The 57671-nt window shown below is 65.6% G+C and carries 51 protein-coding genes (1 of these 51 running past the window's edge); 20 read left to right on the top strand and 31 right to left on the bottom strand.

Annotated elements, in window-relative coordinates; all coding sequences use genetic code 11:
* Position 1: a 1-nt sliver of a SapC family protein gene (locus DKM43_RS11410; protein WP_109798643.1), read on the bottom strand. Its footprint begins 740 nt before the window's first position; a 1-nt sliver of its 741-nt coding sequence is all that appears in the window; only part of the start codon is in view: it crosses the left edge, with 1 base visible at position 1; its stop codon lies off the left edge, out of view.
* Positions 2-380: 379 nt separating this feature from the next.
* Here DKM43_RS11410 and DKM43_RS11405 point away from each other — a divergent pair, with 379 nt between their 5' ends.
* From DKM43_RS11405 to DKM43_RS11395, 3 genes are all read left to right on the top strand, one after another.
* Positions 381-3293, top strand: a complete 2913-nt coding sequence (locus DKM43_RS11405; protein WP_109798642.1) for a TonB-dependent receptor — start codon at positions 381-383, stop codon at positions 3291-3293.
* A gap of 70 nt (positions 3294-3363) precedes the next feature.
* Positions 3364-4926 carry a tryptophan halogenase family protein gene (locus tag DKM43_RS11400; protein ID WP_109798641.1) on the top strand — a complete coding sequence of 521 codons (1563 nt, stop codon included), beginning with the start codon at positions 3364-3366 and terminating at the stop codon, positions 4924-4926.
* A 226-nt stretch (positions 4927-5152) separates the two neighbouring features.
* Positions 5153-7738: a glycoside hydrolase family 3 C-terminal domain-containing protein gene (locus tag DKM43_RS11395; protein ID WP_236632538.1), complete on the top strand. Its 2586-nt coding sequence runs from the start codon at positions 5153-5155 to the stop codon at positions 7736-7738.
* A gap of 154 nt (positions 7739-7892) precedes the next feature.
* On the opposite strand, the gene DKM43_RS11390 is transcribed toward DKM43_RS11395, so the two are convergent.
* The 10 genes from DKM43_RS11390 to DKM43_RS11345 form a co-directional block, all read right to left on the bottom strand.
* Positions 7893-8663 carry a FadR/GntR family transcriptional regulator gene (locus DKM43_RS11390; RefSeq protein ID WP_109798639.1) on the bottom strand — a complete coding sequence of 257 codons (771 nt, stop codon included), beginning with the start codon at positions 8661-8663 and terminating at the stop codon, positions 7893-7895.
* A gap of 84 nt (positions 8664-8747) precedes the next feature.
* On the bottom strand, positions 8748-10055 hold the full coding sequence (gene xylA, locus DKM43_RS11385; protein ID WP_109798638.1) for a xylose isomerase: 1308 nt from the start codon (positions 10053-10055) through the stop codon (positions 8748-8750).
* Between the two features lie 13 nt (positions 10056-10068).
* Positions 10069-11511, bottom strand: a complete 1443-nt coding sequence (gene xylB / locus DKM43_RS11380) for a xylulokinase (RefSeq protein ID WP_109798637.1) — start codon at positions 11509-11511, stop codon at positions 10069-10071.
* Positions 11512-11518: 7 nt separating this feature from the next.
* A complete protein-coding gene (locus DKM43_RS11375) occupies positions 11519-12661 on the bottom strand; it encodes a glycoside hydrolase family 43 protein (RefSeq protein ID WP_407938496.1) in 1143 nt (380 codons plus the stop codon).
* Positions 12662-12813: 152 nt separating this feature from the next.
* Entirely contained in the window at positions 12814-13452 is a 639-nt protein-coding gene (locus DKM43_RS11370) for a 2-dehydro-3-deoxy-6-phosphogalactonate aldolase (RefSeq protein WP_109798635.1), read from the bottom strand.
* Positions 13449-14384, bottom strand: coding sequence for a 2-dehydro-3-deoxygalactonokinase (locus DKM43_RS11365; RefSeq protein ID WP_109798634.1), 936 nt, complete (start codon positions 14382-14384; stop codon positions 13449-13451). The genes DKM43_RS11370 and DKM43_RS11365 overlap by 4 nt, the downstream gene beginning before the upstream one ends.
* A 5-nt stretch (positions 14385-14389) precedes the next feature.
* Complete coding sequence (locus tag DKM43_RS11360; protein WP_109798633.1) at positions 14390-15325, bottom strand: Gfo/Idh/MocA family protein; 936 nt, start codon at positions 15323-15325, stop codon at positions 14390-14392.
* On the bottom strand, positions 15322-16323 hold the full coding sequence (gene araD1 / locus DKM43_RS11355) for an AraD1 family protein (protein ID WP_109798632.1): 1002 nt from the start codon (positions 16321-16323) through the stop codon (positions 15322-15324). The genes DKM43_RS11360 and araD1 overlap by 4 nt, the downstream gene beginning before the upstream one ends.
* A 26-nt stretch (positions 16324-16349) precedes the next feature.
* Entirely contained in the window at positions 16350-17888 is a 1539-nt protein-coding gene (locus DKM43_RS11350; RefSeq protein WP_109798631.1) for an aldehyde dehydrogenase (NADP(+)), read from the bottom strand.
* 31 nt (positions 17889-17919) lie between these two features.
* On the bottom strand, positions 17920-19248 hold the full coding sequence (locus tag DKM43_RS11345; RefSeq protein ID WP_109798654.1) for a sugar MFS transporter: 1329 nt from the start codon (positions 19246-19248) through the stop codon (positions 17920-17922).
* A 200-nt stretch (positions 19249-19448) separates the two neighbouring features.
* On the opposite strand from DKM43_RS11345, the gene DKM43_RS11340 reads away from it, so the two are divergent.
* The 5 genes from DKM43_RS11340 to DKM43_RS11320 all read left to right on the top strand — a co-directional run bounded on the left by DKM43_RS11340 (position 19449) and on the right by DKM43_RS11320 (position 24746).
* Positions 19449-20564: an aldose epimerase family protein gene (locus DKM43_RS11340; RefSeq protein WP_236632537.1), complete on the top strand. Its 1116-nt coding sequence runs from the start codon at positions 19449-19451 to the stop codon at positions 20562-20564.
* A gap of 36 nt (positions 20565-20600) precedes the next feature.
* Positions 20601-22403, top strand: coding sequence for an IlvD/Edd family dehydratase (locus tag DKM43_RS11335; protein WP_109798629.1), 1803 nt, complete (start codon positions 20601-20603; stop codon positions 22401-22403).
* A 134-nt stretch (positions 22404-22537) separates the two neighbouring features.
* Positions 22538-23464, top strand: coding sequence for an NAD-dependent epimerase/dehydratase family protein (locus tag DKM43_RS11330; protein ID WP_236632534.1), 927 nt, complete (start codon positions 22538-22540; stop codon positions 23462-23464).
* A complete protein-coding gene (locus tag DKM43_RS11325) occupies positions 23461-23991 on the top strand; it encodes a cupin domain-containing protein (protein WP_109798627.1) in 531 nt (176 codons plus the stop codon). Before DKM43_RS11330 ends, DKM43_RS11325 begins: the two co-directional genes overlap by 4 nt.
* On the top strand, positions 23988-24746 hold the full coding sequence (locus tag DKM43_RS11320; protein WP_109798626.1) for an SDR family NAD(P)-dependent oxidoreductase: 759 nt from the start codon (positions 23988-23990) through the stop codon (positions 24744-24746). The genes DKM43_RS11325 and DKM43_RS11320 overlap by 4 nt, the downstream gene beginning before the upstream one ends.
* A 241-nt stretch (positions 24747-24987) precedes the next feature.
* Here the strand turns inward: DKM43_RS11320 and DKM43_RS11315 are convergent, their stop codons facing one another.
* Positions 24988-25704, bottom strand: coding sequence for a Crp/Fnr family transcriptional regulator (locus DKM43_RS11315; protein ID WP_109798625.1), 717 nt, complete (start codon positions 25702-25704; stop codon positions 24988-24990).
* Positions 25705-25783: 79 nt separating this feature from the next.
* Here DKM43_RS11315 and DKM43_RS11310 point away from each other — a divergent pair, with 79 nt between their 5' ends.
* The 3 genes from DKM43_RS11310 to DKM43_RS11300 are packed head-to-tail and all read left to right on the top strand — an operon-like array spanning position 25784 to position 29221.
* A complete protein-coding gene (locus DKM43_RS11310; protein ID WP_109798624.1) occupies positions 25784-27574 on the top strand; it encodes an acyclic terpene utilization AtuA family protein in 1791 nt (596 codons plus the stop codon).
* A gap of 33 nt (positions 27575-27607) precedes the next feature.
* Positions 27608-28414: a Coq4 family protein gene (locus tag DKM43_RS11305; protein WP_109798623.1), complete on the top strand. Its 807-nt coding sequence runs from the start codon at positions 27608-27610 to the stop codon at positions 28412-28414.
* A 36-nt stretch (positions 28415-28450) separates the two neighbouring features.
* Complete coding sequence (locus DKM43_RS11300) at positions 28451-29221, top strand: class II aldolase/adducin family protein (protein ID WP_236632533.1); 771 nt, start codon at positions 28451-28453, stop codon at positions 29219-29221.
* A gap of 60 nt (positions 29222-29281) precedes the next feature.
* Here the strand turns inward: DKM43_RS11300 and DKM43_RS11295 are convergent, their stop codons facing one another.
* The 3 genes from DKM43_RS11295 to maiA all read right to left on the bottom strand — a co-directional run bounded on the left by DKM43_RS11295 (position 29282) and on the right by maiA (position 32302).
* Positions 29282-30466 (bottom strand): acyl-CoA dehydrogenase, encoded by a 1185-nt coding sequence (locus tag DKM43_RS11295; RefSeq protein ID WP_109798622.1) that lies wholly within the window; start codon positions 30464-30466, stop codon positions 29282-29284.
* Between the two features lie 173 nt (positions 30467-30639).
* Positions 30640-31581, bottom strand: coding sequence for an oxygen-dependent tRNA uridine(34) hydroxylase TrhO (trhO, locus tag DKM43_RS11290; protein ID WP_109798621.1), 942 nt, complete (start codon positions 31579-31581; stop codon positions 30640-30642).
* Positions 31582-31663: 82 nt separating this feature from the next.
* Complete coding sequence (maiA, locus tag DKM43_RS11285) at positions 31664-32302, bottom strand: maleylacetoacetate isomerase (RefSeq protein ID WP_109798620.1); 639 nt, start codon at positions 32300-32302, stop codon at positions 31664-31666.
* Positions 32303-32415: 113 nt separating this feature from the next.
* Between maiA and DKM43_RS11280 the strand changes: the two genes are divergently transcribed.
* Complete coding sequence (locus DKM43_RS11280) at positions 32416-33588, top strand: aminotransferase (protein WP_109798619.1); 1173 nt, start codon at positions 32416-32418, stop codon at positions 33586-33588.
* A gap of 5 nt (positions 33589-33593) precedes the next feature.
* Here the strand turns inward: DKM43_RS11280 and DKM43_RS11275 are convergent, their stop codons facing one another.
* The 3 genes from DKM43_RS11275 to DKM43_RS11265 form a co-directional block, all read right to left on the bottom strand.
* A complete protein-coding gene (locus DKM43_RS11275) occupies positions 33594-34220 on the bottom strand; it encodes a twin-arginine translocation pathway signal protein (protein ID WP_109798618.1) in 627 nt (208 codons plus the stop codon).
* Positions 34221-34305: 85 nt separating this feature from the next.
* A complete protein-coding gene (locus DKM43_RS11270) occupies positions 34306-36063 on the bottom strand; it encodes an SLC13 family permease (protein WP_109798617.1) in 1758 nt (585 codons plus the stop codon).
* Between the two features lie 33 nt (positions 36064-36096).
* A complete protein-coding gene (locus tag DKM43_RS11265; RefSeq protein WP_201739855.1) occupies positions 36097-36705 on the bottom strand; it encodes a hypothetical protein in 609 nt (202 codons plus the stop codon).
* A gap of 272 nt (positions 36706-36977) precedes the next feature.
* On the opposite strand from DKM43_RS11265, the gene DKM43_RS11260 reads away from it, so the two are divergent.
* A complete protein-coding gene (locus DKM43_RS11260; RefSeq protein ID WP_109798616.1) occupies positions 36978-38399 on the top strand; it encodes an aromatic ring-hydroxylating oxygenase subunit alpha in 1422 nt (473 codons plus the stop codon).
* A 10-nt stretch (positions 38400-38409) separates the two neighbouring features.
* Positions 38410-39594: an aromatic ring-hydroxylating oxygenase subunit alpha gene (locus tag DKM43_RS11255; RefSeq protein WP_109798615.1), complete on the top strand. Its 1185-nt coding sequence runs from the start codon at positions 38410-38412 to the stop codon at positions 39592-39594.
* Between the two features lie 67 nt (positions 39595-39661).
* Here DKM43_RS11255 and DKM43_RS11250 read toward each other — a convergent pair whose 3' ends face one another.
* Positions 39662-40393 (bottom strand): SDR family NAD(P)-dependent oxidoreductase, encoded by a 732-nt coding sequence (locus DKM43_RS11250; RefSeq protein ID WP_109798614.1) that lies wholly within the window; start codon positions 40391-40393, stop codon positions 39662-39664.
* On the bottom strand, positions 40383-41420 hold the full coding sequence (locus DKM43_RS11245) for an NADP-dependent oxidoreductase (RefSeq protein WP_109798613.1): 1038 nt from the start codon (positions 41418-41420) through the stop codon (positions 40383-40385). Before DKM43_RS11245 ends, DKM43_RS11250 begins: the two co-directional genes overlap by 11 nt.
* A 155-nt stretch (positions 41421-41575) precedes the next feature.
* Here DKM43_RS11245 and DKM43_RS11240 point away from each other — a divergent pair, with 155 nt between their 5' ends.
* Together DKM43_RS11240 and DKM43_RS11235 are read left to right on the top strand one after the other, a co-directional pair.
* Positions 41576-43945 (top strand): TonB-dependent receptor, encoded by a 2370-nt coding sequence (locus DKM43_RS11240; RefSeq protein WP_109798612.1) that lies wholly within the window; start codon positions 41576-41578, stop codon positions 43943-43945.
* Between the two features lie 109 nt (positions 43946-44054).
* Positions 44055-44819 carry an SDR family NAD(P)-dependent oxidoreductase gene (locus DKM43_RS11235; RefSeq protein ID WP_109798652.1) on the top strand — a complete coding sequence of 255 codons (765 nt, stop codon included), beginning with the start codon at positions 44055-44057 and terminating at the stop codon, positions 44817-44819.
* A 57-nt stretch (positions 44820-44876) separates the two neighbouring features.
* On the opposite strand, the gene DKM43_RS11230 is transcribed toward DKM43_RS11235, so the two are convergent.
* Positions 44877-45668, bottom strand: a complete 792-nt coding sequence (locus DKM43_RS11230; RefSeq protein WP_109798611.1) for a ThuA domain-containing protein — start codon at positions 45666-45668, stop codon at positions 44877-44879.
* Positions 45656-46684 (bottom strand): NADP-dependent oxidoreductase, encoded by a 1029-nt coding sequence (locus tag DKM43_RS11225; protein WP_109798610.1) that lies wholly within the window; start codon positions 46682-46684, stop codon positions 45656-45658. The genes DKM43_RS11230 and DKM43_RS11225 overlap by 13 nt, the downstream gene beginning before the upstream one ends.
* Positions 46685-46856: 172 nt before the next feature.
* Between DKM43_RS11225 and DKM43_RS11220 the strand changes: the two genes are divergently transcribed.
* The 3 genes from DKM43_RS11220 to DKM43_RS11210 all read left to right on the top strand — a co-directional run bounded on the left by DKM43_RS11220 (position 46857) and on the right by DKM43_RS11210 (position 50247).
* Entirely contained in the window at positions 46857-49322 is a 2466-nt protein-coding gene (locus tag DKM43_RS11220) for a TonB-dependent receptor (RefSeq protein ID WP_407938495.1), read from the top strand.
* Between the two features lie 149 nt (positions 49323-49471).
* Positions 49472-49813: an ArsR/SmtB family transcription factor gene (locus DKM43_RS11215; protein WP_109798608.1), complete on the top strand. Its 342-nt coding sequence runs from the start codon at positions 49472-49474 to the stop codon at positions 49811-49813.
* Positions 49813-50247, top strand: a complete 435-nt coding sequence (locus DKM43_RS11210) for an ArsI/CadI family heavy metal resistance metalloenzyme (RefSeq protein ID WP_109798607.1) — start codon at positions 49813-49815, stop codon at positions 50245-50247. The genes DKM43_RS11215 and DKM43_RS11210 overlap by 1 nt, the downstream gene beginning before the upstream one ends.
* 69 nt (positions 50248-50316) lie before the next feature.
* Here the strand turns inward: DKM43_RS11210 and DKM43_RS11205 are convergent, their stop codons facing one another.
* From DKM43_RS11205 to DKM43_RS11185, 5 genes are all read right to left on the bottom strand, one after another.
* On the bottom strand, positions 50317-50745 hold the full coding sequence (locus DKM43_RS11205; RefSeq protein WP_109798606.1) for a nuclear transport factor 2 family protein: 429 nt from the start codon (positions 50743-50745) through the stop codon (positions 50317-50319).
* Positions 50746-50824: 79 nt separating this feature from the next.
* Entirely contained in the window at positions 50825-51175 is a 351-nt protein-coding gene (locus tag DKM43_RS11200; RefSeq protein WP_109798605.1) for a Rieske (2Fe-2S) protein, read from the bottom strand.
* A 12-nt stretch (positions 51176-51187) separates the two neighbouring features.
* Positions 51188-51733, bottom strand: coding sequence for a VOC family protein (locus DKM43_RS11195; RefSeq protein WP_109798604.1), 546 nt, complete (start codon positions 51731-51733; stop codon positions 51188-51190).
* Positions 51730-52467 (bottom strand): glucose 1-dehydrogenase, encoded by a 738-nt coding sequence (locus DKM43_RS11190; RefSeq protein ID WP_109798603.1) that lies wholly within the window; start codon positions 52465-52467, stop codon positions 51730-51732. Before DKM43_RS11190 ends, DKM43_RS11195 begins: the two co-directional genes overlap by 4 nt.
* Positions 52468-52484: 17 nt before the next feature.
* Entirely contained in the window at positions 52485-53498 is a 1014-nt protein-coding gene (locus DKM43_RS11185; protein ID WP_109798602.1) for an NADP-dependent oxidoreductase, read from the bottom strand.
* Between the two features lie 132 nt (positions 53499-53630).
* Here DKM43_RS11185 and DKM43_RS11180 point away from each other — a divergent pair, with 132 nt between their 5' ends.
* The gene (locus tag DKM43_RS11180; protein ID WP_109798651.1) at positions 53631-54044 is read left to right on the top strand and encodes a nuclear transport factor 2 family protein; all 414 of its coding nucleotides are present in this window, start codon (positions 53631-53633) and stop codon (positions 54042-54044) included.
* Positions 54045-54123: 79 nt separating this feature from the next.
* On the opposite strand, the gene DKM43_RS11175 is transcribed toward DKM43_RS11180, so the two are convergent.
* From DKM43_RS11175 to DKM43_RS11160, 4 genes are all read right to left on the bottom strand, one after another.
* The gene (locus DKM43_RS11175) at positions 54124-55257 is read right to left on the bottom strand and encodes an endo-1,4-beta-xylanase (protein WP_109798601.1); all 1134 of its coding nucleotides are present in this window, start codon (positions 55255-55257) and stop codon (positions 54124-54126) included.
* A 54-nt stretch (positions 55258-55311) separates the two neighbouring features.
* Positions 55312-56445, bottom strand: coding sequence for a hypothetical protein (locus tag DKM43_RS11170; RefSeq protein ID WP_145960507.1), 1134 nt, complete (start codon positions 56443-56445; stop codon positions 55312-55314).
* Between the two features lie 14 nt (positions 56446-56459).
* Complete coding sequence (locus DKM43_RS11165) at positions 56460-57467, bottom strand: glycoside hydrolase family 5 protein (RefSeq protein WP_236632531.1); 1008 nt, start codon at positions 57465-57467, stop codon at positions 56460-56462.
* A gap of 59 nt (positions 57468-57526) precedes the next feature.
* Positions 57527-57671 (bottom strand): SDR family oxidoreductase (locus DKM43_RS11160; RefSeq protein WP_145960506.1); only part of this gene is annotated, 145 nt, incomplete at its 5' end.

Below are 57671 nucleotides of genomic sequence, written 5' to 3'. Positions count from 1 at the left end.
TCGGTTCCCTCCCTTTTCGTGCGGTCTTTGCTGCGCGGCGCCTTCTGATTGCGCTATCACCAGCGCGCCAGAGGCGAAAACCGGCAGCTTCCGCGTGCCCCTGCGCGGTTATGATGCGAAGTGGATACAGTTTGCAAGGGTTGCGCATTAAGTCGGACAAATAATTCTTGATAGCGCTATCTACTTTGACTAGAAGCAGCACGGCAAGATGGCGCAAGGCACATCGGCGTGGAGAGAGATGACGGGCGGCCCATGACCGCACCGGCGAAGGGTTCCTCTGCATGCACGCTTGTCATGCCTGCCGCGGTTCGCGGCAGGCCGGGTTCCGCCATCTGCCCGGACGGGGGAGCCGTCAGACCTTTGTGAGGGGATCTAGGGTTATGAGTATCGCACGTCTTTCCTCGAAGCGGCTGCGCTGCGGCGCAAGCGCGCTGGGGTTGATGCTGGCGCTGGGCGCGGCCATGCCGGTGCACGCGCAGACGGCCGAGAGCGCGCCCAAGGCCGATGGGGCAGAGCTTGACGAGGCCATCATCGTCACCGGCATTCGCGGATCGCTCCAGCGCAACATGGACATCAAGCGCTCGGCATCGGGCGTGGTCGATGCGATCTCGGCAGAAGACATCGGCAAGTTCCCCGATGCCAACGTGGCCGACGCGCTCCAGCGTCTGCCAGGGATCTCGATCCAGCGTTCGGGTTCGCGCGGCGAAGCAACCGGTGTGACCGTGCGCGGCTTTGGCGGCGACTTCAACGATACCCAGTTCGACGGGCGCCGCCTGTCGACCGCATCGGGCGGCCGCGCGGTGGATTTCACCACGATCGGTTCGGACTTCGTGACTCGCCTGAGCGTGTACAAGACGCCCGACGTGACGCTGGGTTCGGCGGCGATCGGCGCAACCATCGACGTGGCGCTGCCCAAGCCGTTCGACAGCACCGGCACCAAGCTGGTGGCCAAGGCGCAAGGGTCGATCCAGGACCGCAACGGCAACGTGCGACCGTCGGGCGGCGTGCTGGCCAGCACAACCTTTGCCGAGGATACCATGGGCATCCTTGCCTATGCCGCCTATCGCCGGGTCGATACCACGGCCAATCAGGTGTTCATCCCCGGCTGGATCGGCAACCGCTTCTACCAGTGCCAGGCGCAGGCCGCCTGCGCGCCTGCCGATCTGACGCCCGCCAAGAAGACCGTGCTGGGCTGGTTCCCGCAGCAGGTCGGCGCGAACGAGGTGACAACGCAGGACGAGCGTATCGACGGGCGGCTGGCCTATCAGTGGCGGCCCAGCGACACGCTGGAACTGACGCTTGACGGCACCTTCACCCGCCAGACGCTGCGCACCGCCGCCTATGGCTATGGCGCGTGGTTCAACGGCGATGACCTGCGCAACGTGCGTCAGGACAGCAACGGCACGGTGATCGACTTCACCCAGTTCGGCACGCCGATGGATTTCAACGCGGGTCTGACGCGCAACATCAACCAGACCTACATCATCGGCGGCAACCTCAAGTGGGAGGCCACCGACAATCTTTCGTTCGACTTTGACGGCGCGGTTTCCAAGTCGGTGCTCAATCCCGGCCGCAACGGCATCGTCAACAACATGGACATCGGCTATGGCGGCACCAATCCGGGCGGGCCATTCGTTTCCACGCCCTGCACCTTCCCCGACGGCGCCACCGCCAGCACCCCGCCGACGAGCTGCAGCACCTATGGCACCGTTCTGGGCGCCAATACCGGCGTGACGATCCTTGGGCCGAGCAGCAAGTTCCTGCCCAGCATCAAGAATATCGGCCCGGCCGGCGACATCAGCCGCTTTGCCGACAAGTCGATCATGGGCAGCCACGTGATCGTGCGCAATCCCAACTACTTCACCGACCTCGTCAAGCAGTTCAAGGTCGTGGGCAAGTGGGATCAGGATGATCTCAAGGTTCACTTCGGCGTGCGCTATGCCGAGGACGAGTTCTATCAGGAAGGGCAGAACACCTTCGTCAACGGCACGTTCTTCCGCTATGGCGGCTATGGCGCGCCTTCGGGCCGCACTGGCGGCGTGGCGCCGCTGCCATCCAGCATCTTCCAGGGCGACATCAGCACCGCGGGCTTCATCCCCGGCTATCAGGGCAATCTTGCGCCGACGATCGTGAAATACGATCCCGAAGCGGTTTACAGGATCCTTGAGGCCACCGGCGGCGGCACCACGCTTCCGGCCTTCGATCCGGCCAGCGTGCTGGGCGTGACCGAGCGCATCTGGGCCGGTTTCGTGAAGGTCACGTTCGATACCGAACTGGGCGGGATGCCCTTCCACGTGACCACGGGCCTGCGCAACGAATATACCAAGGTCACTTCGAAGGCGATCGGCCGCCTGCCGACCCGGCTCATCACGGTCCTGACCGACCCGACGCTGATTGCCGTGGATTCGTTCACGCCCGAACAGACCATCCGGCGCGAAAGCTCCTACAACTACCTGCTGCCCAGCCTTGACGTGAAACTGGAAATCACGCCCAAGCTGGTGGCGCGCTTCGATGCTTCGCGCACGCTGACCCGTCCGGCGCTGGGCGATCTGCGGCCTACGGTGAACCTTGGCACGCTGCGCCGCGGCAGCCTTGCGGCATCGGGGGGCAATCCCAACCTGCGCCCCTATGTGGCCGACAACTTCGATCTGGCGGCAGAATACTACTATGCCCCCAACTCCTATGCTGCGGTGAACCTGTTCCTGAAGAACATCAGCAACTTCATCGTAGGCGGGGTGAGCACGCAGACGATCAACGGCGTGATCGATCCCTTCACCAACCAGCTTGCCCAGTTCCAGGTCAACGGCCGCGTCAACGGTCCCGACGGCACGGTGAAGGGCGTGGAACTGGCTTTGCAGCACGTGTTCGGCGACAGCGGCTTCGGCTTCAATGCCAACGGCACGCTGGTCAGCACCAATCGCAATTTCGATCCGACCGACATTTCCGGTTCGGCCTTTGCGATCACGGGGCTCGCCAATTCGGCCAACTTCGTCGGCTTCTATGACAAGAACGGTCTGGAAGTGCGCGTTGCGGCCAACTGGCGCGACAGCTATCTGCTGGGTCTGGGCCAGCAGCAGGGCGGCACCTTCGGGGCCGAGCCGGTGAACGTGAACCGCCAGTTCCAGGTGGACGCGAGCGCCAGCTATCAGGTGACGAAGCAGTTCACCGTGTTCGGGGAAGTGACCAACATCAACAACTCGAACTTCAGCACCTATGGGCGCTGGTCCAACATGCCGCTGGAAACCTTCAACTATGGCCGCCGCTTTGTGTTCGGCGCGCGGTTCAACTACTGATGAAGCCATGATGGCAGCGCCGGGTTTGCGCCCGGCGCTGCCATCGGCGCGGGAACGGAGCGGGACTCGGATGGTGCGGCCAGTGCGCGATGTCGTGATTGTCGGCGGCGGAACCGCCGGATGGCTGACAGCGGCAATCATCGCGGCCCGGCACAAGGCGCGCATTGGCCACGATCTGACCGTGACCCTGGTGGAAAGCCCCAATGTGCCGATCATCGGCGTGGGCGAGGGCACCTGGCCGACCATGCGGTCAACGCTGAAGAGCGTGGGCATCTCCGAAACCGATTTCTTCCGCGAATGCGACGCGGCCTTCAAGCAGGGGGCGCTTTTCGCCCGCTGGACCACGGGCGCGCCGGATGATGCCTATTATCACCCGCTGGTGCTGCCGCAGCGCTTCGGCCAGATCAATCTGGCGCCGCACTGGCTTTCGGGCACGCTGCACGCGGACGGCGACAATGGCGAGACGTTCTGCGATGCGGTATGCCCGCAGGGCCGCATCTGCGACGAGAACCTTGCCCCCAAGACCATGGCCAGTGCGGAATACGAGGGGCAGGCCAACTATGCCTACCATCTCGATGCCGGAAGGTTCGCGCCCTTCATGCAGCGCCACTGCACCGAAAGGCTGGGCGTGAAGCATGTGCTGGCCGACATGCTGGAAGTGCATCAGGACGAGCGCGGCGATATCCGCGCGATCACCACGCAGCAGGCGGGCGAGATCACCGGCGATCTTTGGATCGACTGCACGGGAATGCGCAGCCTGTTGCTGGGCGAGACGCTGGGCGTGGGTTTCCGCGACTGCAACGACGTGCTGTTCTGCGATACCGCGCTGGCCGTTCAGGTGCCCTATCCCGATCCGCAGGCCCCTGTGGCAACGCACACCATTTCCACCGCGCAGTCGGCAGGGTGGATCTGGGACATCGGCCTGCCGACGCGGCGCGGGGTGGGGCATGTCTATTCGAGCCGCCACATTTCGCGGGAGGATGCCGAGGCCGAACTGCGCGCCTATATCGGGCCTGCCGCGGATGGGCTTGCGGTGCGCCGGATCGATATCCGTTCCGGCCACCGCGAGCAGTTCTGGAAGAACAACTGCGTGGCCGTGGGGCTGGCGGCAGGCTTCCTTGAACCGCTGGAGGCATCGGCGATCGTGCTGATCGAGCTTTCGGCGAAGATGATTGCCGAACAGCTCCCCCCTGCGCGCGAGGTCATGGACATCGTGGCGAGGCGCTACAACGACAAGACGCATTACCGCTGGGGGCGGATCATCGATTTCCTCAAACTGCACTATGTGCTGAGCAAGCGCCGCGACACGGCGTTCTGGCGCGACAACATGGACCCTGCCAGCATTCCCGAACGCCTTCAGGAACTGCTGGCATTGTGGCAGTTCCAGCCACCCTACATGCACGAGGAGTTCGACCGGGTGGACGAGGTCTTTCCGTCGGCCTCGTATCAGTATGTCCTTTACGGCATGGGTTTTCGCACGGAAGTTTCGGCGCGCGCGCTGGAGCCGGAAGTGCGCGAAGCGCGCCGCGCCCGCCGCGAGAATGCCGATGCCACCGCGCGGCTGCTGGCGGGATTGCCCAGGCACCGCGATCTGATCGAACGCATTGTCAGATATGGGCTGCAACCCGTCTGAACGGCCAAGATTTTGTCGACACGAGCCTGCCGGGTCGCGCCTCGCAGGACAGCACAAGGGAAGAGGATTTCACGTGAACGACCGATCTTTGGCCCCGCGCGGGCCAGGAAGCCTGTGGATTTCGGCGGCGGTGATAGCGCTCGCATCTGCTTCGGCCCATGCGCAGGCCCCCGCTCCCGCAAAGACAGCGGCCCCCGCAGCTTCCGGCCCTGCGGTATCGGGCGCCGTGGTATCGGGCGAAGGCGTATCGCCCCCCGTGGCCGAGGCCGAACAGCTGGCCAGCGCGCTCGTGGCGAAGATGACCATCGATGAAAAGGTGGAGCAACTGCTCAACGTGGCCCCGGCCATCCCGCGCCTTGGCATTCCGGCCTACAACTGGTGGACCGAAAGCCTGCATGGCGCGGGCGGCCCGGTGCCCACGACCAATTTTCCGCAGTCGATCGGGCTGGCGGCCACCTTCGATCCACCGCTGATTCAGGATGTTGCGCGCGTCATCAGCACCGAACTGCGCGGGCTGCACACGCTGGCGCGCATCACCGGCCATCTCGGCAAGATCGGCACGGGGCTGGATACCTGGGCGCCCAATATCAATATCTTCCGCGATCCGCGCTGGGGGCGCGGGCAGGAAACCTATGGCGAAGACCCGTTCCTGACCGCGCAGCTTGGCGTGGCCTATGTGAAGGGCATTCAGGGACCGAACCCGGACCTGCCAGACGTGATCGCCAGCCCCAAGCATTTTGCCGTTCATTCCGGCCCGGAACCGAGCCGCCATATCGACAACATCATGGTGAACCGCCATGATCTGGAGGACACCTATCTGCCCGCGTTCCGCGCCGCGATTGTCGAGGGCAAGGCCGGTTCGATCATGTGCGCCTACAACCGCGTGAACGGCGAACCGGCCTGCGCCAGCGATCTGCTGCTGAAGGAGCATCTTCGCGGGGCGTGGGGCTTCAAGGGCTATGTCGTCTCGGACTGCGATGCCGTGGTCGACATTTACGACAAGCACCACTTTGCCACGGATGCGGCATCGGGCGTTGCGGCGGCGCTGCTGGGCGGGGTGGACAACGAATGCCACACCGGCACGGTGGGCGAAGTGCCCGGCCTTGCCGGACGCTACCGGGAATCGCTCCGGCAGGGCTATATCACCCCCACCGACATCGACCGCGCGCTGGTGCGGCTGTTCTCGGCGCGCTATCGCAACGGCGATCTGACCGGGATGCGCGCACGCCAGCCCAATGCCACGCCGGTAAGCGCGGTGGGCACCGAGGAGGGCTGGCGGCTTTCGCTCGTCTCTGCCGAAAAGAGCCTTGTCCTGCTGAAGAACACCGGCGTCCTGCCGCTGAAGAGCGATGCGCGCATTGCCGTGATCGGGCCGCTGGGCGATGCCACGCGCGTGCTGCGCGGCAACTATTCCTCGCCCAATTCCGCGCCGCCGATATCCGTGGCCGAAGGGCTGAAGCAGGCAATGCCGCAGGCGCAGGTCGTGACCGTGCCCTTTGCTCCTTCGATCACCGACGGCGATCTGGTGACGCCGGGCCATTTCCTGACGCCTGATGGCAAGCCGGGCCTGCGCGCGGCCTATTACAACGCGATCGATCCCGAACGGCCGCGCGGGGAACGGACCTATGCCGCCAAGCCCGCCATGGTGCGCACCGAGGCCACGCTGGCCAGCAGCGCGATGCAGTTCAAGGCCATTGCTCCGGCGCACAAGGTGGTGTGGGACGGATATTTCGTTGCTCCCGAAAGCGGCCTTTACAAGCTGGGGCTGGTGGGCGTGAAGGGCCAGATCGGGCAGGCCGACAAGCCGCTGATCCGTTCCGAGCGCTATTCCAACTGGGGCGAAATGGCGCGCTATGTCGAAGTGGAACTGACCAAGGGCGAGCGTTATCCGCTGCACTTCGATCTGGAAGGCGGCGGTCCGGTGGGACCGGGGCTTTACTGGAAGCGCATCACCCGCGATCCGTGGGGCGATCTGGCGCGGGCAGCGGCCGATGCCGATGTGCTGGTGGCCGTGGTGGGGCTGACCGCCGATCTTGAAGGCGAGGAAATGCCGATCAGGATCGAGGGCTTCGACGGCGGCGACAAGACCAGCCTTGAACTGCCGATGGACCAGCGTGAACTGCTGATCCGGGCAAAGGCGCTGGGCAAGCCGCTGGTGGTTGTCACCATGAACGGCAGTCCGATCAACCTTTCCTGGCCCAAGGACAATGCCGATGCGCTGATCGAGGCATGGTATCCGGGGCAGGCAGGCGGGCTTGCGGTGGGCAACGTGATTGCGGGCAGGACCAATCCTTCGGGGCGCCTGCCGCTCACGTTCTATCGTTCGGTCGATGAGCTGCCGCCGTTCGGCGATTATGCGATGAAGGGGCGCACCTACCGCTATTTCGAAGGCAAGCCGGTCTATCCCTTCGGCTATGGCCTGAGCTATACCAGCTTCGGTTATGGCCCGGTGCGGGTAGAGCCGGTGGGTGGCAGCACGGCGGAGGGCATCCGCGTGACCACCACAGTGACCAACACCGGCACGCGCGCGGGCGAGGAAGTGGTGCAGGCATACCTGCGCTTTCCCGATCAGCCCGGCGCGCCGCGCATTGCCCTGCGCGGCCTTGCGCGCGTGGCGCTGAAGCCGGGCGAGAGCAAGCCGGTGACGCTGCAACTTTCCCCGCGTGATCTTTCGGCGGTGCGCCCCGATGGAACGCGGCAGGTCTTTGCAGGCACCTATCGCATCAGTCTTGGCGGCGGACAGCCGGGCACGGGCCTGCCCACCAGCGAGACGACCTTTGTCGTCGACCGGGTGGTGGATGTTGCCAGATAATGCCGGTGTTCAACAGGCTTGACTGATCGTGGATCGGTCAAGCCCGTGCGGCGGCGAGGCAGCTCCAGCGTGTCAGGCGTCGGCGGCTTGGCGCCTTGGCGCCTTGGCGCACTGATGCAGCAGGCCGACAGTCAGGCCGACGCAGGCTTTCGCCTCAGCCACGCTCCGGCAGGTTGATATCGTTAAGGGCCAGTTCGATCAGGGTTTGCATGGCCTCGCGCGCAGCGGGGGCGTTGCCGTCGGCCACGGCATCGAACAGGCGGCGGTGATCGGGCACGGCATCGCGCGGCAGCTTGCGCTTGCGCTGCTTGTAGATCGTGGTCCAGCGAACGGCGGCCGAAATGGTGCTGGCCAGCGAGATCAGGCCGCGGTTGCCGGTGGCGTCCAGCAAGGCAGCGTGAAAGGTCTGGTCGGCTGCCTGGCCTTCTGCCGTGGCCAGCGTGTGCCGGGCCATTTCCTCAAGCGCGTGGCCCATCTGCGCCAGATGCGCGCCGGTGCGCCGTTTTGCCGCCAGTTCGGCAGCGGCCGGTTCGATGATGAGGCGCAGTTCGAACAGATCGTCGATCGCCTCGCGGCTCGGCTCTCCGGCAAAGGTCCATGCCAGAACATCCGGGTCCAGCACGTGCCAGCGCGAAGGATCGGTGATGCGGGTGCCTGCCTTGGGGCGGCTTTCCACCAGCCCCTTGGCGGCTAGGATACGGATCGCCTCGCGGTAGGCCGTGCGCGAAATGCCGTTGCGTTCGGCAAACTCGACCTCGGTGGTCAGCACGTGGCCGGGCGGATACTGGCCGGTGACGATGGCAATGCCCAGATCGCGCGCGATGCTGCCGTGCAGGCGCAGCGACTTGTCTGATCGGACGTGTCCCGGTTTGTCGCTCTCGTGCTGATCTGCCACGATATCTTCCCTGATCCTGTCAGCCTTCATCGGCCGCAATGGCGGGAAAGTCCAGCATTGCAAACGGCAAAGGCAGGGGCGCACTCATTGCTGTGCGCGCCCCCAATTGTCGGATCAGAAGCGGTTGAGCAGATTTTCCAGCCATTCCTGACGGCCCGAAACCGGCGCAGGGGCCAGATCGCGCGCCACTGCCAGATCGGCGATTTCGGCAAGGCTGGACTGGCGGATGGTCTGGCCAAGTTCACCGTTCCACCCGGCATAGCGTTCGGCGCGGAAGGCATCGAGGCGGCCATCGGCAATGATCGCCTCGGCCCGCAGCAGCGCCCGCGCAATCACGTCAACCCCGCCGATGTGCCCGTGGAACAGATCGACCGCTTCGACCGACTGCCGGCGCACCTTGGCATCGAAGTTGAAGCCGCCGGTGGTGAAGCCGCCCGCGCGCTCGATCTCGATGCAGGCCAGTGTCAGTTCCTCGACCGAGTTGGGGAACTGGTCGGTGTCCCAGCCATTCTGCGGATCGCCGCGGTTGGCATCGATCGAACCGAACACGCCCAGCGCGCCCGCCATGGCGATTTCGTGCTCGAAGGTATGGCCCGAAAGCGTGGCGTGGTTGGCCTCGATGTTGACCTTCACCTCGTTTTCAAGGCCGAAGCGCTTGAGGAAGCCATAGACGGTCTGCGTATCGAAATCATACTGGTGCTTGGTCGGTTCGTGCGGCTTGGGTTCGATGAGAATCGTGCCGGCAAACCCGATCTTGTGCTTGTGCTCGACCACGAGGCTGAGGAAGCGGCCGAAGTTTTCCTGTTCGGTCTTCAGATCGGTGTTGAGGATCGTGTCATAGCCTTCGCGCCCGCCCCACAGGACATAGTTGGCGCCGCCCAGACGATGCGTTGCCTCAAGCGCATCGCGCACCTGCGAGGCGCCCCAGGCATAGACTTCGGGGCGAGGTGAAGTGGCAGCGCCCGCCAGATAGCGCGGATGGCCGAACAGGTTGGCCGTGCCCCACAGCAGCTTGCGGCCATGCGCGGCCTGAAGCTCTTCGAGATGATCGACCGCGCGGGCAAAGCTGGCGCGGAAATCGCCGATGCTTTCGGCAGGGGCCATCACATCGACATCGTGGAAGCAGTAGAACGGCAGGTCGAGCTTTTCGACGAAGGCCAGCGCGGCCTCGCGCTTGGCGCGGGCGGCGGTTTCGTCCTGCGGCATGTTCAGCCAGGGCCGGTCGAACGTGCCCGCGCCGAACACGTCGCTGCCCGGCCAGCAGAAGGTGTGCCACATGCACACGGCAAAGCGCAGGTAATCCTCCATGCGCTTGCCAAAGACCACGCGGTCCTTGTCATACCAGCGATAGGCCAGATCATTGGCGGTTTCAGGGCCTTCGTAGCGGATGGTATCGAAGGCGTCGAAATAGGCAGCAGACATTCAGGCTTACTCCTCAGATGGCGGACAGCGCGGCATAGGCGCTGCGGAAACGGGCGCGCTTGGGGGCAAGCGCATTGGCAAGGGCGGGATCAGGTTCGATCACGGCGCGCACGGGCGGGCGGGTGCAGACATCAGCCGCCGCAGCGCCGGTGGCCGCCATCTGGGCAAGGCGCGCCGCGCCAAGCGCCGGGCCGACCTCGCCGCCGTGCAGATAGACAAGCCGCACGCCCAGCACGCTGGACAGGATGCGCCCCCAGTGGGCCGAGCGCGAGCCACCGCCGATGACGCAAAGTTCCTCGATCGTGGTGCCCGCATTGCGCAGCGCGGCAATTCCGTCGGCATGGGCAAAGGCCACGCCCTCGAGCACGGCCGAGGCGAGGCGCGGGGTGGTGCTTTCGTTGCCGAGACCAAGGAACGCGGCGCGGATGTGCGGATCGTTGTGCGGGGTGCGCTCGCCCGAAAGATAGGGCAGGAACAGTTCCGGCCCGCAGGCCGCGCCCGCCCCTTCGGCCAGGGCGAAGAACTCTGCCGGGCCGGGCACGTTGCAGGCGCGTGCCGCCCAGTCGATGCACGAGGCCGCCGAAAGGTGCACGCTCATCTGGTGCCATACGCCGGGCAGGGCATGGCAGAAGGCATGGACGGCCTGCCCCGGATTGGGACGAAAGGCCGCATTGGCCACGAAGATCACCCCGGACGTGCCGAGCGAGAGCATGCCCTGCCCATCGCACAGCACGCCGACGCCCAGCGCGCCCGCGGCATTGTCGCCCGCGCCGGCCACCACCGGCACCCGGCCCATGCCCCACTGGCGCGCAACGTCATCGCGCAGGGTGCCGGTCACGTCCGGCCCTTCGTAAAGGCGCGGCATGTGCGTGATGTCCAGCCCCGTGGCTGCCAGCATGGCATCGGACCAGCAGCGCTTGTCCACGTCCATCCACAAGGTGCCCGCGCTGTCGGACATGTCGCTTGCCTTTTCGCCGGTCAGGGCAAGGCGCACATAGTCCTTGGGCAGCAGAACGGTGCGGGTGGCGGCAAACACATCGGGTTCGTGCGCGCGCACCCATGCCAGCTTGGGCGCGGTGAAGCCGGGCATGGCGATATTGCCGGTTATCTCGCGCGAGTGCGGCTCGGCCTTTTCCAGCGCGGTGCATTCGGCAAAGCTGCGCCCGTCGTTCCACAGGATTGCGGGGCGCAGCGGCCGGTCATCCGATCCCAGCAGGGTGGCGCCGTGCATCTGCCCGGCAAGGCCGATGGCGGCCACGCCCGCGCGCAGGGCCGGATCGATGCCGAGCACCGCCTTGTGCGCGGCGGCCACCCAGTCGGCCGGGGCCTGTTCGGACCACAGCGGCTGCGGGCGCGATACCACAAGATCGGAGCTGTTCTGGGCCAGAACCTCGCCGCTTGCGGCGGTGACGACCGCCTTCACGCAGCTTGTGCCGACATCGATGCCAAGGAACATGATTGGCCTACTTCTTCGGAGCGAAAGGATCGATGGTCGGGATCGTGCCATCGGGGTTGAACTTCAGTTCCGTCACCTTGACGTTGCGCAGGTGGTTCTTGTTCGAAAGCTGTGTATCGGCATAGAACAGCCACCACTTGCCTTCGTGCTGGACGATCGAATGGTGCGTGGTCCAGCCCTGCACGGGCTTGAGGATGTGCCCCTTGTAGGTGAACGGGCCATAGGGATTGTCGCCGATGGCATAGTTCAGGAAGTGCGTGTCGCCGGTCGAATAGGTGAAGTAATACTTCCCGTCCTTCTTGAAGACCCACGCCGCCTCGAAGAACCGGCGTTCGTGATCGCCGCCAAGGATGGGCTTGCCCGCCTCGTCCAGCAGGACCACGTCGCGCGGGGTTTCGGCAAAAGTCTTCATGTCGGCGCCCATTTTCGCGATCTTGGCCGAAAGCGCGGGCTTGTCGTCCTGCATCAGATCGGTGTCGGACCCGTTGGGATCATACTTGCCGCTGGCCCAGCGCTGAAGCTGGCCGCCCCAGATGCCGCCGAAATACATGTAGTGGGTGCCGTCATCATCGCGGAACACCGCCGGGTCCATCGAGAACGAGCCGGGGATCGGCTCCTTTTCCGGCACGAACGGTCCCATCGGGTTGCTGGCCGTGGCCACACCGATGCGGAAGGCGCCCAGACCGTTCTTGTCCTTCGATTTGTCGCGCGCGGGGAAATAGAGGTAGTAGGTGCCGTCCTTGTAGGCGGCATCGGGCGCCCACATCTGCTGCGAGGCCCACGGCACGTCCTTCACGTCGAGCGCGACCGGGCCGATCGTGACCTTGCCGCCCACCCGGTCCATCATCAGGACGCGGTAATCGCGCATGGCATACTGGTTGCCCAGATCATCGTCGGACGTGGGGGTTTCGATATCGTGCGAGGGATAGACGTAGATCTTGCCGTCGAAGACATGGGCCGAAGGATCGGCGGTGTAGATTTCCGTCACCAGCGGCTGATCGCGGAAGGCCGTGGCGGGAAGGCCGCCGTTGGTGCCTGCGGCTTCGGCCGCCGCTTCGCTGGCGGAAGTGGTCTTGGCCCCTTCGGTGCAGGCGGCGGTGGCAAGCGCGCCTGTGAGGCAAAGCGCGGCGGCAATTGAACGTGCCTTCATCATCGGACATCCCTTTCCTTGCCGGTGATCGCTCTTGGTCGACCATCCGGCTTCGGAATGTGTGATAGCGCTACCTAAACAGGACCGCAATCTGAAATATACGTTCTAATTATGTGGAACGCCTGTCCCTGGCAAGGGGATTCGCGCCGTGCCTAGAGCGTCTGAGCGCCTGCCTGCCATGCGGCGACAAGTGCGGCGGCGCGCTGTCCCACGGCATTGGCTCCATCACCCGGCCGGTAGAGACTGCCGCCAACGCCGATACCGGTCACACCGGCAGCGCGGAACTCGGCCACGTTGGCCGGACCCACGCCGCCGACGGCCCAGATTTCCACCTCGCGCGGGAGCACGTCGCGCAGCGCCCTGACATGGCCGCTGCCCAGCGCCGCGCCGGGAAAGAGCTTGAGCCTGCGCGCACCGGCGGCAAAGGCGGCGAAGGCTTCGGTAGGGGTGAGGAAGCCGGGCAGCACATCCATGCCAAGCGCCAGCGAGCGGGCGATGACTGCCGGATCGACATTGGGCGACACCATGAAGCGACCGCCTGCTGCGGCAAGCCTTTCGGCAAGGGCCGGGCTTGTCACCGTGCCGCCGCCAATGGCCGCGCGGCCGCCCAGCGCCTTTGCCATGGCGGCGATGGCGCCATCGGGATCGGGCGAATTGAAGGGCACCTCGATCAGGCGGATGCCCGCATCGACAAGCGCGCTGGCCACGGCCTCGGCCTCGTGCGGTTCAATGCCGCGCAGGATCGCAACGATGGGCGGTGCGCCTGCGGCCAGTGCTTCATCGATGGTCATTGCGTGCTTCCCTGTGCCATGGCGAGAGCGCCGAGCAGCCCGGCAATGGCCGCTGCCTCTCCGTCAACGGTCTGCGCGGCAATGCCAAGATGGGTCAGCGCGCGCAGATAGAGCGCCGCCAGCGCGCCATCGCCGATTACCGTCACCCCGGCATGACCGGTGCCGAACTGCGCCACTTCCGCCCCGATGAGCAGGCCGGAAATGAAGCCCATCGACCATGCGCGCGGCCGTGCGTCGAGCATCCTTGCCGCCCGCGCCTCGAACAGGGCGCCGCTTACCGGTTCGGTGCAGCGATCAAGGCCGCGGGCAAAGCCTTCGTCGAAAGCAGCCGGAGCGTGCTCGTCGGCACCGGGCGCGACAGGACCGGGCAAGGAGGTATGGCGGGTGATCGCGGCATAGAGTTCGCCGGTGGGCGCGGTGCGAAATCCGGTTATGGCACCATCGCTGATGCCAACCCATTTGCCGTGCGTGCCGGGCAGAGCGAGCAGGTGATCCCCCCGCGCCAGCGCCGGATCGCGCGAGAGCGCGCCGAAGACCTGCGTTTCTTCGCCCCGCATCACTTCGGGAATGCCATCGGCGGTGCGCCATGACAGGCCCGGCAGCACTTCCACCTCAAGTCCGATTACCCTGCGCCGCGCCCGCGCGCGGTGCCACAGCGCGGCATCGGCAGGGCAGGGCGCATAGGAGGCCGGGACAATGCCCGCGGGCGAACCCGCCATCCCGCACAGGGTGATCGTGCCCAGCGGCCCGCCCGCCAGCCAGATCGAGAGCATCCGCGCCAGCACGCGCTCGGCCGGTTCGGTCAGCGCGGTCGTGCCCGGCCCGTCGAGCCGCGCGGCAACCTCGCCCCGTTCGATCAGGAACAGGCGCAGCCGGGTGCTGCCCCAGTCACCAACGACGCGGCGCGTGGAGGATGGCGCGGTAAGGGGCATGGCGGTCAGTCCTCGAAGGCCGCGCAGGTGCGGTGCGTGCCGCACAGGAAGGCATCGGCCACCAGCCGCAGGGGCGCGGCGTCCACCTCGCTCGACCGGCTGGCGACGAGTTCGGCAAAGCGGGCGTAGATCCCGGCATATTCGCGGTCCTCGCGCGTTTGGGTGCAGCCCGGCACTTTCAGCACCGCGCCGCCCTGATGCAGGACAAGCGTGCCCGCATCGGTTTGAACCACGATGTCCCATGTCTGCGGCCCGGTCTGCCGCCAATCGAGGTCCATGCTGACAGGCGTTCCGGCTGCATCGGCAAAGGCAAGATCGGCGGCGATGGGGGCGGCGCGGTTGGCGGGGAAATCCAGCACCGCGCGCGTCAGGAAAAGCGGGCGGGGCAGGATAAGGGTGGCGATGGACAGGGCGTTGATCCCCGGATCGAACACGCCAAGCCCGCCCGGCTGCCAGATCCACGCCTGCCCCGGATGCCAGACGCGCACGTCCTCGCGCCAGGTGATGGCAACGCTGGTGATGGTGCGCCCCGCCAGCCAGGCACGCGCCGGTTCCACCCCCGCGGCAAAGCGCGAATGCCATGCCGCAAACAGGCTTGCCCGGCCTTGTGCGGCTGCATCCTGCAAGGCGGCGACTTCGCCCAGCGTGGCGGCGGGCGGCTTTTCCAGCAGCACGTGAAGCCCGCGTGCCAGCGCCTTGAGCGCAAGTTCGCGGCGCACCTGTGGCGGGGTGCACAGCGCCACGGCATCCACCGCCGGGCCTTGGGCCAGCAGGGCATCGAGCGAGGCAAAGTGCGGCACATCCGCCATTCCGGTGTCCGCCAGCCCTGCACCATCGGGGCTGACCGTTGCGGCCAGCGTGAAATCGGCCGAGGCGGCAATGGCGGGCAGGTGCTGATCGCGCGCGATCTTGCCCAGCCCGACAACGGCAATACGGATCACAGCACGCCCACCTTCAGGGCCTGCGCCGGATCGCCGCCCGCGCGCGCCAGCGGATTGCGGCAGGGCAGGGTGAAGGGGACGGCCGCAATCTCGAACACGTCGCCTTCCTTTGTGCGCAGCCCATCGGTGAAGGACAGCGTGGCCGTGCCGAAGAAGTGGACGTGAATATCGCCCGGCCTGCGGAACAGGTCATACTTGAAGTGGTGGTGCTCCAGATTGGCGATGGTGTGGCTCATGTTGTCTTCACCGGTGAGGAAGGGCTTTTCCCAAACCACCTTGCCATCGCGCAGGATGCGGCTGGTGCCGCGCAGGTCTGCCGGGGTTTCGCCAATCAGCAGTTCCGGGCCAAGGGCGGCGCGGCGCAGCTTGGAATGGGCCAGCCACAGGTAGTTGTGGCGTTCGGTCACGTGATCGGAAAACTCGTTGGCAAGCGCGAAGCCGAGGCGGAACGGCGTGCCATCGGGGCCGATGAGGTAGATGCCCGCCAGTTCCGGCTCTTCGCCGCCATCCTGCGCGAAGGGCGGCATCTCCAGCGGCTCGCCGGGGCCGACAAGCTGCGAACCATCGCCCTTGTAGAACCATTCGGGCTGCTGGCCCACCGTGCCGGGTGCGGGCTTGCCGCCCTCCAGCCCTTCAAGGAACATGCGCATCGAATCGGTCTGATGCGCAGCGGCTGCGGCTTCGCGGTGCATCTTGTCGCGCCCTTCGGCGGAACCGAGATGCGTGAGGCCCGTGCCCGCCAGCAGGAGGTGCGCCGGATCGGGATGATCGATCGGCGCAAGCAGGCGGCCTGCGGCCAGTTCCCTTTCCAGATCGACTCGCTCGCCCGCAAGGCAGCCCATGGCTTCGCGCGCAAGGCTGGTGCCCGCCGCGATGGCGCGCGCGGCCAGTTCGCTGGTGCGCGATATGCCCTGAAGCCGGTGCGCGCACGCAGCATCGGCAAGGATCACGCTGCGGGTGCCATCATCGGCACGGTGCTGCAAAAGACGAAGCGCCATCGGCAATTCTCCCCAGGCCCGCCCTGTCAGAGCGTGAGCGACCCATCGATCAATCGCGGCGCTCCATCGCCGGAACTTTCGTCGCGCAGCACCGGCGGAAGCAGCTCGGCGGCAAGGTTCTGATAGCACACGGGGCGCAGGAAGCGGTCAATCGCCAGACTGCCGACCGAGGTGCCGCGCGCATCCGAGGTGGCGGGGAAGGGGCCGCCATGGACCATGGCATGGCAAACCTCCACCCCGGTGGGCCAGCCATTGGCAAGGATGCGCCCGGCCTTGTCCTCCAGCAGGGGAAGGAGCCGCTGCGCCAGCGCAAGATCGCCCTGATCCATGTGCAGGGTGGCGGTGAGCTGGCCTTCAAGGCCGGAGAGCACGCGGCGCAGTTCGGCCTCGTCGGCGCAGACGACGACGAGCGAGGAAGCGCCGAACACTTCATGCCCCATGGCGGGCTGGGCAAGGAAGGCGGATGCATCGGTGCGCAGCAGCGCGGCCATGCCCTGTGCGGGCGTTCCCGGCGCCCCGCGCGCGACGACTTCGACGTCCGGCAGGCTTTCCAGCGCGGCCACCCCCCCGGCATAGGCGCGGCAGATGCCGGGGGTGAGCATGGTCTGCGCAGGGGCTGCGGCAACGGCGTCGGCAGCCGCTTCAAGGAAGGCGTCCAGCCCATCGCCCGCGATTGCCAGCACGAGGCCGGGATTGGTGCAGAACTGGCCCGCGCCCATGGTGAGCGAGCCGACAAAGGCAGTGCCCAGTTCCGGCCCGCGCGCCTTCAGCGCTTCGGGCAGGAGCAGCACGGGGTTGATGCTCGACATTTCGGCATAGACCGGGATCGGAACGGGCCGCGCCTGTGCCAGATGCAGCAGCGCCAGCCCGCCGCCGCGCGATCCGGTAAAGCCGACCGCGGCAATGCGCGGGTCCGTAACCAGCGCTTCGCCCAGCGCGTGATCAGGCCCGGTGACATGGCCGAACGTGCCCGCAGGCAGGCCGCAGGCGGCAACGGCGCGGGCAATCGCGCCTGCCACCAGATCGCCCGTCTGCGGGTGGGCAGGGTGGCCCTTGACCACGACCGGGCAACCGGCGGCAAGCGCCGAGGCGGTATCCCCGCCAGCGGTGGAGAAGGCGAGCGGAAAGTTCGATGCTCCGAATACCGCGACCGGCCCCAGCGGCACCATGCGCATCCGCAGATCCGGGCGGGGCAGGGGCTGGCGATCGGGCAGGGCGGAATCGATGCGAAGCTGCTGCCACGCGCCCTTGCGCACCACATCGGCAAAGAGGCGAAGCTGGCTCACGGTCCGTCCGCGTTCGCCTTCGAGCCGGGCGCGCGGCAGGCCGCTTTCGGTCATGGCCGCTTCGATCAGCGCATCGCCGATGCCAAGGATTTCATCGGCAATGGTTTCAAGGAACGTGGCGCGCGCGGCAAGGCTGGTGGCGCGATAGACGGGAAAGGCTTCGGCCGCAGCCGCGCAGGCCGCGGCGACATCGGCCGGGCCATGCACCGGAAAGGCGGGGCCGACAGGCTCGCCAGTGGCGGCGGCCATGGCGCGGAAGGTGGCTGGCTTGAGAGACATGGGACGGGAAAACTCCTGAAAGGCAGATCGGTTATGCGCCGGGTTCGGCCGCGTGTTCGATGCTCGTGCGGCAGCCCCAAAGCGCGTAGAACAGGACGTAAAGCTCGCAGGCGGCGGTCAGCAGGAACGAGGTTTGCAGGCCGTAGCTGTCGGCCAGCCAGCCCTGCACGACGACCAGCGCGCCGCCCGCAATCGCCATGATGAGCAGGCCCGATCCCTCTTCCGTCAGCGGACCCAGACCCTTGATGCCCAGCGTGAAGATCGTGGGGAACATGATCGAATGGAACAGGCCGGCAAGGATCAGCGCCCACATGGCAAGCGGGCCGGTGCTGAACACGGTGACGAGCATGACCACGAAGGCCCCCACCGAGAAGGCCGCCAGCACCAGCGCGGCATCGATTTTCTGCATCAAGGCCGATCCGGCAAAGCGCCCCACCATCATCCCGCCCCACAGGAAGGTGAGATAGTGACCCGCCCGTTCGGGCGTGAGCGCGGCAATATCGGGCTGGGTGACGAAATTGACGAAAAGATTGGCAACGCCGATTTCCGCGATGAGATAGATGAAGATCGCCGGAATGCCGAAAACAAGGTTGCGGTGCTTCCACAGGGAAAGGCGCGCGCGCGCTTCCGGGGCAAGGCGCCGCGTGGCGCTGCCCATTGCGGGCAGGGGAAAACGGGCGATGACGAGCGCCAGCACCACCAGCACTGCCGCCACCTGGCCATAGGGCAGGATCACCGATTGCGCATCGGCAAGGCGTTCCGCCTCGGTCAGGATGGTGCCGCTGGCCGATGTGCCGCCCTTGGAGCGGCCAAGAATCAGCCATGCGCCGAACATCGGGGCCAGCATGGTGCCGGCCGAGTTCATCGCCTGCACCAGATTGAGCCGTGCCGAGGCGGTTTCGGGCGGGCCAACCACCGCGACATAGGGATTGGCCGCCACCTGGAGCAGGGTGATGCCGCTGGCGATGACGAAGAGCATGGCGAGCGTGACGCCATAGGAGGGCAGCGCCGCCGCCAGCATCATGCCGAGCGCGCCCGCAGCCATGGTCAGCAGCCCGATGACCAGCGCCTTCTGGTAGCCCAGCTTCTCGATCAGTCGGGCCGAGGGAATCGAGGCGACGAAATAGGCGATGAACCAGACCGATTCGATCAAAGTTGTCTGCGTATAACTCAGGTCGAACACGCTGCGCAGATGCGGCAGCAGCGTGTTGTTGATGACCGTGATGAAGCCCCACATGAAGAACAGGCTGGCCAGCAGGGTCAGCGCCGGGCCATAGTTCGTTCCCGCATTCGCGCCCACGTTCGCCCCCGAAGTGGCTGATTGGGCGGAATTGGGCTGCGGAGCGGCCGCTGGCGGCATGGTCTGGACTTCCTCTCTGCTGCGTGATGCTGGACCGGATTGCATAGCGGCTTGCGCTCGTGGCATTTGTCTGACTATATCGGGCAAGCAGCCGCGTCAATGGGCGCAGCGCTGCGTGTGATGCTTCCGGAAGGACAAGAAGGATGAGGATTGCGGGCTTTGGGCTGCGGGCGGCATTGACGGTGCCTGCGCTGGCGCTGATGCTTTCGCCGCAGGGACTGGTGTCGCAGGCCATGGCGGCAGAGGCGCGGCAGGAAAGCGCCGGCAGGCTGGCCGACGGGACCGAGGCCTTTGCCATCACCCTTTCGGCGGCAAACGGCGTTTCGGCGCGCATCCTCAGCTATGGTGCAACGCTGCAATCGCTGCTGGTGCCGGGGCGCGATGGCAAGGTGGCCGACGTGGTTCTGGGCTATGACGATGTGCAGACCTACGAGGCCAAGCCCAACTTCTTCGGCGTGACGGTGGGCCGCTATGCCAACCGCATTGCCAAGGGGCGCTTCACGCTGGACGGCAAGACCTGGCAACTGGCGCAGAACAACCTCGGCAATGCGCTGCATGGCGGGGAAAAGGGTTTCGACAAGCGCAACTGGCGCATCGTTGCGGTAAAGTCCGGCCCGGTTGCCAGTGTCGAGCTGGCCCATGTCAGCGCTGATGGCGAGGAAGGCTATCCCGGCAGGCTCGACACCAGAGTGACCTACAGCCTCGATGAGCGCGGCAATCTGACCATCGCGTTCGAGGCCAGCACCGACAAGCCCACCATCGTCAACATGACCAACCATGCCCTGTTCGACATGGCGGGCGAAGGTTCGGGCCGGGCCATGGACAACCGGCTTACCATTCCCGCAGCGCGCTATACCCCGGTGGACGAGACGCTGATCCCCACCGGCGAGCTGCGCGCGGTGGCGGGAACCCCGTTCGATTTCACCCGCCCCCGCCGGATTTCAGCATCGCTGCGCGACGGGCGCGACGAGCAGATCCGCATCGGGCGCGGCTATGACCACAACTTTGCGCTCGACAAGGGGCTGACCGCCACGCCGCAGCTTGCCGCAAGGCTTGAGGACCCGGCATCGGGCCGCGTGCTGGAAGTGCTGAGCACGGAACCGGGCGTGCAGTTCTACAGCGGCAACTTTCTTGACGGCACGGTCACGGGCAAGCGCGGCCATGTCTATCGCATGGGCGACGGCATTGCGCTTGAGCCGCAGAAGTTCCCCGATGCGCCCAACCAGCCCGGCTTCATTTCGGCGCGGGTCGATCCGGGCAAGCCCTATCGCCATGTCATGATCTACCGCGTGAGCACGGCCCGCAAGCCGCGCTGACTTTTGCGAAACCCTCTCCAACACCCGAAAGCTGCGATGACCGACTCTTCCCACAAACGCCCCAAGCTTCGCTCCCGTGCGTGGTTCGACAATCCCGACAATGTCGACATGACCTCGCTCTATCTGGAGCGCTATCTCAACTTCGGGCTGAGCCTGGAGGAGCTGCGTTCGGGCAGGCCGATCATCGGCATTGCCCAGACCGGCAGCGATCTTTCGCCCTGCAACCGGCATCATATCGTGCTGGCCGAGCGCGTGCGCGAAGGCATCCGCGAGGCGGGCGGGATCGCGCTGGAAATCCCGGTCCATCCCATTCAGGAAACCGGCAAGCGCCCCACCGCCGCGCTCGATCGCAACCTTGCCTATCTGGGGCTGGTCGAGGCGCTCTATGGCTATCCGATCGACGGGGTGGTGCTGACCACGGGCTGCGACAAGACGACGCCTGCGCTGCTGATGGCCGCGGCCACGGTCAACATTCCGGCCATCGCGCTTTCGGTGGGACCGATGCTGAACGGCTGGTTCAAGGGCGAGCGCACGGGATCGGGCACGATCGTGTGGAAGGGCCGCGAGATGCTGGCCAAGGGCGAGCTGGACGAGGAGGGCTTCATCCGGCTTGTCGCCAGTTCTGCCCCGTCGACCGGCTATTGCAACACGATGGGCACGGCCACGACAATGAACAGCCTGGCCGAGGCGCTGGGCATGATGCTGCCCGGTTCTGCGGCCATCCCCGCGCCCTATCGCGACCGGCAGGAATGCGCATGGCGCACGGGCAAGCGCATTGTCGAAATGGTGCACGAGGACCTCAAGCCTTCCGACGTGATGACGCTGGAGGCGTTCCACAATGCCATCGTGGTCAATTCGGCCATCGGCGGATCGACCAATGCCCCCATCCATCTGGCCGCAATTGCGCGCCACATGGGGGTGGACCTGCCGCTGACCGACTGGCAGCGGCTGGGCCACAAGGTGCCGCTGCTGGTGAACCTGCAACCGGCGGGCGAATATCTGGGCGAGGACTACTACCGCGCGGGCGGCGTGCCCGCGGTGGTCGCGCAGCTTATCGGGCAGGGCCTGATTGCCGAGAACGCCATGACCGTGAACGGCCGCACGATGGGCGAGAACTGCCGCGATGCGAAGATCGAGGACGAGCGGGTGATCCGCCCGTTCGACCGGCCGCTGGTGCAGGATGCAGGCTTCATCGTGCTTTCGGGCAACCTGTTCGATTCCGCGATCATGAAGACCAGCGTCATCAGCGAGGAGTTCCGCCAGCGCTATCTTTCCAACCCCGATGATCCCGATGCCTTCGAAGGCCCCGCCGTGGTGTTCGACGGACCGGAAGACTATCACGCGCGGATCGACGATCCGGCGACGGGCATCACGGCAGAAACTCTTCTGTTCATGCGCGGAACCGGGCCGATCGGCTATCCCGGCTCTGCCGAAGTGGTGAACATGCGCGCGCCCGCCCATCTCATCACCGCCGGGATCAATGCGTTGCCCTGCATTGGCGACGGGCGGCAATCGGGCACATCGGGCAGCCCCTCGATCCTCAACGCCAGCCCGGAAGCGGCCGCCATGGGCGGGCTTGCCCTGTTGAAGACTGGCGACCGCGTGCGCATCGACCTGCGCCGGGGCACGGCCAACATGCTGGTGAGCGACGAGGAGCTGGCCGAGCGCCGCGCCGCGCTTGAGGCGGCGGGCGGCTATCCCTATCCGGCATCGCAGACCCCGTGGCAGGAAATCTACCGCGAGCGCGTCGGCCAGCTTGCCAGCGGCGGCATTCTCGAAGGCATGGAGAAATACCAGCGCATTGCCCAGACCAAGGGCCTGCCAAGGGATAACCATTAATCTTGCCGCTGCGGCAGGCGGAAAAGCATAAAGCGCGTGATTGGATGTCATGCGCCGATTGACTTTGACTTGACGCGGCCGCCGGTCCGATAGCCTTTCCCGATCAGGGGAGGGCCGGGGTCTTGCACGTTCTCGTGACAGGGGCAGGAGGGTTTGTCGGGCGCGCCGTCGTCGCGCGGGCGCTGGCGATGGGCCATGGCGTGACCGGAATCGATGTTCCGGGCGCGCCCGTTCCCGCAGGCGCCACGGCCATCGTCGGCGATCTGGCCGACCGGGCGGTGCGTGACGCCGCGCTGGCGGCGGGGTTCGATGCGCTGATCCATCTGGCGACAGTGCCGGGCGGCGCGGCCGAAACCGATCCGGCGCTGTCGCGGCGGATCAACGTGGATGCCATGTATGATCTGCTGGCAGAGGCCGGAACGCAGCGGCCCGGCCTGCGCGTGGTCTTTGCCAGTTCCATCGCGGTCTTCGGTGATCCGCTGCCCGCGCGGGTGGACGATGCGACGCCGCTGGCGCCGCGCATGATCTATGGCGGACACAAGGCCATGATGGAGCAGGCGATGGCGATGTTCTCGCACCGCGGCCTGATCGACGGGATCAGCCTGCGCCTGCCCGGCATCCTTGCGCGGCCGCAAGGGCCTTCGGGGCTGAAATCGGCGTTCCTGTCCGATCTTTTCCATGCCCTGCGCGCCGGGCGCGAGGCGATCTGCCCGGTCAGCGCGCAAGGCACGATCTGGGCACAATCGCTCGAATGCTGCGCGGCCAATCTGGTCCATGCGCTTGCCTGCAACACCGCGCCGCTGCCGCCGACCCGCGCCCTGACACTGCCTGCGCTGCGCCTGCGCATGGCGGATCTGGCAGACGAGATTGCCCGGCAGTGCGCAGTGTCGCCAGGCCTTGTGCGCTTCGTGCCGGATGCCGCGCTTGAGGCGACGTTCGCCGCGCAGCCGCCGCTTTTCACGCCCGCCGCCGAAGCTGCCGGGTTCTGCCACGATGGCGATGCGGCAAGGCTGGTGGCGCGGGCGCTGGCGGCAATCGAACAGGAGGAAATGGGCGCATGAAGGATGCTGTTGCAGATGTGGGGCTTTCCGATTCCGGCCTTCCGCCGGTGCAGCGGGTGGTCACTGGCCACGATGCGGCGGGGCGCGCGGTGTTCCGGTCAGAGGACGTTTCGCCCACGCGGATGATCCCATCGGGTGATGCGGCATTCCTGCTGATCTGGAGCACGGCCACTGTGCCTGCCGACAACAATGACGAGACCGACGGGCGCGAGCGCGATGCCGGGCTGACACTGGACGGGGGATCGGTCATCCGCATCGTCGATATGCTGCCGGGCGGGGAAAGTCCGATGCACCGCACCAATTCCATCGATTATGGCATCGTGCTGGATGGCGAGGTGGAACTGGAACTGGATGGCGGGGAAAGGCGCACGATCCGCAAGGGCGGGGTGATCGTGCAGCGCGGCACCAATCATCTGTGGCGCAACACCACCGACCGGCCCTGCCGCATCGCCTTTATCCTGATCGAGGCGCCGGCCTATCGGCACGATGGCCAGCCCCTGCCCGAAATCCGGCCGGAGAAAGCATGAAGGCGCTGTTCGATCTTTCCGGCAAGGCTGCGATTGTCACCGGCTCTACCCGCGGGATCGGCCTTGCCATTGCCGAGGCACTGATCGTCGCAGGGGCGCGGGTCGTCATTTCCAGCGAGGATGCAGCCGAAACCGCGCGCGTGGCGGCGCGGCTGGACACGCCCGGCATGGCCTGCGACGTGGCCGACGATGCCGCGCTGGCCCGGCTGGTCGATTTTGGCATGGCCGAACTGGGGCGGCTCGATGTGCTGGTGTGCAATGCCGGGATCACCGGCAGGCCCGGCCCCTTCGCGGATGTCGACATGGACGATTACGCCCGCGTCATGGCCATAAACCTGCGCAGCCAGGTGGTGCTGTGCAACCGGACGCTGCCGCGTATGGCCGCATCGGGCGGCGGCAGCGTGGTGCTGGTGGCCAGTCTGGCCGGGCTGCGCGGCAATGGCCGGATCAATGCCTATGCGCTGGCCAAGGCGGGCGTGGCGCAACTGGCGCGCAATCTGGCGGTGGAATGGGGGCCGCGCGGGGTGCGGGTGAATGCGCTTTCGCCGGGGTTCATCGCCACCGATCTTTCCCGGCCGCTGCTGGATGATGCCGCCTTCATGGCACGGCGCATGGCCATGACCCCGCTGCGCCGCCCCGGAACGCCTGAGGAAGTTGCCGGAGCGGCCGTGTTCCTTGCATCGCCTGCGGGGGCGTTCGTCACGGGGCACAACCTGGTGGTGGATGGCGGCACCCTGATTACCGACGGCAGCTGAAGGTGCGCGGCGCATGGCAAGATGCACATTCTGCAAGTGCAGATTCGCGTTTCGCACTTGCAGCATGAACGCGGGCGACCCATATCCAAGAGGCCTTTCAGGCATCCTCTCCCAAACTTTTCCGGGCCGGCGAAAGCCGGCCCTTTTTTTGTGCGACGCAGAACGGATGGCAACGTATCCGGCTTTGCATTTTACATAACTATTATTATCTGTATTAAAGCAAACAGCCGCACGGGCGGTTTCAGGCCGAAGGCGTTCGGTGATCGGCCAGTTCGGCAAGGGCATCGGGCCGCAGGATGCCGATTGCGCCATAGCGGACCGCGATCATGCCCTGCATTTCAAGCGCGGCCAGATGAAGGTTCACGGTCTTGCGCGAAAGGCCGGTCATTTCTCCCAGCAGTTCCTGGCTGAGGCGCAACACGATTGGTCCATGCGCGGTGGCGGCTGGCGGGCGCCCCTGCGCGGCGGCCAGCAGGCGGGCGGCAATGCGCTGGCGCGGCGGCAGCGAGATGACCTCGGCGGCCATGCGCAGAACGCTGCGCATATTGGCATAGGTGAAGTCGGCAATGGCGCGCCAGATCTCGGCCTGCCGCTGCGCCACACGGTCGAGCGCGGCCTCCGACAGTTCCAGCAGAATGCACGGTTCAACGCAGACCGCCGTGACCAGACGCGGGCCGCCGCTGAAGCGCGTGGCATGGCCCAGCACCGCGCCCGCTTCGGCAAGGCCGATCATCACTTCGCGGTCGCCGGGCGCTGCGCAATAGGAATGGAGCACGCCCGCGATCACCACGAACAGACCGCCGCGGTCATCGCCTTCGGCCTGGGCCCATTCTCCGGCCGCGCGGCGCACCAGCCTGCCCTCGGCCAGCAGCGCTTCGGCAAGCGTGGGCGCATATCCTTGCAGCCAGCGCGCCTGACGCAGCACACCGAGCGCATGGGCGTGATCGGCAGGTTTCATGCCTTCAATTGTAACGAACGTGACAGTCTTCGGCCAGTGCCGGATTTACGCTTGCCAACAGCAAGACGGAGCGGATGGCATGAAGGCAATCAGGATTGGCGGGGCAACAGCGTCCTTTTCGGATACGGCGCTGTCGGTGCCGCAACTGCTGGAAGGCGGCAATCTCGATTATCTGGTGTTCGATTACCTTGCCGAGGGATCGATGGGCATTTTCGGCCGGATGCAGGCCGCCGATCCTGCCGCCGGGTATGGCACCGATTTCCTGACCGTGCATGTCGGCCCCCATCTGGCGCAGATTGCCGAACGGGGCGTGAAGGTCGTGGCCAATGCGGGGGGCGTCAATCCCGCCGGGCTGGCGGCCGCGCTGGAGAAGATGATCGCAGCGGCGGGGCTTGGCCTGAAGGTGGCCTTCGTGGAAGGCGACGATCTGCGCGACCGGATCGGGGAACTGCGCGGCCGCGGCTTTCAGGACATGTTCACCGGAGCGCCCTTGCCCGACCGGATCATCAGCGCCAATGCCTATCTCGGCGCGTTTCCGATTGCGGCTGCGCTTGATGCCGGGGCCGATATCGTGGTGACAGGCCGGGTGGTGGACAGCGCCATCGTGCTGGGGCCGCTGATCCACGCATTCGGCTGGCAGGCGCACGAATATGACCTGCTGGCTGCCGGAACGCTGGCCGGGCACCTGCTGGAATGCGGCGCCCAAGTGACCGGCGGCACTTTCACGGACTGGCAGGACGTGCCCGACTGGGCGAACATCGGCTATCCGGTGGGCGAATGCCATGCCGATGGCACCATGGTGCTGACCAAGCCCGCAGGCACGGGCGGTCTGGTTTCGGTCGGCACGGTGGCCGAACAGCTCCTTTATGAAGTGAGTGATCCGGCCAACTATATCGTGGCCGATGTGCGCTGCGATTTCAGCCAGGTGCGGCTGGAGCAGATCGGGCCTGACCGCGTGCGCGTCAGCGGAGCGCGCGGCCGCCCGCCCACGCCCGATTACAAGGCGTGCATCACCTTCGACAACGGCTGGCGCGCGGTGGCCTATCAGCCAGTCATCGGCGAGGAAGCGCCCGCCAAGGCCCTGCGACAGGCCGAGGCGATCTTTGCCCGCACCCGCCGTCTGCTGGAAATGCAGGGCTTGCCCGGTTTCACGCTGACCGATGCGGTGCTGATCGGCGCAGAGGCGGGATTTGGCGCCCACGCCCTGCCCGGCGGCGCGCGCGAGGTGATTGCCAAGCTTGTGGCCGATCATCCGGACAAGCGCGGCGCCGACCTTTTCGCGCGCGAGCAGTGGGCCGCGATTTCGGGCATGGCGGTGGGCACCTCGATCAATCTGGCTACCACGGTCATGCCGCTGACAGGCATTTTCCTGTGCCTGATCGACCGGCAATCGGTCATGGCGCGCGTGACCTGCGGCGGGGTCACGCAGGAGATTGCCGCCGTGGCAGGGGTGGCCGATGCGGCCCCCGCTTCTCCCCTCCCCCCTCCTCCGTCAGCGCCGGCAGAAGGCAGGGGCGTGACGGTCGATCTGGTGCGGCTGGCCTTTGCCCGCAGCGGCGACAAGGGGCACCTGTTCAACGTGGCGGTGATTGCCCGCAGGCCGGAATATCTCCCGGCCCTGCGCGCCGCGCTGAGTGCAGAGGCGGTGAGCGAATGGTATCGCCATCTTGGCCCCAATGGCGCGCCGCCGCGCGTCGAACGCTTCGAGGCGCCCGGCCTTCATGCGCTGAACTTCGTGGTCCACGATGCGCTGACCGGAGGGATCAATGCCAGCACCCGGCTCGATCCTGCCGCCAAGGGCATGGCCCAGATGCTGCTGCGCTTTCCCGTGCCGATCGACCCCGCCCTGCTGCGTGACGCGGCAGACTGAGCGCCCTTTCACCACTATCGCAGGAGAACCGCCATGGCCGATTACGCCTATCTGATGCAGGGCATCCGCCAGATCGAAACATCCAGCAGCGTGCTGGTCAGTTCGTCGCGCTATCTCAACGATGCGCGCATCCGCGACTGGGTGGCAACGCACCTTCTGCGCCGCAACGGGCCTGATGTGCCGACACCTTCGGATTCCATCCAGCTTGTCCAGATCCTGCGCGAAGTGCAGGACATCGACCGTATCAACGCCCTCTTCGCGGCCGAGCGGGCGAAGAATCCCGCGCTTGATGCGTGGTTTTCCGAAGGCTTTTCCTCAAGCTACACGGTGGACGATCTGGCGCGCTATGGTCCGGAAACGCTGGGCGGCATCTTTCATGCGCAGCTTGCCGATCACCGGATGGAAGTGAACATCGTTCCGCCTTTCATCCCCCGCAACGATTTCGAATACTTCCAGCTGCGCGCCGGGCAGACGCACGATCTGGAACACATCGTGGGCGGCGGCGGGTTCGATTTCATCGGGGAACTGGTGCCCTATTACATGCGGCTGACCAACCTGTTCATGCACCTCAGCCCCGAACTGGCGGGCGAGCTTTCGGTGTTCTCGATCCTTGGTTCCACCCGCATCATCACCCGCGCGGTGCTGCACTACCCGCAGACCTGGCTGATCGCGCAGAACGCGATGGAGCGCGGCGCGCGGGTGGGCCGCCTTTCCGCGCCGATCCACATGATGCGCTACGAGGACGTGTTCCACCTGCCGCTCGACGAGGCGCGCGCCGCGCTGGGCATCAAGGGGGCCGAGTTCGTCGATACCGGCCCTGCCTCGGCGCAGTGGAACTAGGCATCACAGGCCATCACAAAATCAGGAACCGGACCCATGGACATGACCCCGCGCCGCATCCCGACGCTTGCCGAACTGGCCCCCATGCCGGGCCGATACCCCCTGCTGCCCGATCTTTCCGCGCAGCAGCAGCTTGCCCTCCTGTGCCGCACGCTGCACCGCGAAGGCTATGACGATCACATCGCCGGGCACATCACGCTGGCGGCGGGCGATGGCACCTACTTTGTCAACCCGTGGGAACTGGCGTGGGACGAGCTGACCGCATCCGACATCATCCGCGTGGACGGCACCGGCCGCGTCATCGAAGGCGCATGGAACGTGACCCCGGCCATCGGCCTGCACCTTGCCGTGCACCAGCGGCGGCATGATCTGGCGGTGGTGATTCACAACCATTCGCGCTGGGGTTCGGTCTGGTCGGCAGCGGGCCGCATCCCGGCGGTCTATGACCAGACATCGGGCCACGTCGATGAAGACCCGGTGCTCTACGATGAATATGCCGGAACGGTGGACGGCGAAGGCGAGGCGCGCGCCGCAGCCGAAGCCCTTGGCGCGGGCAAGTGGGCCTTGCTCAAGAATCACGGCGTTTTCATCGTTGCGGCCAATGTGCGGCAGGCGCACCTGCGGGCGATCACGCTTGAACATCGCTGCCGTCTGGCTTGGCATGTCGAAGTGCTGGGCCATGGCCAGCCCATCACCAATCCCGAAAGCCTGCGCGTGGCGCAGATGTCGGACCCGCTGGGAATGCCCTTCCTGTGGGAAGCCATGGCCCGCCGCGAGATCAGGCGCGATCCGGCCGTTCTTGAATGATCCGGGCCAGATTGATCGGGCAGGCTGTCATCTGGGCCGATGCAGCCTGCCGGAAGGGCCTCAGAACGCGGCAAGACCGGTGATGGCGCGGCCCAGGATCAGCGCGTGGACATCGTGCGTGCCTTCATAGGTGTTCACCGTCTCAAGATTCACCATGTGGCGGATGACCTGATATTCGCCCGAAATGCCGTTGCCGCCGTGCATGTCGCGCGCCATGCGGGCGATATCCAGCGCCTTGCCCACGTTGTTGCGCTTGACGATCGAGATCATTTCGGGCGCGAACTTTCCGGCATCCATCAGGCGGCCTACCTGAAGCGAGGCGTGAAGGCCCAGCGTGATCTCGGTCAGCATGTCGGCCAGCTTCTTCTGGTAAAGCTGCGTTGCGGCCAGCGGGCGGCCGAACTGGTGGCGATCCAGCCCATATTGCCGCGCCGCGTGATAGCAGAACTCGGCCGCGCCCATGGCCCCCCACGATATGCCGTAGCGCGCGCGGTTGAGGCAGCCGAACGGCCCTTTCAGCCCCTGCACATTGGGCAGGAGCGCCTCTTCCGGCACGAACACATCGTCCATCACGATCATGCCGGTGATCGAGGCGCGCAGCGAAACCTTGTTTTCGATTTTCGGGGCGGACAGGCCCTTCATGCCCTTTTCCAGCACGAAGCCGCGAATGCCGCCGCCGTGGGCCTCGCTCTTCGCCCAGACGACGAACACATCGGCAATGGGCGCGTTGGAAATCCACGTCTTCGACCCGCTGAGCACATAGCCGCCATCAACCTTGCGGGCGTGGGTGCGCATTCCGCCGGGGTCGGACCCGGCATCGGGTTCGGTCAGGCCGAAGCAGCCGATCCATTCGCCGCTCGCCAGTTTCGGCAGATAGCGGCGGCGCTGATCTTCCGAACCATAGGCATGGATCGGGAACATCACGAGGCTGGATTGCACGCTCATCATCGAACGGTAGCCCGAATCGATCCGTTCCACTTCGCGCGCGACAAGCCCGTAGGACACATAGCCCGCACCCGCGCAGCCATAGTCGGCGGGCAGGGTCACGCCCAGCAGGCCCTGTTCACCCATCTCGCGGAAGATTTCGGGATCGGTATGCTCTTCGGCAAAGGCCCTGACCACGCGCGGGGCAAGCCGGTCCGCAGCAAAGGCGCGCGCGGCATCGCGGATCATGCGTTCGTCATCGCTCAACAGGCCGTCAAGGCCCAGCGCGTCCTCCCAGTCGAACGCCACCATACCCGCCATCGAAACGTCTCCGTGTACTCTGAAATCGACCATGGGATTGGCAGGCCCTCAGACGCCGATCAACCCGCATCTGGGGACGCATGGCGGGCGCGGCGCGATCTGTCAAAAAGTGGCGCGCTGCCCCGCCGTCAGACTTCGATCCGCCAGACTTCGAGCTGTCAGACTTCGAGCCGTCAGTTTTCCAGTATCGCGCCGATATGTGCCCGCCCCCGTGCGCGGGCGAGCAGTTCCTGCCTGTGGCGTTCGCGTGCCGAGGCGCGCTGTTCATCGGTGCGTTCGCCGTGGCAGGCCGCACACGATACGCCTTCCTCGTAAAACGGCGAGGCGCGGCCCTCCTCGTTCACCGGGCGGCGGCAGGCGCGGCACAGCACATGGCTGCCCTGCACCAGCCCGTGGCCCACGGTCACGCGCTCGTCGAACACGAAGCATTCGCCGCGCCACAGGCTCTGGTCAGGCGGCACTTCTTCCAGATATTTCAGGATGCCGCCCTTGAGGTGATAGACCTCTTCCACCCCTTCGGCCTTGAGAAAGGCGGTGGACTTCTCGCAGCGGATGCCGCCGGTGCAGAACATCGCCACCCTTGGCGCCCTGCCCTCGCCCAGCAGGCGCTCGCGCTCGCGGCGGAACCATTCGGGAAACTCGCGGAAGGTGCGCGTCTGCGGGTCGATCGCGCGTTCGAAGGTGCCTGCGGCCACTTCGTAATCGTTGCGGGTGTCGATCACGATCGTATCGGGATCGGCGATCAGCGCGTTCCAGTCCTGCGGGGCAACATAGGTGCCCACGCTGGCGCGCGGATCGATGCCGGGCTGGCCCATCGTCACGATCTCGCGCTTCACGCGCACTTTCATGCGGTAGAAAGGCATGGCGGCCGCGCCCGAATACTTGACGTCAAGATCGGCAAAATCGGGCTGGGCGCGCAGGAACCCCACCACATCGGCAATGCCGCTGCCGGGGCCTGCAATCGTGCCGTTCACCCCTTCGTGCGCCACCAGCAACGTGCCCCTGATCGCGCAGCTTCGGCACAGCGCCTCCAGCGCATCGCGCAGGGCGGCAGGATCGGCAACCGGCGCAAAACGATAGAGCGCGGCCACGGTGACGGGCTGATTGGTCTGCATGGCGCGCGCTTTAGGCGCTTGGGGCATGCCTGTGCAACACGCTCGCTCCGCGCGCCTCGATCGGCGCCATCAATCGGCCCTCTCAATCCGCATCGCTCTGGCGCGCGGGTGCGGTTTCGGCAAAGGCGGGCAGTTCCATGCAGGCTGCCTCGATGGCGGGAATGCGCCCGAAATCGAAGCGCGCGCCATAGCGCCGCGCATTGCCAAGCTGGGGCACCAGCAGCACATCGGCCAGCGTGACCTGCGCGCCGAAGCAATAGGGGCCGTCCTGCCCGGCCACAAGCTGGGCGCAGGCTTCAAGCCCGCGTTCGATCACTTCGGCGGCCCAGCGGTTCACCCCGGCTTCGTCCTGCCCCAGCGCGCGCACCATTTTCAGAACCCGCAGGTTCTGCAAGGGATGGATCTCGCAGGCAATGGCCTGGGCAAAGGCGCGGATCCTTGCGCGTTCCAGCGCGGTTCCGGGCAGCAGCGGCGGTTCGGGGTGCGTCTCGTCAAGGTATTCGCAGATCGCCATCGATTGGGTCAGCACTTCGCCGTCCACCACAAGCGAAGGCACCACGCCTTGCGGATTGAGCGCCAGATAGCTGGCGGTGCGCTGTTCGCCGGTGCGCAGATCGTGGGGGGCGCTGTCCCACGCCAGCCCTTTGAGCGCCAGTGCGATGCGCACGCGCCAAGATGCGCTGGAACGCCAGTAGCCATGCAGGACAAGCTCTTGAGACACGGGACGAAACACTCCTTGCACGGGCCGGACGCGGAGGCTTTTCCGGACAGGGGACGTTACCGCCCGTCTCGTGCATTGCAAGCCGCCCTGCCCCGCGGCTAGGCTCCGCCGCGATGACTGCACCCCGCCTCAATCCGCTTTACGCCGCAATGCCGGTGACGATCTTCGAGCACATGTCGGCGCTGGCGCGCAAGACAGGGGCGATCAATCTGGGGCAGGGATTTCCTGATGGACCGCCGCCACCGGCGCTGATCGATGCGCTGGCGCGCGCCGGAGCGGAGCGCTCGCACCAGTATCCGCCCATGGCGGGCCTGCCCGAACTGCGTCGTGCGGTGGCCGCCTTCTATGCCCGCACGCAGGGGCTGGACATGACGGACGAAAGCGTCATCGTCACCTCCGGCGCGACAGAGGCGGTGGCGGCCGCGATCCTTGCCGTGGTTCAGCCGGGCGATGAAGTGCTGCTGTTTGCGCCGGCCTATGATGCCTATGCGCCGCTGGTGCGCCGTGCGGGCGGGGTGCCGGTCTTCGTGCCGCTGGCGCCGCCGCACTGGCGGTATAGCCGCGCCGCGATAGAGGCGGCCATCACCGCCCGCACTCGCGCCATCGTGCTCAATGATCCGCTCAACCCCACGGGCACCGTGGCCAGCGCGGACGATCTCGCCATGCTGGCGCAGCTTTGCCTGCGCCACGATCTTTTCGCCATCTGCGACGAGGTGTGGGAGAACGTGCGCTTCGATGGCCTGCGCCACGCCTCGCTTCTTGCACAGCCGGGCATGGCGGCGCGCGCGGTGAAGATCGGTTCGGCGGGCAAGATCTTTGGCGCAACGGGGTGGAAGGTGGGCTGGATCGTCGCCGCACGCGATGTTGCCGCGGTGATCGGCCGCGCACACCAGTTCCTGACCTTCACTACCCCGCCGATGCTGCAATGGGCCGTGGCCGAAGGGCTGGAACGGCCGGAGATTGCGCAAGGCTGCACCGCGCACTGGGCGCAGACCCGGCTTGCGCTGCTTGAAGGGCTGGCGCGCGAAGGCTTTGCCGTGCTGCCGGGGGCGGCCACCTGGTTTGCCTGCATCGATCTTCCGGCATCGGGCGTGCCGATGGATGACCGCAGCTTCGCCGCGCGCGCCGTGCAAGAAGCGGGCGTTGCCACGATCCCGCTTTCCGCGCTGTGGGAGGGCGATGCCGCCCCCACCCATATCGCCCGCCTGTGCCACTGCAAACCGGAGGCCATGCTGGCCGATGCGGTTCAGCGGCTGGCGCGCTGGCGCGATGCGATTGAGCGCTGAAAGGCTTACTTCTTCACCGCCTTGGCGGCGGCCACCTTGGCGTCCCATTCGTCCCACGCGATGGCGCGGCCCGGATAGGCCACACGCGCAAAAGGCCATTCCCGCGCGATCCAGCCCTGCACCCAGTCATAAAGCGCGGCATCGAAGCCCGCATCGTATTCGGCCTTCGTCACCCACAGGCGCACCATGGCATCATAGCCGGGCACCGGGCTGGGCGAGACATAGACGCTGCCGCGTTCGCGCCTGCCGTCGCTGGTCAGCACGCCATAGGCAAAGGATTTGCGCGCCATGAAGCGGGCCTGTTCGCCCTCCATGTCGGCCATGGCATCGGCATGGGTCAGTCCGGCATGCGGCCACGATGTGCTGCGGGTGAAGGTCTGCTGGAGATGCGCGATCGAGGCCATGTAGGCGTCATAGTCGATCTTCACGAGCGGCGGACCAAGCGGCACCAGCGCAAAGCCCGGACCTTGCGCCAGCACGGGCACGGCGAACCCATCGGGCACGAGCGCAGGTGCCTGAGCCGCAGGAGCGGGTGCGGAAGCGGCATTTGCAGGCGCGCCGGTCTGCGCCGCGGCCGTGCTGCCCGTGAGCACGGCAAGCAAAAGCGCGGTTGCGGTGATTCCTGCCTTCATGCTGCGCGATCTCCCGTGCGGTAACTGCCGCGCCAGCCTTGGGTGCAGCGCGCGCCGCCGCAATACGCCATTCGCGCCGCCGCAGTCAGAGCGGCCAGCACCAGAGGATCAGCGGCGTGCCGAAGATCACCACCAGCAGCGATAGCGGCGCGCCGAGGCGGGCATAATCACCAAACCGGTAGCCGCCGGGGCCGAGCACCAGCGTGTTGCACTGGTGGCCGATGGGGGTAAGAAAATCGCACCCCGCGCCCACCGCCGTGGCAATCAGGAAGGCTTCGGGCCGGTAATGAAGCTGTTCGGCAAAGACGGCCGCGATCGGCGCCATGACCAGCACCGTTGCGGCATTGTTGAGGAACGGGGTGACAGCCATGGCAGCGACCAGGATCAGCGCCACCGCGCCCCATGCCGGAAGCTGGACGGCAAGCTCGGACAGAACCCGCGCGATCACATCGGATGCGCCCGATGTCTGGAGCGATTCGCTCACGGGAATGAGCGCGCCCAGCATGATGAGGATGGGCCATTCCACTGCCTTGTAGGCGGCATCGGCGGGCAGCGCGCCGGTTATCACCGTAAGCCCCGCCGCGGCGAAGAAGGCAAGCGCGGCGGGCATGATGCCGCTGCCTGCGGCCACCATTGCGCCCGCCAGAATGATGATGGGCAGCCAGCGCGACTTGCGCGAGCCAAGCCCGATCTTGCGTTCGGCCAGCGGCAGCGCGCCCAGTTCGGCAAGGCGGGCGGGCATGGTTTCGACCGGGCCTTGCAGCACGATCACGTCGCCCGCCTGAAGCACGGTGTTGCCGGGCTTGTTGGCGATGGTTTCCCCCTCGCGCGAGATGGCGATAAGGTTGATGCCAAGCCGCTCGCGCAGTTCCATGCGCCGCGCCGTGCGCCCGATCAGCGCGGAATCGGCATGGACCACAGCTTCAATCACGCCGATGGAATCGCCCCGGTGGCTGTCATGCCCGGCAAGACCCAGACGGTCCGCGCCGACCACGCGTTCGAGCGTGTTCGGCTCGCCACTCAGGATCAGCACGTCGCCCTTGCCGATGTGGGTGTCGGGGTCCACCTCGCCGCGCATGTCGCCGCGCAGCAGACCGGCCAGTTCGATCTCGCCTTCGTGGCGGGCCAGGAACTGGCGCACGGTCAGCCCGGCGGCTGGCGAACCTTCGGTGACGGTGGCCTCGATCACGTAGTCGGAAATGTTGATCGCCTCGTCCATGCCTTGCGCGGCGCGGCGGTCGGTCGGCAAAAGCCGCCAGCCCACGGCCAGAAACACCAGCCCCAGCGCCAGCAGTCCCAGCCCGGTGGGCAGGTAATCGAACATGTGGAACGGTTCGCCCGTCATTTCCTGCCGCACCCGGCTGACGATGATGTTGGGCGATGTGCCGATCAGCGTGGTCAGTCCGCCCAGCAGCGAGCCGAAAGCCATGGGCATGAGATAGAGCGAGGGCGAAGCCTTGTTGCGCCGCGCCATCTGCACCGCGCCGGGCATGAGCATGGCCAGCGCCCCCACGTTCTTGATGAAACCCGATGCCAGCCCCACCGTGGCCGAAAGCACCAGCATCTGCTGCTGCGGGCGCCGCACGCGCGCCGCCAGCGATTGCAGCAGCGGTTCCACCATGCCCGAACGCTGCACCGCCGCCGACATGACCAGCGCCGAACCCACGATCACCACGATATCATCGGCAAAGCCGGTAAAGGCATCCCTGGGCGAGACCACGCCCAGCGCCACTGCTGCCAGCAGCGCGATCACGGCGGTCACGTCATACCGGAAGCGCCCCCACAGGAACAGGGCCATCATCCCGCCAAGAGTGGCCAGCGAGAGCCATTGGGGCTGTGTCATCGCTCGCCGGTTTAGCCGCAGTTGCGCGCACGCTCAACCGAAACGCAATTCACCCTGCACCGGTTTGGGAGCAATTGGCCGCGGCGGCGCGGGGCTGGCAGGCAGACCTTGTGCGCCCTGCGACGGCGCCATGAGGCAGCGCGCCAGACCTTGCAGCACATAGACCGCATGGCGCTGGCCTCCCCGGTTCGCATGATCGATGGCATAGCCCTTGTAATAGCGGCGCAGCAGGCCCGCCCCCACCAGTTCGGAGACCGCGCGGCTAAGATTGGTCTTGCCCGATGCGCGCACGCGCTCGCGCACTTCCTGTTCGATCAGCGCCGCAGCCCCTGCCGGGTCGGCGGGCATCCGGCCTTCAAGGAGCAGGTCCGAGCGCACCCGCTCTGCCAGCGCGATGCGGCGCGGATCGCGCCCGCCCATCGGGGCCAGACTGTCGCACAGCCAGTCTCTCAGGGTGAACTGCTGCCCGCCGCGCCGCACGAATGGCCCGGCCTCTCCTTGTGCATCGGCCACTTCGGCAATCAGGCTGAGCACCATGAAGGCATAGCGCGGGCGCGAGCTGGCCTGCGACAGGCAATCCAGCAGGCGCGACATCGGCGAAGGTGCAAGCGGTGGCGCAAGAGGGATGGCGGCATGGAACATTTCGTGATTCAAGAAAGCACATAACAGGATTCAAGGGAATCCCCCTCGCGACGGGCGATGCGCGCAATCCAACATTTGTCGGCTATGACACTTTACCGCCGGGCAAAGTGTCACGCGCCATCCTTTGAATCCGGCCGGGAACGGGGCCTCTCCAAAAGTGCAGGGCCTAGCCAAAAGCGCAGGGCGTGCGCAGGCCCTTGTTGACCTCGATCAATCCGCAGCCCCCGCCGCCATGACAAGTTCGCCTCTACCCCGCCACGGAGAGGACAATCATGGCAGACCGCGATCCCGGCGCCCTTCATCAGGCCCGCTGCCCCGGCACAAGCTGGGAAGACATCCTGCGCTCGGACGAAGTGCAGCCCCCCGCCTTCATGACCGAGGACCGCTCGCAGTATCTTGGCTCGGAACCGATCGATGCGGCGCGCTACTACAGCCCCGATTTCTTCCGCGCCGAATGCGAGAAGATGTGGCCCAACGTGTGGCAGTTTGCCGCGCGCGAGGAAGACCTGCCCGAACCCGGCGATTATGTGACCTACGACAATGCCGGGCGGTCCTATCTGCTGGTGCGGCAGGACGATGGCAGTGTGAAGGCGTTCCACAACGTGTGCCTGCATCGCGGGCGCAAGCTCAAGACCGACAGCGGCAGCGCCGACCAGTTCCTCTGCCCCTTCCACGGCTTTTCGTGGAATCCCGACGGATCGCTGCGCAATATTCCCTGCCGCTGGGACTTTCCCCACCTGACCGATCAGAAGATGCAGTTGCCCGAAGCCAGCCTTGCGCAGTGGGGCGGCTATATCTTCGTGCGCGAGAACCCCGAAGGCCCCAGCATCGAGGAATACCTCGATCCCCTGCCGGAGTTCTTCAGGCGCTGGCGCCATGAGGATTGCGTGACAGTGGCCTGGGTGGCCAAGGTGATCCCGGCCAACTGGAAGATCGCGATGGAAGCCTTCATGGAAAGCTACCACGCCTATGTCACGCATCCTCAGCTGATGCCTTTCACCGGCGATGCCAACGCGGCCTATCATGTGCTGGGGCGGCACGTGAACGTGAACTACACTCCCTTCGGCGTCATCAGCCCGCATATCGAGGCGCAGGCAAGGTCCGAGAACTGGCCGCAGCAGCGCATTATCGACGAGTTCCGCAAATACAACGGCCGCAGCGCCGACAACTACGACGCGGACAAGGACAACTACGCCATCGAAGTGCCCGAAGGCCGCAGTGCCCGCGCCGCCCTTGGCGAGAAGATGCGCGAGGTCTCTGAAAAGCAGTATGGCGGCGACTATTCAGGCGTCTCGGAAAGCGAGCTGCTCGATGCGCTGGTCTATAACGTGTTCCCCAACTTCGCGCCGTGGGGCGGGTTCATGCCCAACATCGTCTATCGCTGGCGGCCATGGCCCGATCAGGACAGGTGCCTGATGGAAGTGCGCGTGATCGCCCGCATTCCCGAAGACCAGAGACGCGAGGGGCTGCGCCCGGCGGGCGTGCCGATGCACATGCTGGGCGATGACCAGATCTGGGCCGATGCCCCCGAACTTGGCGTGCTGGGCGCGGTGCTCGATCAGGACAGCGAGAACATGCAGCTTTGCCACGAAGGGCTGAAGGCATCGAAGAATCGGGCGGTGGAGCTGGCCGACTATCAGGAAGTCCGCATCCGCCACATCCACCAGACCCTCGATTACTACCTGAACAAGTGAGGCCGCACCGATGACCGAACTTTACGACAAGTATGCCCGCGCTGCGGAACGGATGCTGCACTTCGTGGAAACGAAGACCACCGATCAGGCCAGCGACGTGATGCGCGTGCCCGTGGCCGATTACCTCAGCCAGGAACGCTTCGATGCCGAGATCGCCCGCATCTTCAAGCGCTTGCCGCTGATGCTGGCGCTGACCATCGAATTGCCGGAAGTGAACGATTACAAGGCGATGGATGTGATGGGCCTGCCCGTGCTCATCACCCGCGGCAAGGATGGCAAGGCGCGCGCGTTCCTCAACGTGTGCAAGCACCGCGCCATGCACCTTGCGCCCGAAGGCAAGGGCAACTGCCGGGCCTTTGCCTGCCAGTATCACGGCTGGACCTATGCCAACGATGGCAAGCTGATCGGCATTGCCGAGGCGAGCACGTTCGGCGATGTCGATCGCTCTACCCTCAACATGACCGAGCTGCCCTGTGACGAGGCAGCGGGCATGATCTTCGTGATCCTTACGCCCGGTCTGCCGATCGACGCGGTGGCGTGGATGGGCGGCATGTATGAGGATTTTGCCGCGCTCCGGCTGGAGACGTGGTATTTCCACAAGAGCCGCAAGATGCAGGGCGCCAACTGGAAGGTGGCCTATGACGGCTATCTCGAAGGCTATCACTTCCAGGCCGCGCACACCAACACCGTGGCCACGCGCAGTCCTTCGAACCGCGCCAGCTATGAAGGGTTCGGCCCGCACATCCGGCTGGGCTTTCCGCAGAACAGCATCACCCGCCTGCATGATCTCCCGCGCGAGGAATGGGGCCGTCAGGAAAACCACGGCTATGATTTCATCCGGATGCTGTTCCCCAACATGAGCTTCTTCCTGGCGCCCGAAATGGGCCAGCTTGCCCAGTTGTTCCCCGGACCCGCCGCCAACCAGAACACCACCGTGATGAACTATATCTTCCCGGTGAAACCCGAAACCGAGGAGGGCCTCGCCGCGCTTGACCGGATGTGCGATTTCTTTTTCGACGTGGTCGAGGAAGAGGACTACTTCCTCGGTCTCAAGGTGCAGAACGGGCTGGAATCAGGCGCGATGACGCACCAGACCTTCGGCCGCAACGAACCGGGCAACCAGTTCTTCCACAAATGGGTGGCCTATTACCTTGACGAAACCGGGCAGACGCCGATGCCGGTGATGAAGGAGTGATCTGCCCCAGGGGCGGATCGGGCCGGGGCATACCGCCATCCCGCCCTCTGCCCTGCGCGTCCGGGCGCTAGTGCCGCACCATCGCGCCGCCATCCACCCACACCCCGTGGCCGGACATGAAACGCGCATCATCGCTGCACAGGAAGGCGATGACATCGGCAATGTCCTCAGGCTGGCCAAGGCGGCGCAGCGCGGCCTTGTTTTCCCAGAAGGTGCGGAACTCAGGCATGTCGGCAAAGGCGGGTGCGGTCATCGGCGTGGCAATGGCGCCGGGCTGCACGCAATTGGCGGTCACACCGAACGGTCCCAGTTCGGCCGCCACCGATTTCGTCAGGCCCAGCACCGCGTGCTTGGAAGCGGCATAGGCGCAAAGCCCTTCGTCGCCATGGCTCGACGTGGTGGAACCGATGGTCACGATCCGCCCGTTGCCCGCCGCCTTCAGCTGCGGCGCGGCTTCGCGGATCAGGCGGAACACGGCCACAAGGTTCACATCGAGCACGCGCAGGAAATAGGCATCGTCGTGCCCTTCCAGCGGATGAAAGGCGCTGATCCCGGCGCAGGGCACCAGCGTATCCAGCCCGCCCATGGCGGCAACCGCAGCCTGAACCAGCCGGGCATTGGCATCGGGCGCGGTCAGATCAGCCACGAAATCGACCTTCGCGCCCGAATCCGGCGCCTGCACGTCGGCGGTGAAAACGGTTGCGCCATCGGCACGCAGCCGCGCGGCGGCAGCGGCCCCGATACCCGATGCCGCCCCCGTGACGATCGCCTTGCGGCCCAGCAGCCGGTCAGAGGCCATCGGCGATCTTCAGCACCAGCTTGCCCGTGTTCGCGCCGGTGAACAGGCGCATGAAGGCATCATAGGCGTTTTCCAGACCTTCCTGCACGTCCTCGTCGATGCGCAGGCGCCCCTCGGCCATCCATCCGGCCATCACCGCCCCGCCTTCGGCAAAGCGCGGCACATAGTCCATGACGAGGTAGCCATAGAGCGTGGCCTGCTGCGCCAGCACCTGCCAAAGGTTGCGCACGCCGATCTTTTCGGGCGAATTGTATTCGCTGATCATGCCGCACAGCACGATGCGCGCATACTTGGCCAGATTGAGCAGTTCGGCGTCCATCACATCGCCGCCCACGTTCTCGAACACCACATCGGCCCCGTTTGGCGCAGCGGCGCGGATTTCGGCGGCCAGTTCGGCCACGCTCTTCGCCCGTCCCTCAGCGGTTTTGTAGTCGATCGCCACGTCGAAGCCGTAATCCTCGATCAGGCGGCGGCACTTGGCCGGGCCACCCGCAATGCCGATCACGCGGCAGCCCATGATCTTGCCGATCTGACCCACGGCCGATCCCACCGCGCCCGCAGCGCCCGAAACCAGCAGGGTTTCCCCCGCCTTGGGCCTTGCCACTTCGGTCAGCCCGAAATAGGCGGTAAGCCCCACGGCACCCATCGCGGAAAGGAACCGCGATGGCGAATCAACCTGGGACACATCAACCTTCATGGTGAAGCCGCCGGCAACGTTTACCGAGTAGTCCTCCAGGCCGTTCATGCCCAGAACCCAGTCGCCCACGGCAAAATCAGGCGATTTCGATGCCGCGACCACACCCACCGTGGTGGCCCGCACCGGATCGCCCAGCGGGATCGGCGGCATGTAGCTGGGGGCATCGTCCATCCATCCGCGCTGCGCGGGATCGAGCGAGGCATAGCAGTTGCGCACCACGAAGCCGCCTTCGGGGGCTTCTGGAACCGGCTGTTCCACCAGCGAAAAGTCTTGCGGAACGGGCGTGCCATGTGGGCGGCGGGCAAGGAGGAATCGGCGGTTTACGGTCATGCGGTCTCTCTCCCGGTCTGTGTTTCGAGGATGCAGCATCGCGCAGGCAGGGCACCTGTAACAAGTGGCAGTTGGTTGAAAGCAGCGTGCGGTGGATGAAGGAGGCGAGCCGTGGCGCAACGACGCCATGCGACCTTGTTCTGAGGGAGGATACCATGAAGACACCAGCCGCGCGGCGCATTGTTGCCGTTGCCCTTGCCAGTTCCGCGCTCGCTTTCTCGCTGCCCGCCTTTGCCGCCGAAGCGGACGAGCCGCAGGGCACCAGCGCGCAGAGCACGGAATCCGAAGCCACGGTGGAAGACAGCGGAGCGATCATCGTTACCGCCCGCCGCCGTTCGGAAACGCTCCAGTCCACTCCGATTGCCATTACCGCCGTCAACACTGCCATGCTGGAAAGCAAGGCCGCGGTGAACATTGGCGATCTGCAGGGCGCGGCTCCCGGCCTGCTCATCACGCAGCAGAACTCCGGCGCGCAGGCGGCCAACATCTCGATCCGCGGCCTGACCTATGCCGATATCGAAAAGTCGCAGACCCCGACCGTGGGTGTGCTTGTCGATGGCGTGGTGATCGGCACCAACACCGGCCAGCTTCAGGACGCCTTCGACGTGGCCCAGCTTGAAGTGCTGCGCGGCCCGCAGGGCACGCTGTTCGGCGCCAACACCATCGGCGGCGTGATCTCGATCACCCGTTCCAAGCCCACGATGGAACCCGGCCTCAAGGCCGAAGTCACTTATGGCCGGTGGAACACGTTCTCGGCCAAGGCAATTGCCAACTACGGCGATGGCGAGACCTGGGGCGTCAAGGCGTGGTATTTCCACAACGAGACCGACGGCTATTATCGCAACGTCACGCGCAATGTCAGCGCGGGCTGGAGCAATGCCGAAAACTACGGCGCGAGCCTGCTGTTCAAGCCCGCCGGTTCGGGCTTCACGGCGCAGCTTACCGTGGCGCAGGTGGAGCAGACCTTCGATCCTGTGGTCAGCAACCTGACCAACAGCACCGAAGTGTTCTGCGCCTTCATTCCGGCGCGCGAATGCAACCGCAACAGCACGACCGATCTCTACACCACCTTCGGCGATGCCGCATCGAGCAACTACAAGGCGCCTGAAGCCACGCTCGAACTCAACTACGATGCGGGCGGGGTCAAGCTGACGTCGATCACCGGCTGGCGCAAGAGCACCGAAGCCCAGACGCAGGACTTCGATGGCTCTTCGGTCGATCTCTACTACGTCGATCGCCGCCAGCACTACGAGCAGTGGAGCCAGGAACTGCGCGCTGCCGGCAACCTCTTCGAAGGCTTCGACTATGTGGTTGGCGGGTTCTACTTCAAGTCGAACTACGACCTGACCCAGTGGTCGCGCGTGTTCGGCTTCAGCCCCAACGTGCCGCCCACGCTGTTTGACCGCAACGCGCAGCGCGTTGAAGGCAAGACCGAAAGCTATGCCTTCTTCGGCGACTTCAACTGGGCCTTTGCCGATGGCTTCCGCCTCTCGTTCGGTGGCCGCTGGAGCCGCGACCGCAAGGAACTGGCCAATGGCTTTGCCCCCAACGTCCTGCTGAACCCCGATACGGTGACGCTGAACGATGTGGTGCTGGTCGGCCGCGGCAAGGCCAGCTTCAGCAAGTTCACGCCCAAGGTTGGCATCGACTGGCGCCCCAACCGCGATACGATGGTCTATGCCTCGTGGTCGCGCGGCTATCGTTCGGGCGGCTTCAGCCCGCGCGCTGCCACCGCGCAGACCGCCAGCACCCCGTTCCAGCCCGAAACCGTCGATGCCTATGAAGTGGGCGTGAAGTTCACGACGCTGGACGGAAGGCTTGATCTCAACCTTGCCGGGTTCATTTCCGACTACAAGGACATGCAGCAGAACCTGACCGTTCCCGGCGGGCCTACCGGCAACCAGACGATCACCGGCAACGTGCCGGGCGGCGCGCTCATCAAGGGTATCGAGTTCGACGGCACCTTCCGCGTGACCAGCAACTTCAAGCTCACCGGCTCGCTGGCGTTCCTCGATTCGCACTTCCGCAATTTCGTCACCTGCGGCGCCTATGCGGGCGGCCCGGTTGCGACCAACGCCTGCGGTGCGGGTCTGGTGCCGTTCGACTATTCGGCCAACCGCCTGATCTATGCGCCCGATTTCACCGCATCGCTCAACGCGGAATACACCTATCCCACCAGCTTTGGCGACATCTCGACGAACGTCGGCTGGCGTCACATCACGCCCTATGACCAGCAGCTCTCGGCCGCTTCGCTGACCCCGACGCTGAACAGCGCGGGGCAGGCAACGCTCATCACCGTGGGCGGCAACGATCCGCGCGTGCGCACCACCACGCAGGATCTGGTCGATGCGTCGCTGACCTTCAACTTCGATCTCAACAACACCAAGGCCTATGTCCGCGTCTTCGGCCGCAACCTGCTGAACGAAAAGACCACCACCCACGCGTTCACCGTGGCGGGCCTCTGGTCGTTCGGCATGGCGCTGGAACCGCGCACCTATGGCGCAACCCTGGGCGTCAAGTTCTGACGCGCAAGGACTGACCTGATCCACCTTGCCTGGGGGTGCGGGGTTGCGGGCGACAAGCCTGCTGCCCCCGCCCCCGGCCCTTTTCATGACCATTCAGGAGTTGCAGGCAATGGCTCGTCTTTCCGGCAAGATCGCCCTTATCACTGGCGGCGCTTCGGTGCCCGGTCTTGGCAGCGCCACGGCCAAGCGCTTTGCCGAAGAAGGTGCCAAGGTGTGGCTGACCGACCGCGACCTTGAAGGCGCGGAGAAGGTGGCCGCCGAGATCCGCGCCGCTGGCGGCGAGGCGCGCGCCATGCTGCACGACGTGACCAACGAAGCGCAGTGGGACGAGGTTTTCGCCGCGATCGAGGCCGAAGACGGCAGGCTCGACGTTTGCGTGAACAACGCCGGGATCGCGGTTCTGCGCCCGATCGAGGACATGACCAGCGCCGACTGGGCGTTGCAGAACGCGGTCAACCTCGACAGCGTGTTTCAGGGCACCAAGCGCGCCGTGAAGCTGATGCGCAAGGCGGGCATCAAGGGATCAATCATCAACATCTCGTCCGTTGCGGGCCTTATCGGCGTGCCTGCCTGCGGGGCCTATGCCGCATCGAAGGGCGGCGTGCGCATGTTTTCCAAGACCATCGCGGTCGAAGTGGCCAAGGACGGCATCCGCGTGAACTCGGTCCACCCCGGCATGATCCTCACGAACATCCAGGGCGTGGCGCAGGAAGACAATGCCGAGAACTACGATGCAACGCTGGCGCTCGTGCCGATGGGCTACATGGGCGATCCGCTGGACATCGCCAACATGAACCTGTTCCTTGCCTCGGATGAAAGCCGCTATGTCACTGGCACCGAACTGGTGGTCGATGGCGGGATGACCGCGCTCTGATCGCTCGCGCCTGCGCCCCTTGATGACAGGGGCGCAGAGCGCATGGTCCTTGCCGGTTCAGGCGGTCCAGCGGATCGCGTTTTCCACCAGCTGCCGGTAGTGCGGATCATCGTAGGCCGAAGGGCCATCACCGGGCTGGAGATAGACGAGGCGGCTGTTCAGCGCCTGCCGCGCCCAGCCGATCAGGTTCGATCCCGGCGGATGGTCCCAGCCTTTGCGGCTGAACATTTCGCCCTTCACCGCCAGTTCGGCCGACCAGAAGTGATCCCGGTCGAACGCGGCGGATGAACGCAGCAGCGGCGTTGCCCCGGCGGGGGCGACTTGCGCAAGATAAAGCTCGTCCGTCAGGGTAAAGCGTTCGGGCAAGCCTTGCGTGACCGGGTGGCCCGGCTCAACCGTGATTTCATGCGTTACATCGTGGCAATAGCCGCTGTCGGGCACGGGGCGGCCCTGCCATGTGCCGGGATGGTAGAAAAACTGGCCGCCCAGGCATTCGTGATATTCCGCCCATGTCGGCCAGCCCGCCAGCGCATGGTGCAGCGCCACCACACCCGTGCCCTGTTCAAGCAGCGCGCGAAAGCCTGCCTTCAGCGCGGCATCGGGTTCGCGGTAGAGCGGTGCGCCCTCTCCCGCCTCGAAATCCAGCCCCGGCATGTCGTAAAGCACGAGCACATCAAAGCCGCGCATGCCTTCGGGGTTCATCAGGCGCGCGGCGGCGGGCTGATCGACCATCGTGGCCGAAATCCCCTCCATCGCCTGAAACATGGCGTCAAAGGCGGTGCGATCGAACGGATGGCCGCGCACCGCCACAAGGCACTGCAAGGCGGCGCGGTGCTTTATAATTGGCATGACACATCGCCCCCCACCCGCACGATGACCTTGCCCACGGCCTTGCCCGACAGCATCCGGTCATAGGCGACCAGCGTGTTTTCAAGCCCTTCGGTCTCGTCAAGGTTCACGGCCAGCCTGCCTTCATCCACCCACTGGCGCAAGGTGGGCAGGAACTCGGCCCCGCGGTGCAGGAAATCGGGAATGAAGAACCCCTCGATGCGCAGGCGCCGCATCAGCACCTGATCGAAGCGCGCCGGGCCGGGCAGCGGCGCATCGTTGTCATAGGCGGCGACCATGCCGCACACCGCCACGCGCCCGTAATGCGCCATGTTGGGAAGGACGGCATCGAGCAGCGGCCCGCCGACATTGTCGAAATAGGCGTGGACCCCGCCATCCACTTCGGCCAGCCGCGCGGCAACATCTTCGTTCTTGTAGTCGATGGCCATGTCGACGCCGAGGGTTTCGGTCAGATAGCGGCACTTGTCCGGGCCGCCCGCAATGCCGATCACGCGCGCGCCCAGATTGCGCCCGACCTGACAGGCAAGGCTGCCGGTGGCCCCGGCAGCCGCCGAGACGACCAGCCATTCGCCCGCCTTGATCGCGGACACTTCCTTCACGCCGACATAGGCCGTCCACGCATTCATCCCCAGCGCGCCGAAGTGCTGGCGGATGTCGGCCACGCTTTCATCCACCACTTCCAGACCGGCAAGGCCCGGCGCCATGGTGGCATAATCGGCCCATTGCCCGAACCCGCGGACCAGCGCACCTTCGGGAAAGGCGGGGTCGCGCGTCTCGCTCACCCGGCCAAGGACAAGTCCGGCCATTTTCGAACCCAGCGGCAGCGGCGGCTGATAGCCGTCGGTGCGCGGGCTCATCCACATGCGCGTGCCCGCATCCATCGAAAGCCAGCCGGTCTTCACCCGCACCTCGCCTTCGGCAAGCGGGGCCAGCGTTTCGGTCTGCAGGCTGAGCGCGGCGGCAAAGTCGGACCCGTGCGGGTGACGGTCGAGCCGCCAGAAACGGTTTACGGTCATGATGGCATTTCCTCTCGGCTCTGTTGGGTGCCGCCATGCTTGCGCCCGCTCACCTCTCCAAAAGGACAGTCTGGCCATTGTTGCAGTGGGCGGCTGCGAAACCTGCACATATGCCGGTTTCAATAAGCATTCTACGTCTCGACAAGCCTTTCAGAGGGAGGATACCTTGAAGATCTCCGCCAAATCGTGGCTGCTTGCGTCCTGCATTCTGGGCAGCGCAGCCATTGTTCCCGCAGGCGCGGCCCATGCGCAGGATGCAGCACAGGATGCAGCCTCAAGCGGCGGCCTTGAGGAAATCATCGTTACCGCCCGCAAGCGCGAGGAATCGGTCCAGACCGTGCCCGTTGCCGTGATGGCCATTTCCGAAAAGGTCATCCAGCAGCGCGACATCACCTCGATCGAGAAGATCGCGGCGGCCACCCCCAATCTCAACGTTGGCCGCGCCTCGAACGGTTCGGGCGCGCAGCTTACCCTTCGCGGCATCGGTTCATCGTCAACCTCGATCGGCATCGAGCAGTCGGTCGCCGTGGTGGTGGACGGCGCCTATTACGGGCAGGGCCGCATCATCAACGAAGGCTTCTTCGATCTCAAGCGCGTCGAAGTGCTGAAAGGTCCGCAGGCGCTGTTCTTCGGCAAGAACGCCACCGCGGGCGTCATCAGCCTTGCCACCAACGATCCGGGGCAGGACCGCGAGTTCATCGCGCGTGCAGCCTACGAGTTCCGTTCGCGCCAGTATCAGGGCGAACTGATTGCATCGGGACCGCTGACCGATACGCTTGGCCTGCGCGTGGCGGTGCGCGGCTCGCTGATGGACGGCGGCTATTACCGCAACGTGTCGGTGAACCGCACCTACACCACGGTTGACATCCGCAACCTCTTGGCAGGCGGCAGCGGCAATCCCATCGGCCACGTGGCAACGCCTGCGCCCGAACGCCAGCCCGGCGAGAAGGAGTTCCTGGGCAGGGTCACGCTGAAATACACCCCGACCGATCGCCTCAGCATGGTGCTCAAGGGTTCCTACAACTACAACCACGTCAACAATTCCTCGTGGAACTACGTGGCGTATAACTGCGGGCTTGCCAGCGGCGTGAGCCAGCTAACCGGCTATGCCTGCGGCACCGATTTCGTCACCCACCAGAACAACATGCCGGCGGACATTGCGGCCAACTTCCCCTTCGCGAAGAAGGACGGCGCGCTCTACAACCGCTACCGTTCGTGGGCGATCAACAGCGCCATCACCTATGATCTCGACAACGTGACGATCAGTTCGGTGACGAACTACAACACCAACAACAACCGCTGGACCTGCGCCTGCGATTTCCAGAGCAGCAACAACGGCACCTGGGCCACCGAGAACAGCACCTGGAAGGCATTCAGCCAGGAACTGCGCGCGCAGACCGCGTTCGACGGGCCGATCAACCTGATGGTTGGCGGTCTTTATCAGAAGACCAAGCGCGACTTCGATCAGTATGTGATGTTCGCGGGACTGCGCGACGATCAGGCATCGCCCGCCAACCGCTTCGTCGCTTCGGCCAAGACGAGCTTCACCGACGGCGAAACCGCGGCGCTTTTCGGGCAGGTGAACTGGGAGCTGGTCGACAAGCTCGAACTGGCAGGCGGCGTGCGCTATACGCATGAAACCAAGAAGAGCTTCTTCACCCAGCCTTACAACAACCTGGGCGTGCAGGGCATCTTCCGCGACCGGAATGACCCGGATGGTCTGGGCGAAGTGCGCGCCAATCAGGTCTTCAATGACTGGTCGCCCGAAGTCACCCTGACGTGGAAGCCGCAGCAGGGCATCCTCGTCTATGGTGCCTACAAGACGGCCTACAAGTCGGGCGGGTTCTCGAACGGGGGGATCAACTCCAAGTTCTCGAACGATCCGCTGGCCGACCTGACGTTCAATCCGGAAAAGGCGCGCGGCTTTGAAGCAGGGATCAAGACCACGCTGGCCGACAACCAGCTTCGCCTGAACCTCGTGGGCTTCACCTATGCCTACGATGATCTGCAGGTCGATTTCTTCAACTCGCCGATCTTTGCCTTCCAGACCCTGACCGCCAATGCCCGCACCAAGGGTGTGGAAGTGGATTTCGAGTTCGCGCCGCGCAATGTGCCCGGCCTGAATGTCCATGGCTCGGTCAACTACACCCACGCCCGCTACACCAGCTTCCCGCAGGCCCCGTGCTATGCCGGGCAGACCCCGGCGCAGGGCTGCACGCTGATCGGCGGGCTGGATGCGCGCCAGAACCTCAATGGACGTCCGCTCTCGGTCGCGCCGGAATGGACGGGTGCCTTCGGTGTCGGGTATGAAACCCCGGTCAGCGATGGCTACAAGTTCGGCCTGAACGTCGATACCCGCTTCTCGTCGAGCTACCTCGCCTCCGGCTTCGGCAACCCCTTCTCGCGGCAGGGCAAGTACGCCGTGCTTGATGCGGGCGTGCGCTTTGCCGCCGAGGACGACAACTGGCAGATCGCGGTGATCGGCAAGAACCTGACCAACCGCTTCGTCGTGACCGGCGTTGTCGATGGTCCTTCGACCGGTGGCGGCACCGGCACCGCTGGCGGCATCCGCGCCGACCAGCTCGGCTTCGGCAACCTGCCGCGCACGGTGCAGGTGCAGGTGACGAAGCGCTTCTGATCGCGTTCGCGCAGCGCCCGGCACGATGGGCGCCGCGGGATGGACAAGGGGGGCGGGAGCCAGATGGCTCTCGCCCCATTTTTTTGCCACCCCCTTGCTTGATTCAATATTTCAAGTATATTGCAATTATCGAATCAAGGGACACGGTCATGGACACTGCAAAAGTCGTCAAGGCACTGGCCGCGCTGGCACAGGAGCACCGCCTCGCCGCCTTCCGCCTGCTTGTGCAGGCAGGGCCGGATGGTCTTGCAGCAGGTGCGCTGGCCGAAGCGCTGGGCATCAAACCTTCCGCGCTCAGCTTCCATATCACCCAGCTTGCCTATGCGGGTCTGGTCACCCAGCGCCGCAGCGGGCGCTGGGTCATCTATGCCGCCGATTACGGCGTGATGGACCAGGTCATGGGCTTCCTGACCGAAAACTGCTGCGCCGGTGCCGCCTGCGCCCCGGCAGGCACATGCACAGCCGAAACTTCAAGCGAAAGGAATGACTGATGAAGCGTTTCCATGTTCATGTCGGCGTAGCTGATATCGACGCCTCGATTGCGTTCTACACCGGCCTGTTCGATGCGCCGCCCAGCGTGGTCAAGGACGACTATGCCAAGTGGATGCTTGAAGATCCGCGCATCAATTTCGCCGTATCGCTGCGCAATGGCAGGCCACAGGGAATCGAGCATGTCGGCCTGCAGGTCGATAGCGCGGCCGAGCTTGCCGAGGTCCAGTCGCGCCTCGTCAGTGCCAAGGCGCCGGTGGTCAATGAAGGCGCGGCAACCTGCTGCTATGCCAAGTCGCGCAAGAGCTGGATTGCCGACCCCGACGGGGTTGTCTGGGAAGCGTTTCTCACCGAAGGCAGCAGCACGATCTATGGCGATAGCCCCGATCTTGCCGCGCTTGTCTCAGCCAGCGCTCCGGCCAGCGCCTGCTGCTGACGGGAAGGCACTGCGGCTCCGGGGGCGCGTGCCCCCGGAAAAAGCCCCTGATTTCCAGCTAGGATGTGTTCAGCAGCCCTTGGGGGCGTGCTGGCGGTGGATGTTGCGGAAGGTGCGCGTCTTGAACAGCCACTGGCCGTCCACTTTCACGCAGGTATCCTCATAGACCCCGCGGTCGCGCATGGTCGTGCCGTTCTGGTCATAGACTTCGGAGGTATAGCTGCGCATCACGGCGGTATCGCCCGTGACCTCGATCGAGCCGGGCCATGCCTCGAACATGATGCCGGGGAAGTTCTTCATGGCTTCCACCCACATTGCCCGGATCGCATCGCGGCCCCTTGTCGTGCCAAGTTCCGGATAATCGGGCAGCGACCATTCGGCATCCTGCGCCCAGGTTGCCGCCCAGGCATCGGCATCGCACCGGGTCACGGCATCGGCATAGGTTTCAAGCAGCTCGCGGATGGCGAGGCGGTCTTCGGCGGGGCCGGTAAAGGGCATGGTCGTTCTCTCCCGATAGTGGTTTCGGCGGGCAAGGTAACGCGCCGCCGCGCCATCGGAACCTGCGCTTTGAGCGAGTTCAGAGCACGACCGGCAGTTCATCCATGCCGGGGGCCGCGTCGGGCACGCAGACCTCGATCTGCCCGCCTTCCACGCGCACGGGAAATGTGCGCAGATCCTTGTAGGCCCCGCCGATGCAGCGCCCCGTGGCCATTTCAAAGCGCGCGCCGTGCAGCGGGCACATGACGGCCCCGCGCCGGATGCGGCCGGTGGAAAGCAGCGCGGCCTGATGGGTGCAGCGATCGTTCACCGCATGAAAGCCATCGTCGGTCCTGGCCACGAGCACGTGCCATCCGCCCACTTTTGCGGCAAGCTTGCCCTCTGCCGGAAAGTCGCTCTCGCTCAGAAGGGGGTGCCAGGTATCGCTCACGTCGCAAAGTCCTCAGGAAATACGGATGGTTCTGACCGGTTTGCCGCCATCCCAGCCTTTGGCGGCCTGCGCCACCATGGCATAGAAATCAAGCAGGCTTGTGGTCGGGGTGTAAAGCTCGGTCATCGCGCCCAGCGTGGCCGATGTGTCGGCAAAGGCGAAGACGAAACCGTCGGTCATCTCGGCACGCAGCGCGCAGGCTGCGCCAGCGGCGGCAAAGCGGGCAATGGCCGCGTCCACGTCGTCCACGAAGATCGCCAGATGGTGCATCCCCCAGCGCCCCGATCCTTCGGGGTAGAGATCGCGGAACGGCGAAGGGCCGGGATTGTTCTGCGCCACGAACTCCACCATCACTTCGCCCCATTGCCCATAGGCCGAGGTATGATCGAGCGGGCGCTCCACCCCGCGATGCACCGCGCGCGCCAGCGGGATATTGTCGGCCACGAAGAACGGCCCTGAGCCGTAGAGCCGGTGATGCGCCAGCGCGGCTTCGCGCACGTCCTCGACAAAGAAGGCGATCTGCCGAACCGGCAGCCCCCCGATGGTCTTGGCGCTCATATCGAAGCTCCGCCATCCACGCGGAACTCGGCCCCCGTGGCAAAGGCGCTGGCATCGCTGGCGAGATAGACCGCGATTGCGGCGATTTCCTCCGGCTTGCCAAGGCGGCCCACCGGGTGAACATCCACGAAGCTGCGGTAAAGCGCTTCCGGGTTGTCGCTCTGCGCCAGGACCTTGTCGATGATGGGCGTGTGGATCGCGCCGGGGTGGATCGAATTGCAGCGAATGCCATAGCCTTTTTGCGCAAAGTGCAGTGCGCAGGATTTGGTCATCAAGGTGACTGCGGCCTTGGCGGCATTGTAGGCGCACAGGTTGGCCGATGCTTTCACCCCCGAAAGCGAGGACATGTTGATGATCGAGCCGCCATGCGCCTTCATCTTCGGCAGGGCAGCCTGAATGCCCATGAACACGCCCAGCACATCGATGTCCAGCTCGTGCCGGAACTGCGCCAGCGTCAGGTCTTCGACCGAACCGAGCGTGGTGATCCCGGCATTGTTGACCAGCACATCGATCCGCGCGATCGGGGCAACCGCCGCAGCCCACGATTCCTCGCGCGTCACATCCAGTTCCACGAACCGGGCGCCGATGTCCGCAGCCAGCGCATTGCCGCCCGCCACATCGATATCGGCCACGATCACGCTGGCCCCTTCGGCGGCATAGGCGCGGGCAATCGCCTCGCCCAGTCCCGATGCCCCGCCGGTGACGAACGCGGTCTTTCCTGCAAGCACGGCCATGGCTTTGCCCTCCCCGTTCAGATCAGGACCAGCGTCTTGCCGGTCGTGCGCCCGCTCATCAGGTCGATGAAGGCTTCGGGCAGCTTCTCCAGCCCTTCGCGCAGGTTCTCCAGCGGCTTGAGCTTGCCCTCGGCAAACAGACGGTCAAGCATGGCCTGCGCCTCGCCCAGCACTTCGGGGTGATCGTAGGTGATGAACCCGCGCATGGTCAGCCGGTTGACCACGAGTTGCCAGAGGTTGCGGTTGCCGTGCGGATTGTCGGCATCGTTATACTGCGCGATCATGCCGCACACCGCCACGCGGCCATGCAGGCGCATCAGCGGCAGCACGGCGTCCAGCGTTTCGCCGCCCACATTGTCGAAATAGACATCGATTCCCTCTGGCGCGGCCTCGGCAATCGCGGCGGCGAGATCGGGCACAGCCTTGTAGTCGATCGCCACATCAGCGCCCAGATCGCGCACGATCTGCGCCTTGGCCGGGCCGCCCGCAAGGCCGATCACACGGCAACCTGCGGCCTTGGCCAGTTGCACCACGGTGCTGCCCGTGGCCCCTGCCGCGGCGCTTACCAGCACGGTTTCACCAGCCCTTGCCTTGCCGATCTCGAACAGGCCGACCCATGCCGTCAGCCCCACCGGGCCAAGCGCGCCCATGTAGTGCTGCAAGGGCACGCCGGGCGCGGCATTCACCTTTTCGATGCCCAGTGCATCGGCGCCCACCACATAGTATTCCGACCAGACCGCGAATGTGCGCACCAATGTGCCGACGGGAAAATCGGGATTGTGCGATTCCACCACCTCGCCCAGTGACATGCCGTTGATCGGCGCCCCCAGCGCCACCGGCGGCAGATAGCTTGGCCGGTCATCCAGAAAGCCCCGGATGGCCGGATCGCACGAACAGACGCGCATCTTCACCAGAATCTCGCCGGGGCCGGGCACCGGGCGGGGCGCCTCCTTCAGCGCAAAGTCTTCGGGCACGGGCACGCCCACCGGACGGCGGGCCAAGGTGATCTGGCGGGTGACGGATGCTGTCATTTTCGGCAAGTCCTCTCTCTTGCCAGAACCCATAGCGCGCCCGCGCCCGGCGCAGCGCTAGTCATATCGCTAGGTTTCGGATGCGCGCGCATGGTTGATCTTCCATGGCACCGCGAGAGAGGGTTTTTTGCCATGACCATGACTGCACAGGAAATGATCCAGTTCGTCGATGATCTCTATGCCGCCACCGGCACGGGGGACTGGGAAAAGGCGGCCTCGATGCTGACCGACGATTTCTTCGTTACCGAAGCGCCCGGCCTGCCGATGGAAGGCGTCTATCGCGGCAAGAATGCGCTTCAGGAGCTTTACGTCAAGGTCATGGGGCTGGTGGATGTGGTGGCGCTGAACCGGGTGGAAACGACTGCGGGCAAGGACCACGCCGTGACGATCCTGTCATTCCAGTTTGCCGATCCTTCGCTGCCACCCGCCGAACTGTGCGAACTGTTCCGCTTCCGCGATGGCAAGTGCTGCGAGATCAAGCCCTATTACTTCGACCACGCGGTGTTCCGCGCTGCCGCCGAAGCCAAGGCCAAGGCCGACGCCTGAACCGGCTGATGCGAAAAACGCCGGGCAGCAGCGCCTGCCGCATCCCGGCGTTTCCTGATGCCAACGTGCGCGCCGCGCCTTATCCGCGTGCGGGCGCCGCGGCAAAGGCGTCTGCCAGCGCCGTGTGGACCGCCTTGGCCTTGTATTCCACATCATAGAGGCAGCCGCGCGCCACTTCGCCATCGCTGCGCGGTTCGAAGCCCTGAAGCCACGAGAAGGTATCGACGAGGCCCCACGCCAGCACATCGCGAAGCTGCGCATAGCTGAACATCATGTCGCAATAGGCGCGGGTGGTTTCGGCCACCACCCGGTCGCGCAGCGCCACATCGGCAGGCAGGGTGCGGTCGCGCACGTCGAATTCGGTGATGACAAGGCCATAGCCCATCCCCACCACCTCATCGATGAAGCGCCGCCATTCGCGCTGGTGCGCCGCGCTTGGCACGGGCGCAATGAGATGCGACTGCACGCCCAGCGCATCGACCGGGGTGCCCCGCTTGCGGAAACCTTCGAGCAGCTTCAGCACTCCCTTGCGGTGCGCCTCGTTGCCCGGCTCCCAGCTCATGTAGTCGTTATAGACCAGCTCCACCCCCGGCGCGGCCCGGCGCGCGGTGTGAAAGGCAAGATCAACCAGCGTCTCGGTGCCGCCGATCGCCTGCGACAGCGCGGTCTGCGCCAATGATCCGTCTTCGGGCAGGACGGTTTCGTTGACCACGTCATAGGAACCGATCCGGTCCTTGTAGCGCGCGCACACGGTTTCGATGTGGTTCGTCATCATGTCGGCGGCGGCGGTGGCCGGACGGCTGCCGAAATCGTGCGTCTCCATCCAGCCCGGCATCCACTTCGGACGATGCCAGAGAAGCGTGTGGCCGCGCAGCGCCATGCGCTTTTCCGCAGCATATCCCGCAATGCCATCGAAGGCACCAAAATCGAACCGGGTGGCCGAAGGTCGGATCGCCTGCCACTTCATTTCATTTTCGGCCACCAGCACGCCGCATTCGCGTTCGAGCAGGGCGGCATAGGCCGGGTTGCGCCAGCTTCCGCCGCCGCCGCCCGCCACCGCCGAGCCAAAGCGCATGCCCCTGGCCGTGGCCAGCCTGTGCAAGGATGGCGCATCGGCCTCGCGCGCCATGAGCGGCGAGGCGGCAAGCCCTGCGGCCATCGTGCCAAGCAGCGTCGAGCCCCACTTCAGGCTGTCGCGTCGGGTAAGGGTCATTGCTTCACTCCGTTGCATCTTGCGGGCTAGTCCGGTTGCGGATGGGCGGCGCCATCAGGGCGCGACACCCTTGAGAACATAGACCCCTGCCACTTCCACCGTCTGGCGGGCGCCGCCCAGATGGAGCGCCACCACGGCTTCACCCTTGGCAATGCCGATGGGCGACTGCGTCTTGAGCTGGACCAGCTTCCAGTTCGGACCGATGGGCAGGACGTTGTCGGCAAAGCCGTCATAAGGCGGCGCGTTCTGCTGCACGCGGATGCCGATCCGCGCAGTGCCGTCGGCTGCCTCTGTGGCCGTGGCGCGTGCCAACACGGCCACGATCATCACGTCGTCCTCGGCGATGGCATCGGCAATCGGCACGATCAGCCCGGCATCGTGCGCGGTCTCGATCTTTTGCGGCATGACCAGTTGCAGGGCCTTGCCGCCGGGGGCGCCGCTGGCATTCACCACCTTGCCCGCAAGCCCCGGACCATAGACGGGCCAGGTATCGAACGCGGTTGCGTTGCTCACAAGCTGGCCTTTGCCTGCAAGCTGGGTGGGCAGCGGTGGCGGCGCCCCGGCATTGCCGCCACCAAGGTTGGCCACGATGCTGGCCGCGCCTTCCACCACGATAGTCTGCCCGATCTCGATGGTCTGCCTGGCTCCGGCAAGCTGGAAGGCCACCACCGCTTCACCGGCGGCAATCGCGCGGTCGGCAATCGCGGTCACTTCGTAGAGCTTCCATTCGGTGCCGATGGTCAGGCGGTTGTCGGCAAAGCCGCCGAAGGGCGCCACGTTCTGCTGCACGCGAATGCCCAGCACGCCCTGTCCGTCGGGCGTTTCGGCCTTCACGGTGCGGGCATGGAAGGCCACGGTGATGCGCTGGCCGGGCTTGATCGCCGCTTCGATCGGAGCGTTGGCAGCCACTTCCCACAGTTCCGCGCCGCGCCGAGCGGTCTTGATCTGCAAGGCACCGCCGCCGGGCAGATCGGCGGCCTTCACCGGCTTGCTTGCAACACCGGGGCCATAGACCTGCCAATCGAGGTTCGAGGGATCGTTGATGAGGTTGCCCGGCAGCGCATCATCCAGCGCCTGAAGTTCGGGCGTGCGTTGTGTGGCAGCCACCAGCAGCGGCGCTGCCAGCATGCACAGGGCAGCGGCGGCAAGATTGCGCATCCGGCGCGGGCGCAAGGGGCGTGTCGTCATCGTCGGCGTCTCCCTCATTCGGTCAGGCCCATGGCCGCGCGCATTCCGGGCAGCCACTGGCCGCGCTTGCTGTCATAAAGCGGGAAAGTGTTGGTATAGGCCCATGCACAGGTGCCCACGCCCAGCCCGGCCCATCCGGCGCGCACTGTCTGCATGTAGAGCACGCGCTGCGCTGCGGGGATCTTGTCGATCGCGCCGAACTCGCCGATGAAGGGCGTCTTGCCGGTGCGGGCGATATAGGCGCGCATGGTTTCCACATCGCGGGCAAGCTGGGCGGCATCGGCCGCACTGCCATAAGTGCGGCCCATCGGCGGCGCGGGGTTCACCCACTCCGCCCCCTGATGGGTGAACTCGAACGGATCGTAATAGTGGACCGTGGGCACGATGTGCGGATCATCGGGCAATTCCAGCGTGGCGAGCGAGCCGATGCCGCTCCAGTTCTCGCCCCCCACGATCACCGGGCGATCGGGGTTGCTCTCGCGGATGGCGGCCAGCGCGGGCCTCAGCGTTTCCACCAGATTGGCATTGGTCAGCTTGTCGTGCGGCTCGTTGGCGATTTCGAACCAGAGGTGCGCGCGCGGCTCTGCGGCAAAACGGCGCGCCACCTGCCGCCAGATCCCGGCCAGCCTTTCGCGCTCGCCCGCGGGATCGCGCATCAGTGCCTCGAAATTGTGATCGTTGAGGATCACGTTCAGCCCGGCCTTGCGCGCAAGGCCGACGACATGCGCCACCCGTTCCATGAACTTGGGGTCGATCCCGCCTTCCTTGTCCAGATGCGCGCTCCAGCGCACCGGGATGCGCACGGTCTGGAAACCGGCGCGCGCGATGATGGCAAAATCATCATCGGCAATGGCGCGGCCCCATTCACCCTCGCGCGGAGGCTCCAGATGGTTGCCCATGTTGATGCAGGCACCCACCGGAAGCGCGCTTGTGCCCTGGACATCATGCTGCGCAAATGCTGCACCAGAAAGGTGCAGCAAAGTGATTGCTGTCAGTGCCTTGAATGCCGTTTTCCGTTTCATTGCCGTGCTCCTCAACCCATGCGGCCTGTTATCGGCCCTTCAGGAAATGCTGCGCCCCTTCATCGCCACCCTGCATCGACCCAGTAGGCGTGAGCGGTGCAGAAGCGGGCCTGGTCGGAGGCGAGGAAGAGGGCCATGGCGGCGATGTCGTGGGGCTGGATACGGCCCTTGAGGCACTGCGCGGCGACGATCTCGGCCTCGCCA

This window comes from Novosphingobium meiothermophilum (genome assembly GCF_003171715.1).
Classification (GTDB): Bacteria; Pseudomonadota; Alphaproteobacteria; order Sphingomonadales; family Sphingomonadaceae; genus Novosphingobium; species Novosphingobium meiothermophilum.
This window is presented reverse-complemented; position numbering and strand designations above follow the sequence as displayed.

Excerpts from the sequence above, each read along its gene's own strand:
- DKM43_RS11405 (WP_109798642.1), top strand. The coding sequence starts at position 381 with ATGAGTATCGCACGTCTTTCCTCGAAGCGGCTGCGCTGCGGCGCAAGC.
- DKM43_RS11400 (WP_109798641.1), top strand. The coding sequence starts at position 3,364 with ATGGTGCGGCCAGTGCGCGATGTCGTGATTGTCGGCGGCGGAACCGCC.
- DKM43_RS11390 (WP_109798639.1), bottom strand. The coding sequence starts at position 8,663 with ATGAAGGCTGACAGGATCAGGGAAGATATCGTGGCAGATCAGCACGAG.
- xylA (WP_109798638.1), bottom strand. The coding sequence starts at position 10,055 with ATGTCTGCTGCCTATTTCGACGCCTTCGATACCATCCGCTACGAAGGC.
- xylB (WP_109798637.1), bottom strand. The coding sequence starts at position 11,511 with ATGTTCCTTGGCATCGATGTCGGCACAAGCTGCGTGAAGGCGGTCGTC.
- DKM43_RS11375 (WP_407938496.1), bottom strand. The coding sequence starts at position 12,661 with ATGAAGGCACGTTCAATTGCCGCCGCGCTTTGCCTCACAGGCGCGCTT.
- DKM43_RS11370 (WP_109798635.1), bottom strand. The coding sequence starts at position 13,452 with ATGACCATCGATGAAGCACTGGCCGCAGGCGCACCGCCCATCGTTGCG.
- DKM43_RS11365 (WP_109798634.1), bottom strand. The coding sequence starts at position 14,384 with ATGCCCCTTACCGCGCCATCCTCCACGCGCCGCGTCGTTGGTGACTGG.
- araD1 (WP_109798632.1), bottom strand. The coding sequence starts at position 16,323 with ATGGCGCTTCGTCTTTTGCAGCACCGTGCCGATGATGGCACCCGCAGC.
- DKM43_RS11350 (WP_109798631.1), bottom strand. The coding sequence starts at position 17,888 with ATGTCTCTCAAGCCAGCCACCTTCCGCGCCATGGCCGCCGCCACTGGC.
- DKM43_RS11345 (WP_109798654.1), bottom strand. The coding sequence starts at position 19,248 with ATGCCGCCAGCGGCCGCTCCGCAGCCCAATTCCGCCCAATCAGCCACT.
- DKM43_RS11340 (WP_236632537.1), top strand. The coding sequence starts at position 19,449 with ATGCTTTCGCCGCAGGGACTGGTGTCGCAGGCCATGGCGGCAGAGGCG.
- DKM43_RS11335 (WP_109798629.1), top strand. The coding sequence starts at position 20,601 with ATGACCGACTCTTCCCACAAACGCCCCAAGCTTCGCTCCCGTGCGTGG.
- DKM43_RS11325 (WP_109798627.1), top strand. The coding sequence starts at position 23,461 with ATGAAGGATGCTGTTGCAGATGTGGGGCTTTCCGATTCCGGCCTTCCG.
- DKM43_RS11320 (WP_109798626.1), top strand. The coding sequence starts at position 23,988 with ATGAAGGCGCTGTTCGATCTTTCCGGCAAGGCTGCGATTGTCACCGGC.
- DKM43_RS11315 (WP_109798625.1), bottom strand. The coding sequence starts at position 25,704 with ATGAAACCTGCCGATCACGCCCATGCGCTCGGTGTGCTGCGTCAGGCG.
- DKM43_RS11310 (WP_109798624.1), top strand. The coding sequence starts at position 25,784 with ATGAAGGCAATCAGGATTGGCGGGGCAACAGCGTCCTTTTCGGATACG.
- DKM43_RS11305 (WP_109798623.1), top strand. The coding sequence starts at position 27,608 with ATGGCCGATTACGCCTATCTGATGCAGGGCATCCGCCAGATCGAAACA.
- DKM43_RS11300 (WP_236632533.1), top strand. The coding sequence starts at position 28,451 with ATGGACATGACCCCGCGCCGCATCCCGACGCTTGCCGAACTGGCCCCC.
- DKM43_RS11295 (WP_109798622.1), bottom strand. The coding sequence starts at position 30,466 with ATGGCGGGTATGGTGGCGTTCGACTGGGAGGACGCGCTGGGCCTTGAC.
- trhO (WP_109798621.1), bottom strand. The coding sequence starts at position 31,581 with ATGCAGACCAATCAGCCCGTCACCGTGGCCGCGCTCTATCGTTTTGCG.
- DKM43_RS11280 (WP_109798619.1), top strand. The coding sequence starts at position 32,416 with ATGACTGCACCCCGCCTCAATCCGCTTTACGCCGCAATGCCGGTGACG.
- DKM43_RS11275 (WP_109798618.1), bottom strand. The coding sequence starts at position 34,220 with ATGAAGGCAGGAATCACCGCAACCGCGCTTTTGCTTGCCGTGCTCACG.
- DKM43_RS11270 (WP_109798617.1), bottom strand. The coding sequence starts at position 36,063 with ATGACACAGCCCCAATGGCTCTCGCTGGCCACTCTTGGCGGGATGATG.
- DKM43_RS11265 (WP_201739855.1), bottom strand. The coding sequence starts at position 36,705 with ATGTTCCATGCCGCCATCCCTCTTGCGCCACCGCTTGCACCTTCGCCG.
- DKM43_RS11260 (WP_109798616.1), top strand. The coding sequence starts at position 36,978 with ATGGCAGACCGCGATCCCGGCGCCCTTCATCAGGCCCGCTGCCCCGGC.
- DKM43_RS11255 (WP_109798615.1), top strand. The coding sequence starts at position 38,410 with ATGACCGAACTTTACGACAAGTATGCCCGCGCTGCGGAACGGATGCTG.
- DKM43_RS11250 (WP_109798614.1), bottom strand. The coding sequence starts at position 40,393 with ATGGCCTCTGACCGGCTGCTGGGCCGCAAGGCGATCGTCACGGGGGCG.
- DKM43_RS11245 (WP_109798613.1), bottom strand. The coding sequence starts at position 41,420 with ATGACCGTAAACCGCCGATTCCTCCTTGCCCGCCGCCCACATGGCACG.
- DKM43_RS11240 (WP_109798612.1), top strand. The coding sequence starts at position 41,576 with ATGAAGACACCAGCCGCGCGGCGCATTGTTGCCGTTGCCCTTGCCAGT.
- DKM43_RS11235 (WP_109798652.1), top strand. The coding sequence starts at position 44,055 with ATGGCTCGTCTTTCCGGCAAGATCGCCCTTATCACTGGCGGCGCTTCG.
- DKM43_RS11230 (WP_109798611.1), bottom strand. The coding sequence starts at position 45,668 with ATGCCAATTATAAAGCACCGCGCCGCCTTGCAGTGCCTTGTGGCGGTG.
- DKM43_RS11225 (WP_109798610.1), bottom strand. The coding sequence starts at position 46,684 with ATGACCGTAAACCGTTTCTGGCGGCTCGACCGTCACCCGCACGGGTCC.
- DKM43_RS11215 (WP_109798608.1), top strand. The coding sequence starts at position 49,472 with ATGGACACTGCAAAAGTCGTCAAGGCACTGGCCGCGCTGGCACAGGAG.
- DKM43_RS11210 (WP_109798607.1), top strand. The coding sequence starts at position 49,813 with ATGAAGCGTTTCCATGTTCATGTCGGCGTAGCTGATATCGACGCCTCG.
- DKM43_RS11205 (WP_109798606.1), bottom strand. The coding sequence starts at position 50,745 with ATGCCCTTTACCGGCCCCGCCGAAGACCGCCTCGCCATCCGCGAGCTG.
- DKM43_RS11195 (WP_109798604.1), bottom strand. The coding sequence starts at position 51,733 with ATGAGCGCCAAGACCATCGGGGGGCTGCCGGTTCGGCAGATCGCCTTC.
- DKM43_RS11190 (WP_109798603.1), bottom strand. The coding sequence starts at position 52,467 with ATGGCCGTGCTTGCAGGAAAGACCGCGTTCGTCACCGGCGGGGCATCG.
- DKM43_RS11185 (WP_109798602.1), bottom strand. The coding sequence starts at position 53,498 with ATGACAGCATCCGTCACCCGCCAGATCACCTTGGCCCGCCGTCCGGTG.
- DKM43_RS11180 (WP_109798651.1), top strand. The coding sequence starts at position 53,631 with ATGACCATGACTGCACAGGAAATGATCCAGTTCGTCGATGATCTCTAT.
- DKM43_RS11175 (WP_109798601.1), bottom strand. The coding sequence starts at position 55,257 with ATGACCCTTACCCGACGCGACAGCCTGAAGTGGGGCTCGACGCTGCTT.
- DKM43_RS11170 (WP_145960507.1), bottom strand. The coding sequence starts at position 56,445 with ATGACGACACGCCCCTTGCGCCCGCGCCGGATGCGCAATCTTGCCGCC.
- DKM43_RS11165 (WP_236632531.1), bottom strand. The coding sequence starts at position 57,467 with ATGAAACGGAAAACGGCATTCAAGGCACTGACAGCAATCACTTTGCTG.